Raw genomic sequence first — 57671 nt, 5'->3', positions numbered from 1 at the left:
CGCTCGGGGTGGTCTTCTCGGTCTGGCTGATCAGCTTCCTCGACCACGTCACCTGGCTGCGGTTCGCCGCCTGGTTCCTGCTCGGCGGGCTGATCTACGCGTGCTACGGGTACCGGCGCTCCGCGCTGGCCGACCGGGCCGACCCACCGGCCGACGGTGCCGGGCGGTGACCGGGCCGCCCCGGAACGCCTGCCGTCCGGGCCAGCACCAGCGCGGTGCCGAGGCCGGCGAGCAGGCCGGCCAGCGCGGGGAGCACGTCCGGGTCGCCACCGCCGACCGGACTGTTGCCGGCCAGCGCGGTCAACGGCGCACCGGGTGAGAGGACCGCGCTGACCAGCAACGCGACGTGCCACAGCGCGAGCGGGGCGAGCAGGACCACCGGGACGAGCACCGCGTACCGGTTGGCCGGCAGGGCGGGGCGGGTCAGCAGCGTCACCCCCAGCAGCAGGACCGCGCCGAGCAGCGCGACCGGCACGAGCCGGCCGGCCGGTCCGACGAGCCGGACCAGCGGCAGGCCGATCCCGCCGGTCACGGCCAGGCCCACCGCCGCCGCGAGCCGCCGTCGACCCCGGGCGGGGGCGGCGGCCGTTGCGCCGACCACGGTCACCGCCAGCAGGAGCAGGGCGGTGACCAGGGCCGCCGGGTCGAGCGCGGGTTCCCGGCCGGTAGGCGACCGGGTCAGCACGGCGGTCAGCGCCAGCACCGCCGCGACGGCGGCCACCCCGGCCAGGACGGCCCGGTCCCGACCGCCCGTCCGGTGCGGGCCCACCCACGGAACGGTACGGTCCGACCCGGCCGCTCCCACCACGCCGGCCCCGGCCGTCCGGCGGTGCGGACCGTCCACACCGGTCGCGCCGTCCCGGCGTACGGCGAGCAGCGCGGCGCTGCCGGCGGCCAGCCAGCCGGCGGCGACGAGTGACCCGGTCGCGCCGGGGCCGGTGAGGTCGGCCCGGTCGACGGCGACGTCGGCGGCCAGCGCGCCGCCGCCGAGCAGCACGGCCGACGTCAGCCACGAGCGCCGGCCCGCGCCGGCCAGCACCAACCCGCACGCGACCGCCGTCAGGGCCAGGAAACGCAGGTCGCGGGCCCAGTAGGTGGACGCCTCGGGGAGCCGCTCCGACCACGGGCCGACCGGTTCGGTGAGCGGTTGCCACCGGGTCATGCCGATCGCCCAGAGCGGCACGGCCAGGGCCGCGAGCCCGATGCCGGCGGCGGCGAGCCGGCGGCCCGATCGCGGAGCGTGACCGGTCGGAATGGGCATCATGGATGGTCAGACGCCATCCGGGCGGCTACGGTTCCCCCTCTGGGGAGGTGCCGTCGGTGTACGTCGTGTCCGTGATCAACTACAAGGGCGGGGTGGGCAAGACCACCGTGACCGCGAACCTCGGGGCCGAACTGGCGAACCGGGGGATGAAGGTGCTGCTGATCGACCTCGATCCGCAGACCAGCCTGACGTTCAGCTTCTACGACCCGGACGACTGGCGGGAACGGCTGCGCGACGGCCGCACCGTGAAACGCTGGTACGACGGCCTGCGCGGGGACACGCCGGCGGTGACGCTGGGTGAGCTGGTGGTCTCCCCCGGCCCGGCCAACGCCCACCTGACCGGGGCCGGCCGGCTGGACCTGATCGCCTCGCACCTCGGCCTGGCCGACATCGACCTGGCGCTGGCCCGGGGCGTGGCCGACGGCGAGGACTACGACCGGGAGCTGTTCCGGGTCCGCGGCGCGCTGGCCGAGGGGTTGCACGACGCGGCCCTCGACGGCTATGACCTGGTGCTGATCGACTGCCCGCCGAACTTCAACGTGGTCACCCAGTCCGCCGTCATCGCCAGCGACCACCTGCTCATCCCGGCGAGGGCCGACTACCTGTCCACCCTCGGCATCGACCACCTCTGCGGCAGCGTCCGGGAGCTGGTGGACCGGTACAACGCCGACGCCCGCCGGTTCGCCACCAGCCGCCGGCACCACAAGGTCGCCCCGGACGTCGCCGGGGTGGTCTTCACCATGATCCAGTTGACCGCGCAGCGGCCGATCGCCGCCCACCAGGGCTACCTGGACCAGGTACGGGCGCTCGGGCTGCCGGTCTTCCCCACCGCGCTGCGGGAGAACGTCACCCTGTTCGCCGGGAACACCCCGCGCGGCGTCCCGGTGGTGCTGCGGAACCGGGTCACCTCGCCGGTGGTACAGGAGGAGCTGCGGCAGATCACCACCGAGTTCATCGCCCACCTGCAACCCCGCGAGGTGACGGTGTGAGCGGTCCGGAGTCGACGGGGGACGTCGCGGTCGGCGTCCTGGCCCGGGTGGGCGAACTGCTGGCCGGGCTGTCGGCCGCCGACGCCGCCGCGCTGGCCCAGGGGCGGGCCCGGCTGGTCGTCGCCCCGGTGACGCCGCCCCGGGAGGGTGCGGACCGGCCGGCTGCGCCGACGCCGTCCGCCCCGTCGGGCGTCGACCTGGCCGCCGCGTCGGCCACCCTGGACGCGTTCGCGCACCGCCGGGACGGCACGGAGTACCTGACGCCCTGGGCGGTGCGGGACCTGCGGGCGTTGGCCGCCCGGCTCGGCCTGCGTGGGGTGGCCGGCCTGCGCAAGGCGGAACTGGTGGAGCGGCTGGTCGACCGGACGATCGGGTTCCGGGCCGCCTCCGCCGCCGTACGCGCCCGCTGAGCCGGACCGGCCCGGACCTGCTCGTCCGTCCGGGCGGAGCCGGCCGTCTCGATCTTGTGCGGGGCCGGGACGGTGGATACGCTCCCGCGGCTGTCTCCACCTGAGAAAGGACCGCAGTGACCGCTCCTGTCACCACTCAGAAGTCCTGGGTCGTCGCCCTGCTGCTCTGCTTCTTCGTCGGCGTGCTCGGCGCGCACCGGTTCTACACCGGCAAGGTCGGTACCGGCGTGCTCCAGCTGATCACCATCGGCGGGTTCGGCATCTGGGCGTTCATCGATCTGATCATGATCCTGGTCGGCGCGTTCCGCGACAAGCAGGGCCAGCCGCTGGTCAAGTGAGGCACCGGGCCGGGGCCCGCGCGGCCCGGCGTCGCCCGGTCCGCCGGGCACCGGCCGGTGCCCGGCGGAGCACCGGCGAGACGGTCGACGGGAATTCACCCGGGCGACCTCCCGCCGGGCGGGTTCCGGCCGATAACATCGCCGGGCATGGATATAAAGAGCAGCATCCGCCCGCGAACCGGGCGGCTGGTCACCGTGCTCACCGCCGCCGTCACCCTGGCGGTCCCGGTGGCGGTGGCGGTGGTCGCGACGTCGGCGTCCGCTGCGGCCACGTCGACCGTGGCGCAGGCGCTCGCCAGCCAGGACGGCCGGACCGCCACGGTCACCGGGTACGTCATCGGCCAGCCGACCGCCACCAGCACGGTGCTCACCTCCGGCTACACCGCCGACACCGCCATCGCCCTGGCCGACACGGCCACCGAGACCGGCACCAGCCGGATGCTCTACGTCCAGATCACCGCCGACTACCGCAGCACGTTCGGGCTGTTGACCAACCCGTCGCTGCGCGGCCGGCAGGTCACCGCGACCGGGACGCTGACCGCGTACTTCAGCCACGGCGGGTTGAAGAGCCCGACCGCGATGAGCCTCGGCGGTGGCAGCAGCACCCCGACGCCCGCCCCCACCGCCTCCCCCGGGCCGACCGGCTCCACCGGGCCGTACGACTCGACGTACTACGCGAACGCGATGGGCAAGACCGGCAGCGCGCTGCGCACCTCCCTGCACACCATCATCAAGACCCAGACGAAGCTCAGCTACGACCAGGTGTGGGAGGCGTTGAAGGACACCGACCAGGACCCGGCGAACGCCAACAACGTGGTCCTGCTCTACAGCGGGCGGTCGCAGAGCAAGAGCAGCAACGGCGGCGGGGCCAACGACTGGAACCGGGAGCACGTCTGGGCCAAGTCGCACGGTGACTTCGGCACCGCCACCGGGCCGGGCACCGACGTGCACCACCTGCGTCCCGAGGACGTGACGGTCAACTCCACCCGCGGCAACAAGGACTTCGACACCGGTGGCAGCGCGGTCGCCGAGGCACCGGGCAGCTACAGCGACGCCGACTCGTTCGAGCCCCGCAACGCGGTCAAGGGCGACGTCGCCCGCATGATCATGTATATGGCGATCCGGTACGAGGGTGACGACGGCTGGCCGAACCTGGAGATGAACAACTCGGTCACCAACGGCTCCGCGCCCTACCTGGGCCGGCTGCCGGTGCTGCTGCAGTGGCACCGGCAGGACCCGCCCGACGCCTTCGAGCAGCGCCGCAACCAGCGCATCTACGAGCGCTGGCAGGGCAACCGCAACCCGTTCGTCGACCATCCGGAGTGGGCCACCGCGATCTGGGGCTGAACGGGCCGGTTGTCTCAGATCACCCCGGTCGGGCGGTGAGGAATCCGCCCGACCGGGTAACCCACCCGACATGGCCAACACCGTTCCCGACATCAGCCTCAACGACGGCAACACCATCCCGCAGCTCGGCTTCGGGGTCTACCAGATCGAGCCGAAGGACACCGCCGAGGCCGTCGGCCGGGCGCTGGAGATCGGCTACCGGCACATCGACACCGCCGAGATGTACGGCAACGAGGCGGAGGTCGGCGAGGCGGTCCGCGCCTCCGGGCTGGACCGGGGCGAGGTCTTCGTGACCAGCAAGCTGAACAACGGCTTCCACCGCCCGCAGGACGCCCGCCGGGCGTTCGAGTCGACGCTGTCCGCGCTGAAGATGGACTACGTCGACCTGTTCCTCATCCACTGGCCGCTGCCCACCCGCTACGACGGCGACTTCGTCTCCACCTGGAAGACCCTGGAGGAGTTCCAGCGCGACGGCCGGGCCCGCTCGATCGGGGTGTCGAACTTCCAGGTGCCGCACCTGGAGCGGCTGGCCGCCGAGGCCGACGTGGTGCCGGCGGTCAACCAGATCGAGGTGCACCCGTACCTCACCAACGAGCAGGTGCGCGCCTACGGCGGCGAGCACAACATCCTCACCGAGGCGTGGTCCCCGATCGCCCAGGGCCGGGTGCTCGACGACCCGACGATCGTCGACGTCGCCGAGCAGGTGGGCCGCACCCCCGCCCAGGTGGTGCTGCGCTGGCACGTGCAGCGCGGCGACATCGTCTTCCCGAAGTCGACCACCCCGAAGCGGATCGCGGAGAACTTCCAGATCTTCGACTTCACCCTCGACGACACGGCGATGGAGCGGATCAGCGGACTGGACCGGGGCGAGGCCGGCCGGACCGGCCCGAACCCGGACGAGTTCGACTACATCCCGGCCTGAGCGAACACCTCCGCCACCCGGACGCGGCGCGACCACGGGGCGGGACCCGAACCAGGGTCCCGCTCCGTCGCGCCCGGCAACGGGGTGGCGCTCCCCGCCGGGACGGCAGGGGGTGGTCGGACGCTGTCGAGCTGACGACGTCGGCGAATCAGCGGCACCATCCCCGTCATTGATGTACGCGCGTCGATATCCGTACCATCCGGGGTATGCGTGCCCGTCGTGTCACCGCCACCGCCGCTGCCGCCGCGCTCGTCAGCCTGGTCGCGGTCAGCGCGGCCCGCGCCGACGACACCCCGGCGCTGACCACCCCCGGCGCACCCGTGGTGGTCGCCAACGACCCGCACCGGCTCAGCCTGACCTGGACCCCGTCGGCGTGGAAGGGCGAGCCCGGCGGCCCGATCACCTACGACGTGCGCTCGCCGATCGGGCCGAACGCCTACCGGGGCCTGGGCAGCACGCAGACCAACGCCGTCACCCTGACCGACCTCGCCCCGGGCACCGACTACCGGATCGCGTTGCAGGCGTACGCCCTCGGCGGCTACTCCGACACCTCGGCGGTCACCACCGTGCGCACCGCGTACGGGCGGGCGAAGGTCGACTACCTCAACCTCGACTGGGCACCCACCGACAACCAGGCCCAGTTCCGCCTGAACATCACCAACACCGGCGGCCGGCCGCTGGACCTGACCACCGTGCGGGTCCGCTACCACCTGCGCTTCGAGAACGGCAACGCCGCCCTGACCACCGAGTGCGACTGGGCGACGCTCGGCTGCGACCACGTCCGGCGTACCCTCCAGTACTTTCCGCCGCCCGCGCCGCCGCCCGGCCCCGGCCCCACGCCGACCCCGACCGTCTACCCGGTGCCCGGGACGCCCTTCCCCGGCTGGGTGGAGCTGACCTTCGACACCGGCGTGCTGGCCCCCGGCGCGTCCTCCGGCCCGATCCAGCTCCGGCTGCACCGGCCCAACTGGACCACGATCGACGAACGCGACGACCCGAGTTGGCAGGCGGCCACCGGCGCGTGGGCCCCCAACAGCCGGATCACCCTCGACGTCGACGGGGTCCGCGAGTACGGCGACAACTGGGGCTGACCGCCGTCAGGCGCGGGCTTCCCCGGCGACGGCGCGCTGGGCCGCGACGATCGTGTCGACCGGCAGGCCCAGGCCGCAGAGCACGGCGGCCAGGTAGTCCAGCACCCGCCAGTGCTGCTCGTCGGTCAGCCCGAGCCGCCGCCACGCCCCACCCACGGCCCGCCCGCCACCCGGGCCGCCCAGGGCCGAGGCCAGCTGGGCGGTCAGGCGGCCGGCCAGCCGGGGCCGGTCCAGCCCGATCAGGTACGGGGCCAGCTCGGCGTCCGCCGCGACCAGGCGCAGCCAGCGGATCACCACCGCGCGCACCCCGGCCGGCCCGAGCCAGTCGAACACGCTCCGGGGACAGGTGACCAGTTCCGTCGTCCGCACACCACTCAGTACGGATCGTCGCGTACCCACAGTTCACCGTCCCGGCTACGGCCGGTACCCCGCCAGGAACGTCATGGTGGTCTGGTTGGCGGCCCAGCCGTCGGGAAACTTCACCGGCACGTCCAGGTGCACCGACTCCGTCGACGGGTGGGCGTCGAGCAGCTCACCGATGCCGGCGCGGGCCACCACGATGCAGGAGTGCCGGTGCCGGGAGGTCAGCACGCACAGCCGTCCCGACTCCAGGTGGAAGTTCGTCGCGTCCCGCCGGCCGGACAGCGGGTGCAGCACGATCGTCACGTCGTACTCGCGGCCCTGGAGCCGGTTGGCGGTGTCCACCGTGACGTCCGCCCCGGCCGGGCCGAGGTGGGCGCGGATCGCGGCGACCTGGTCGCGGTGCGCCGCGCCGACGGCGATCCGGTCGGCGGTCACCGGCGCGCCGGCCGGCGCGTGCTCGGAGACCGCGACCGCGCCCCGGTGCAGCACCCGCAGGGCGAGCGCGGCGCACGCCGCGGCGGCCTCGGCATCGGTACGCAGGGTGTGCCGGTCCGGCAGCTCGTGCAACGCCCAGCCGGTGCCGGCGGCCAGCTCCACCGCCGCGTCGAGCGCGTCGCCCGGCCCCGGCCGGGTCAGCGTCAACACCCGGTCGGCCGGGCCGGTGCCGGCGCGGAAGCCGGTGAACGGATAGAACGCCGCCGCGACCACCGGGGCCGCCGACGCGGGCAGCCGCCAGGACACCGGCAGCCGGTGCACCGGCAGCCCCGGGTTGTGCCGCAACAGCACCGCCACCGCCGCCTGCATCGGGTCCCAGCTCAGGCCCGTCCAGCGCAGCGTCTCGACGGTGGAGAACGGGTCGAGCTGCCCGGGATCGCCCACGAACAGCGCCCGCTCGAACCGCCCGGCCACCCGCAGCAGGGCATCCGAGCGCATCTGGTAAGCCTCGTCGACGATCGCCCACGGCCACCGGCCCGTGGTGACCGTGGCCCACTTCGCGGCCGTACCGATGGTGACGGCAGGGTCGCCCAGGTCGGCGACCTTCGACGCGACCCGGACCGTGTCGTGCCCCCGGACCCGCTCCGACGGCCGGTACTCGGTCGCCGACAACCGGCCGATGCGCAGCTCGGGGGCCTTGGTGGCCAGCCGGTCGATGAGGTCGTCGACCTGCTCGTTGGTCTGCGCCACGATCATCAGCGGTTCGCCGGCGGCGGCCAGCTCGACGGCGGCCCGCACCACGAGGGTCGACTTGCCGGCCCCGGGCGGGGAGTCGACCACCACGCCCCGGTGGTCGCCCGAGCGCAGGTCGGCCAGGACGGCCGCGACGACCCGTTCCGCCTCGACGGCGGGCGGCACCTCAAGCCCGATCATCGGTTCCCCTCCTGCCCGGTGAGTCTGGACCCTACCGGCAGGGCGCCCGGCAGCCGGACCGCCAGCGATGGACGGTCCTTTCGGACACGGCGGTTTTGTCCGGTGTCCGACACGGCGTCGGAAAGGCCGGCGGGGCGACGTGGCGAATCCCGGCGGCGGCCGGCGCGACGGGCCCGGCCCGCGCCGCCGAACGGGACGCCGCCAGGCCGGTCCGGCCCGCTGACCGGCGCGTTCGCCACGATTCCAACGACGTCGACAGATTTATCGGTGTTGTCGGGGTGGTTCCGGTTCCGCCCACCGGGCGACACCGGGGTGGGCGACGACGTCGGCGACGACGGCACGAACGGTGCGATCCGCCCCGAACAGTTGCCACCGGCGGTCGCCCTTTCGCACCTCCGCTTACCCATTCGGCGGATCACAGGCCATTGACGGCAACGATAGAAAGGACGCCTTCCCGTTCTTCCGCCCAGGGATCCGAACCACGCACCGCGTCCTGTGCACGGGACTGCCCGATTCAACGTCGACGGGCGAGGCGGAGCACGCGATTCACGTAGAGGAGTGCGTTCCCCATGACATCCCGTTCCCGGAGCGACTCTGCCAGCGGCGACCCGGCCGCAGTTCCCGTCCATTCCCCACCGGTCGGCAGTTTCATCGGCGACCTCTCGCCACAGGCGCGCCACGCCCTGGCCCAGGCCGGCACCCGGCACGAGTACCCCGCCGGCGCCACGCTCTTCCACCAGGGCGACCCGTCCCGGCACGTGGTGCTGATCGAGGAGGGCTGGGTCAAGGTCACCTCCATCTCGCGCCAGGGCTGGGAGGCCCTGCTGGCCATCCGGGGGCCCGGCGACATCCTCGGTGAGCTGTCCGCCGTGGACGGACGTCCCCGACTGGCGACCGTCACCGGGCTCTCGCCGATCCGGGCCGTGGTGCTGACCGCCGAACGGCTGCACCGCTGTCTGGCCGACAACCCCGAGGTCGCCCTGTCGCTGCTGCGCCACCTGGCCTCCAGCCTGCGCGAGGCCGACGGCCGACGGGTCGAGTACGGGTCCAGCAACGGCGACCACCGGCTGATCGTCCTGCTGGTGGAACTCCTGGACCGGCACGGTGTCGCCACCCCGGAAGGGACCGCCCTCGACCTGCCGCTGACCCAGCAGGACCTCGCCGCCTCCGTCGGGGTGTCCCGGGAGGTGGTGGCCCGGACGCTGCGAGTGCTGCGGCACCGACAGGTGCTGCTCACCCGACGGCGACGCATCGTGGTGGTGCAGCCGGAACTGCTCCGGTCCCTGGCCGGTTCTGTGTCGATGTCGACATTGGAGCCGTAGGGCACGACATCGAGCGGAGGACCCGACTCCGGGACCCTGATCGGGACGGCAACCCTGCGGTTCCGAGGAGTCCCATGTACCGAGCAGCCCGTGTCCCCAACCACCACGTCGCGCACCGACGGGTCCGCACCGCCCCGGGCGGGGGCATCGACCGTTACGGCCGGGCGGGGGACCAGCAGGCGGCGCTGCGGCTGACGGAGCGGTTGATCGCCGAGGCCCGCGACGAGCTGCGGCGGGCGGACGCGAAGGCGTCACAGTGGCTGACCATGTCCGGTGGCGTCGTGCTGGCGATGCTGACCGTGCTGACCGGCACCCGCTGGTCGCCGGGGCAGCTGACCGGTGCGGCGGCCTGGGCCTGGTGGTCGGGTTGCGCCTGCGCCGCGGCGGCCCTGTTCGCCCTGGCCATGGCGTTGCTTCCGAGGACGGCGGGCGCCGCCGAGGTACGGCAGGTCGCCTACTTCGGGCACGTGCACCGGCTGCGCGACCCGGCACTGGTCCGCCGGTACGTCGAGCGGGCCGCGCAGGACACCATGCCCGGCCTGATCTCGCAGCTCTGCTGGCTCAGCCGGCTGGTGATGACCAAGTACCGCTGGGTCCGGGCCGGCACGGTGCTCGTCACGCTCGCCGCCGCCCTGGTCGCGCTGGCGCTGCTCTGACCGACCCGTCGACACCTGACCGACCGAGGAGAGGAGAGACCGGTGGCTTCCCACACCGAGGACCCGAACAAGACGCCCACCTGGTGGTCGCGGACGAGTTTCGCCGGCCGGTTGTCCGATGCCGACCGGGCCGCCCTGCTGCGGATCGGCGGGCGGCAGGAGTTCCCGTCCGCGCACACCCTGTTGCGGCAGGGTGACCGGGGGCGGCACCTGTTGCTGCTGACCACCGGACAGGCCCGGATCATGGTCGAGGGCAGCCGACGGGGGCCACGGGGGATCGCGCAGCGCTTCGCCGGTGACCTGGTCGGTGAGCTGTCCTACCTCGACGACGGTCCCCGGTCGGCCTCGGTGGTCGCCGTCGGGCCGGTGGTGGTCCGCCGCATCCCGGCCGAGGCGTTCGACGACTACCTGCGGCGGCATCCGACGGCGCACCGGTCCTTCGCCAGGTTGCTGGCCGATCGGCTCCGGGCCGCCGACAAGCGGACCGTCGCCGAGTCGTACGACACGACCACCCGGGTCGCCGCCGTACTGGCCGACCTGACGGTGCTCGTGGACGACGAACTGGTCGCCACCACCACCCAACGGGAGCTGGCCCAACTGGTCGGCGCGTCGCAGATCTCGGTGCACCGGGCGTTGCGCCGGTTGGCGCACCTGGGCCTGCTGGTGACCCGGCACGGCTCGATCGTGATCGTCGACGAGGTCGGGTTGGGACGGTTCGCCGATTCGGCGGCTGACCCCATCACCTGATGTAGATCAACTAGCCGGTTTCGCAATTCCCGCCGCAGAGTCGAAAACGACCCACCCCTTCAGCGGAAAAGGACGGCAATAGCCATGGAACTTCCACGACACTGGACCGTCGTCTCGTCGGACATCGTCAATTCCAGCGAGGGTGGATACCCGCGTCAGTCCGATCTGGCGACCGCCGTGGAGCAGATAATCGACCGGATCGAGCACCGGTGCCCCTACCCGGGGAGCTGGATCCGACGGGAACGCGGCGACGGGGAGCTCATCCTCATCCCCGCCGGCGTGCCGATCGCCTGGGTGCTCGCCGGTTTCCTGCCCCAACTGCGGCAGGAGATCCTCGGCCACAACCGCAACAAGCACCCCGACCACCTGCTCCGGCTGCGCGTCGGCATCGACAGCGGAGACGTGAGCGTCGACACCGCCGGCGTGCCCCGCGGCGGCGACGCGATCGTCGACGCGGCCCGGCTGCGCGACTGCGGTGCCAGCCGGGAAGCGTCGGTCGCCGTGCCGGGCGCGCCGGTGGTGGCCGTCGTCTCCGACGCGGTCTACCGCCGGGTCGTACCGGCCAACGCCCTCGGCATGGAGCCGTGGATGTTCAGGTCCGTCCGCGCGGTGGTGCCCGACAAGACGTTCCGGGCCCACGCCTGGCTCCACCTGCCGTCCCAGCCGCCGCCAGCGGTCAGCGCGGCGGTCGACGAGCCCCAGGCGTCGCCGACCCGGGAGCGGCCCGCGCCCGCGCCGGCCGGCGACCCCCGGGACGTGGCCCGCCGCGCCCGGCAGGCCGCCGACACCCACCGCACCCACGACGCCCGCCAACAGGGCGACAACCTGGGCCAGACCGTCTACGGCGACCACGCGACCGTGACCAACTACGGCCCGATCAGCAAGGGAGGGGGATCGGCATGACCACCGACACGCCGCCCACCGGCGACGAGGAGAACACCGCGTCGGCCAGCAACGGCGCCCAGGACGCCCCCGTCGCGGAGGGGAGTTCGCCACCCGACACCGGTGGCGCCTCCCCGGAGGCCCCGGCGGAGCAGCCCGGCGCGGACCGCCCCACCGCTGCGGAGCCGCCCACCCCCGGGCGGGGCAACCGCCTCGACCGGATCGACGAGCTTCGCGCACCCGGCGCGAAGCCGGACCCGGGTGACTCCGGGGGCAAGGACAAGAGCTGGCGTCACGCCGACGACCCGCCACGAGGGGCCGCCGGGCCCGACCCGGCGTTCTCCAACGTCGGGCAGACCGTCTACGGCGACCACGCCGTGCTCATCAACATCCAGCTCCCCGACGGGCGTCAGGTCACCATCCTGCGTTCCCAGCGCACCGAGGCCGAGCTGCTGGAGTTGGAGCACACCTGGGTGGCCGTCGACGGCTTCGGCGACGCCCTCGAACTCCTGCGGGACAAGCGGGTCGTCGTCCTGCGCGGCCGGGTCGGCACCGGCCGGCGCACCACCGCCGAGATGATGCTGCGGCACGTCGTCGGCCTCGACCGGGTGGTCGGCATCGAGGACCCCGAGGTGACCCTCCCCCAGCTCGCGGGGCAGGAGGGGCTGCTGCTCCCCGAGCACGGCACGGTGCTGGAACTGCCGGCCAGCGAGGCGGTGACGAGCGGCACCCTGCGCGCCTTCGCGTTGCTCGCCCGCACCGCCTCGGCCTACGTGGTGATCCTCGACGGGCACGGCGACACCGCCGACCCGACCCTCGTCCAGCACACCGTCGACTACACGTCGCCTCCGCCGGAGAACGTGCTCCGCCGGCACCTGGGACGCCTGCTGCTGCGGCAGCGGGGCTGCGCCGACACCTGCGCCGAGTGCATCGGCGACTGCTGGAAGGAGTTCGTCGACCGGTGCGTGGCGCACGACGGGATCGCCGCCGAACTGGCCGCGCACCCCCGCCCCCGGCAGATCGTGGAACTCGCCCAGGCGCTGGCCGGCTGGAGCGGGGCCGACGAGGAGCTGGGCGTCGCTCTGGGCGGGCTGCGTCGCCGTCGCCGCGACGTGGTCGCCCGGCTGCTCAAGCAGGACAGCGCGGAGAAGGCGACCGAGGACCCGCAGGCGGCCCCGCGTCGGCAGGCGTTCCAGATCGCCTACGTGGCCCTGCACAGTCTTCCGTTGGCCGACGTCTTCGACGCCAGCGAGCTGCTGCTGGGAATCCTTCAGGCGGTGGAGACCGGCACCGACCGGCTGCCCCGGGTGGTGTTCGACGGCGGCGTCGACCAGATGCTGCACGCCTGGGGCGGTGAGTCCCCGCTGGCCGCGGCCGAGACCGGCGAACAGCCCCGCCGGGCCCGGCTCACCGACTTCCGCCTGCTCTTCGACGTCCTCGACGTGGTGTGGCACGACTTCGACGGCGTCCGGTTGCCCCTGCTGGTCTGGCTGGAGGAGCTGGTCTTCACCCGCCGCGACGAGGTCCGGTGGCGGGCGGCCCGGATCACCGGTTGGCTCGCCACGTACGACTTCGACGAGGTCTGCAACGGCATGCTCCGGCAGTGGGCGGCCGACGAACGGGGCACCGGCCGGCAGGCCGCCGCCTTGGCGCTGGAGATCGCGGCGCACGACGACCGGCTCGTCGCCCGCATCCAGGGGCGGGTGCTCGGCTGGGTACGCAGCGCCAACCCGAGGCTGCACGACACCGCCGCCCGCGTCTACGGCACCCGCATCGGCCGCCTCGCCCCCGCCGACACGCTGCGGGAGCTGCGTACCCTGGCCAGCCGGGACGACCTCAACGGCAGCGCCTCGGTCGCGCGGGCGCTGACGAATCTCTACCCCGTCGCCCCCGAGGAAACCTGGCGTGCGCTGGTCGACTGGAACGGCGCGGACCTGCACCGGCTGCGGGTCCACGCCGCCCGGGGCATGACCCTGCTGGGGGGACAGCTCGCCGGTCAGGCCCCGCACGAGGGTTGGCCGCTGCTGCTGACCGCCGTCGAGGGCTTCACCCCCGACCCGACGGAACTGGCCGGGCTGTGGCGGGGCGCGCTCAGCGACCCCACCACCGCTCCCCGCGCCTGGAAGCTGCTGCACGCCTGGCTGCTACTGGGCGACGAGGAGCCGGTGGACGAGGACCCGGTGCCGGCCGACCGGCTGGCCGACCGGCTGGTCGCCCTGTTCTCCGCGGTGTTCGTCGGCCGGCTGGTCGGACGCAGCCGCTTCTACCTGCGCGACTGGTCCCGGCAGTCGGCCACCGCCCGCCGCCTGCTCACCCCGCCCGTCATCGCCGCCGGCGGCACCACCGATCCGGCACCGCCCACCGTAGGAGGTAACCCGTGAGCATCCCGACATCCGGCCGTACGGTCGGCCGGCGCAGTCTGTGGCGTCGGCTGGTCGACTGGTTCCGTGGCACCCCACGCGGGCAGGTCACCAGGGACGAGGAGATCACCTACCAGCCGACCGACGACAGCACCCTGCTGACCGCGCTCTGCCAGGGTGACGTCTACGAGTTCCAGGTGCACACCACCCTGGTGTGGTCGGCCTTCCTGCCCTACCACGACCTCGTCGCCGAGGCCGACGAGTTCACCGCCAGCGCCCGGGACACCGTCCGGGAGCGGATCTGGGAGGTGGCGCGACACTTCTCGCCGTACCAGTCGGTGGAGGCGGAGCAGGCGATCCAGGAGGCGCTCACCCCGCAGTGGTGCTACCGGGGTGCCGCCGGCATGGTGCGGTGCCGGGCCAAGGTGCGGGTGCTGCCCGACCCCCGGGTCCGTGACCATCTGTTGCCGTTCGAGCAGCGCAAACTCGACGTCGAGGCGAACACCACGCTGGCCCTGCTGCGCGCCGACCGGTTCGAGCAGGTGGCGCGACGCTGGCAGCAGCTGTTCGACACCCTCGGCCACGACGCGATGGTGGCGTACGCCGCGCAGCTCGCCGATCCGACCGTCTCGGCCATCGTCACCAACCTGGTCAACCACCGGCGCGCCGGTGCGGTGCAACTGGTCGACGTGCTGCGTCAGGCCAGCAAGGACCACGAGAACATCGGCCTCTACGAGTTCGCCAGCGCCTACGACGCGGCCCTACAGACGCTGCGCCGGCAGATGCACCTCGACGAGGGCGGGTTCCCGATCGCGGCGGTCGACTCCGGGGCCGGATCATGAAGCCCGACCGGTTCGGCCGGATCGCCCTGGCGGCGGTCACCGTGGCGGCGTTCGGTACCGCCGCCGGATGCGGCAAGGGTGACGGTCCGCAGGACACGTGCGCCGCTGTCGCAGGTCCGGCACCGACCGGGGTCGGTCGCACGGCCGTGCTGCTGGACGTCTCGGCGTCCACCCGGGGAACCGGGTCGGCACCGGACTGGGCGGCGGAGGTGGAGGCCCAGGTGGCCGCCGCCGTCGACCGTGAGGAGGTGGTCTCCATCGGCACCTTCGACGGCTCGGCCTCCACCGTCGCCTGGGCGGTACGCGACAGGGCGACCGCACCCACCAGCAAACGGACCAACAACCAGCGGCTGGAACGCGAGAAGACCAAGTTCTGCCTGCGCAGGTCGGCGAGCGAGGCGGCGCGGACGCCGGCCCGCACCACCGGCACGGACATCCTGGGCGCGCTGGGTGTCGCCGGTGGGCAGACCGCCCCCGCCGGCGAGGCGCGCCGGACGGTGGTGATCGCCACGGACGGGTTGGGCACCGTCGGCTGCACCGACCTCAGCCGGGCCCCGGCCGGCGGGGCGGCGCTGATCGAGGCCGCCGTCCGGGACTGCCCGGCCCGTACCGGATGGCCCGCCGAGCTGGCCGGTAACCACCTGGTGATGCTCGGGGTGGGGCACCCCGCCGAGGGCCAGCCGATTCCGGAGACCGGGCAGTTGGCCTGGCTCCGGCAGTACTGGCGGCGGCTCTGCGCGGCGGCCCAGGCGGCGTCCTGCGAGGTCTCCACCGCCCCGGTGGCCGTGCGGTCCGGCGGAGGCGGGGGCGGGGCCGGCCAGCCGCCCACCGACCCACCTGTCAGTTTCCGTCCCGAGGGGGGACCGCCGCTGCCGGAGCCCGAGGGCACCGTCTGGCCGGTGCCGTCGGCCGCGCTGTTCGCCACCGACTCCGACGAGGTGGGGCAGGCCGGTATCGCCCGGCTCGGGCAGATCAGGAAGGAGATCGGCACGGCGCGGGTCACCCGGGTCGAGGTCATCGGCTACACCGACTCGCGCGGCGGCGACCGCCACAACCAGGACCTGTCCGAACGCCGGGCCGCGGCGGTCGGGGTGGTCCTGAACGGCCTGGGGCTACCCACGCCGGTCACCAGGGGCGCCGGGGAGACCGGCCGGATCTGCCTGACCGAGCAGCGGCCCGGCGGCGCCTGGGACGAGGACTGCCTTCAGCGCAACCGAAGGGTCGAGATCGTGATCAGCACAGAGAGCGGATGAGCGATGACCGACAATCACGTACGCCACGAGGACGGTGGCAACGGCCGCCGCTACCAGTCAGTCCAGTGCCCCCCACTGTTGACCCTCGGCGCGACCCGCCTCGCCGAGCCGGTCGCCACGCCGGAGCCGTACCGGCCGGACCAGTTGTCGCACACCGAGTCGGCCCGCCTGGTCCAGGCCAAGGCCGACGCCGAGGAGTCGCTGACCGCGTACCACAGCCGGTTGAAGACGGCGGGTGACCGGATGGTCGACGCCTGGCACCGGGCGAAGGTGGGGCTGCACGAGCTGGAGGGGCTGCTCGCCAAGCGGGAACTCGGTGCGGCGGCCCGCCAGGACCGGCAGGTCCAGCGGGAACACGCCACCGACGGCGTCGAGGACCGCCGGCACCGTCCGTACTGGCAGCATCAGGCGTTCGTCTGGGCGGTGGTCCTGATCAGCGCGCTCTACGACACGGTCTTCTTCGCCGGGTCGTTCCGCGACGCCATCGACGCCCCCGACGACGTCCGGTCCGTGGAGTACTGGGTGTCGTTCCTGCCGGGCGTGGGAATCTTCATGGCGTTGACCCTGGCCGGCTACTGGCTCGGCGTGCCGCTGTTCCGACACCGGGCCAGGGCCGAACGGCGACGCTGGCGGCGGCAGTTGGGGTGGCGGATCCTGCTCCGCCGGGTCTTCGTGATGTGGCGTCCGGAGGACGAGGAGCGGCAGCCGGACGAGCTGCCCTGGCCGAGCTGGGTACTGCCGGTGAGCTTCGCCACGCTGGTGGTCGGGGTGCTGGCGGTGTGGGCCTGGCTGCGCGGGAGCCACCTGCTCAACACTGACCTCCAGTGGCCGCTGGTCGGCCTGCTGGTGCTGCTCAGCGCGGCGGCCATCGCGTTCAAGGCCGCCGCACACAACCCCGCCGCCGACCGGGCGATGCGGGCGGGCCGCCGCCAGCGGAAGGTCACGCGACGCTACGACCGGCTCAAGGCCAGGTCGGAGAAGCAGCTCGCCGGGCACGAGAAGGCCTGGCAGGAACTGCACCTGGCGGTGGAGGACGCGGTGACCGGCGTCTGGCGGCACGTCACCGACGCGTGGACCGAGATCGCCGAGGGGCGGGCCCGGCACGGGCTCACCGGCATGGTCGCCCCCGGTTTCGTCACCTCCACGGACACCGACGCGTCGGCCCGCGCCCTGTTCGTGGGGCTGACCGGCCCGTCGCTGCGGCTGGAGACGCTGCGGGTGATGCAGGACCTGCTCGACCGGCACCGACCCGAGGTGCTCAGCGCGGAGCAGACGGCGCTGACCGAGCAGCTCAACGCGCAACTCGACGCCGCGACCGTCGACCAGTGGCCGGACCCGACCGATGGGGGCCCGGCCACGGTCCGGCACTGACGGCGGTTCCGTTGAGGGCCGGTGGGTTCACCCCACCGGCCCCTGCGGATCGGAGCGGGTCACGGCCTGGGCGGTTGTGCGGTGGAAGGGCATCCACCACGGTCACCGCACGCCGGTGACTCCTGTCGGTCATCGGACCGTACTGGCCGCCAAGCCGGGAGCAAACAGTCATCTGACGCTCCCGCGCGCCTGGCCGCGGATGCGCAGGGTGTCCGATCAGTCGCTTGCTGGCTATGGTGTCGGCTCCGTCATCCCTCGCAACACATAGGACTCACGTGGGCATCCTTCAGGAGATGCAGCGGGCGCACGCACGACAGGTGCGCGCCCAGAAGCAGGCGCAAGCTGCCGCACACCGGCACCACCAGCAACTTCGCCGAGACGCCGAACGCGCGCTGAAAGCCGCGCAGCGCACCGCCGTCGCCAACGAGCGCGAGCGCAAGCGGCTGTACGTCGAGGCACGGATGGCCGAGGTGGCCGCCGACAACTCCGGGCTCCAGGCGCACCTCGACGAACTGGACAATCTCCTGGCCGCAACCCTCGACGTCGACGACCACATCGACTTCCGCCGGCTGCGTAAGTCGGCTGAGCACGCCCCGTTCAAGCCGGGCAACCTCGGGGTACCGCTGACACCACCCGACTGGCAGCGGTTCGTACCGGCCCCGCCCGGCTTCCTGGGCAAGATGTTCGGCGGCCAGGCCAAGTACCAGCAGCAGTTCGCCGCAGCTCAACAGGCATTCGGGCAGGCACAGGCGGAACACGGCGCCGCCGAGGCCGAACGTCAGCGGAAGCTGGCTGCCGCCCACCAGCGCTATCTCCAGAAGTGCGCCAAGGTCGACGCGGAGGTGAACGCGCACAACGCGGAGATCGACCGCTTCGCGGCGGCCGTCGCCGCAGCCGAGCCGGCTGCGGTGGTCGACTACTTCGGCATGGTGCTGGGTAACTCCGTGTACCCGGACGACTTTCCGCAGCACTATCGGCTGGCCTACGTTCCGGAATCCCGCCAGTTGGTGGTGGAGTACCACCTGCCAACGCTCGATGTGATCCCTGCCGTACGCGAGTATCGGTACGTCAAGGCCCGTGACGAGATCACCACCGCCGCGCGGCCCAGCAAGGAGATCAAGGAGCGGTACGCCGTCCTCGTCGCACGGGTCACCTTGCGGACGGTGCACGAGTTGTTCGAGGCCGACCGGTCCAAGCTCGTCGACACGGTGGTGTTCAACGGCATCGTCGACACGACCGATCCTCGGACAGGCGCGTCCGTCCAGCCGTGCCTGGTGACGCTGCGGACCACCCGCGAGACCTTCACCGCGCTCAACCTGCGCCTGGTCGAACCGCTCGCCTGCCTGACGCATCTCAACGCCTCGGTGTCGAAACGGCCCGCCGAGCTGGCACCGGTCCGGCCGGTGCTGGAGTTCGACATGGTCGACAAGCGGTTCATCGACGAGGTCGACGTGTTGGCCGACCTGGACCAGCGGCCCAATCTGCTCAGGCTGACCCCGAGCGAGTTCGAGAGTCTGATCCAGAACCTCTTCGCCAAGATGGGCCTGGACACCAAGCAGACCCGACCGTCACGGGACGGTGGCGTGGACTGCGTCGCCTTCGACCCGCGCCCCATCTTCGGGGGCAAGGTCGTCATCCAGGCCAAGCGCTACCGCAACACGGTCGACGTGTCCGCCGTACGGGACCTCTTCGGCACCCTGCAGAACGAGGGCGCGTCGAAGGGCATTCTTGTCACCACCAGCGGCTACGGACCGGCCTCGTACGAGTTCGCCTCGGGTAAGCCGCTGGAATTGATCGACGGCTCCAACCTGCTCTATCTGCTCGGCGAACATGCGGGGGTGACGGCCCGGATCGACCCCAGCGATCTGGACTGAGCATGGACATGCAGCGTCCGCCCGGACAAGCCTTGATCATGCATTTCACCCACCTTGACAACCTGCCGGTGATCCTGGAAGTGGGGAGACTCATCGCGGACAGCGCCGTGGGCGGACATCTGGTGACCGAAGTGGGGTCGGTGGACATCAAGGCCAGCCGACGATCCAGGCTGGTCACGTGCGCACCCGGCGGGTTCGTCGCCGACTACGTGCCGTTCTACTTCGCACCCCGTTCGCCGATGATGTACCGGATCGCGAAGGATCACCAGGCCGGCAAGACCGGACTGTATCCGGACGGTGACGACCCACTGGTATACCTGGTGAGCTCGGTCGACCGCGTACACCGGGCAGGGCTGCCGTGGGTGGTCAGCGACGGCAACTGCGCCTCCGTGCTCACCCGCTTCTCCGGGAGCCTTGACGATCTTGTCTCCATGGTCGACTGGCCGCTGATGCGGGAGATCTCCTGGAACAACATTCCGGAGGACCAGGACCGGATGCGACGGCGGATGGCCGAGTTGCTGGTACACCGGGAGTTCCCGCTGGAGTTGCTCGTCGGCTATGCCGTACGGACGAAGGCTCGGGAGACACAGCTGAGGCGGCTCCTCAGTTCTGCTGGCATCATCAACCCGTACGTCGTTGTCAGACCAGGCTGGTACTACGGCTACACCCGGAGGGAGGTATGCGAATGATCGTCGTCAGCCATGGCAACCTGCTCACCGCCGACGCCGAGGCCCTGGTAAACACCGTCAACACGGTGGGCGTCATGGGCAAGGGGATCGCCCTCCAGTTCAAACGCGCCTTCCCTGCCAACTACACGGCCTACCGGGCCGCCTGTGCGGCGAAAGATGTCCAGTTGGGCAGAATGTTCGTGTTCGATTCCGGCCTACTCGGCACCCGCCGCTATGTGATCAACTTCCCCACGAAGGGGCACTGGAAGGCCAGATCCAGGCTGTCCGACATCCAATCCGGCCTCACTGATCTCGTCCGGGTCGTCCGGGAACAGCGGATCGGCTCGGTGGCGCTACCGGCGCTCGGCTGCGGCAACGGTGGGCTCGACTGGGACGTGGTCCGACCGATGATCGAGCAGGCGTTCGCCGCACTGCCCGACGTCCTGGTGCTGGTGTTCCCTCCGGAGGGCGCTCCCGAGCCGGCGGACATGCCGGTCGCCACCTCCAAGCCGGCGCTGACCGCAGGACGCGCCACCCTGCTGCGGGCCATCGAACGCTATCTCGACCGCGCCCGTGCGCTGGAGCCCCGGGACGGCATCACCAACCTGGAAATCCAGAAACTCGCCTACTTCCTCCAGGTCTTCGGCGAGCCGCTGCGCCTGTCCTTCACCCGGGGCCGATACGGGCCGTACGCGGAGAACCTCAACCACGTTCTTGATCGACTCGAAGGCCACTACCTGGTCGGCTTCGGCGACAGATCCTCCCGCGTCGAGGAGTTGCGTCCCATCCACCTAACCGACGGAACCAGCGAGGCCGTTTCCGCATGGTTCGCTGCCGGCCACCGGATGCCGGAAGCACTCGACCGCATCGCTGCGCTGGTGGACGGGTTCGAGTCTCCGTACAGCCTCGAACTGCTCGCCACGGTGCACTTCGCCGGCGAGGTGGAGCCTCCGACCAGCGACCTCGACGAATTGATCGAACGTGTCCAGGCATGGAGCGGGCGGAAGGCACGCCTGTTCACCCCGGCGCACGTCACCACCGCATACGAGCGTTTACAGTCCGCCAGCCTGCTACCCCACCTGGCCGCGTCGTCGGCCTGACCGGCTTCAGGTCCGGCTGGTCGTCGCGTTCGCAGATCTCGCCCGACCATCTTCCGGTGGCGGAGGAGGCAGTGGCACGGGCAGCCGAGATGGTGCGACACCGCTCCCCCGGCCCCCTCACCGCCAAGGGTGAGCCGGATTTCGCGTCGCAACTCGACTACGAAGGTCTGCGCCTTTCTACAACGCCACTCCCGAGATCGGCTTCCTCGGCGAGGAAGACGGGGTCCAGGGCAGGGCATCGGCGCGACGGTCGACGGAAAACCCATCCGGGTCAGCGACACGACCCGGTTGAGCGATGCAGTCGTGGCTATAGGCGACTCGCCGTCGGATTGGACGCCATCGCCAAGAACGAGCTCCGCCTCGCCCTGACGGCACGCCTGGCCGAGACGGTGCAGCGGGTCCGGATGGTCGGCACGGCCGCGCTGGACCTGGCCTGGCTGGCCGAAGGCCGGATCGACGCGGCGCTCACCTGTCCAACCGTCCGTGGGACATGACAGGCGGCACCGCTATCGCGCGGGAGGCGGGCGCCGTCGTCCTCGACCACGACGACAGCGCCCACACCCCGGCTCGTCCGTCACCCTCGGTCTTGCCGGACAGATGCTGGCACTGGTCGCCGCAGCCAGCAACAGGGCCTGATCGGTGGCGAAACTACGGCAGGGAGCCCACGCTCCGCCCGGATCAGCTGTGTTGTGCCCGCTCGAAGAGTGGGCGGGTGATCGTCGTGCTGAACTGCGGCCCCACAAGGTAGCGCTTCCCCGGGATGTAGCCGTGGGAGTTGTCGCCGACGACGGTGCCGAACCCGGTGTGCCGGTCGAAGCTCACGAAACGTGGGCCGCCGCTGGAGCCGCCGCCCATCACGCACGCGGTGCCCCACTGGCCGGGCGGCTCCGGCCAGTCCTCGGTGGACTGCTGCTCCACCGCCCGGCCGGTGCAGTAGGCGAGGCGTTCACCGGTGTACTCGGGCAGCCCCTCGCGGGCCTCGTCGGAACTGGCCCGGGGGTAACCGAACTGGTGCACCACCCGGGCGCCCGGCACGTCGTAGCCGATCCGCTGGGCCGCGCCGACGGCGTCCTGTACCCGGCGTCCGTCACCGTCCGGGTGGAGCACCACGAACGCCTGGTCGTACGAGTCGTACAGGCTCTCGATCTGGTCGTTGAGCAGCCACGTCGGGGCGACCACCGACAGCCGGCCGACGAACCTGCCGTACGGGGCCCGGCCGTCGGTGTAGCCGGGGACGAACAGCACGTTGCGCGACCACTGGTTGTCCTCGCCGAGGAGGTCGGTGTTGTTCACGCAGTGCGCGGCGGTCACCACGGTGCTGCGGTTGGCGCTGTCCAGCACGGTCGCCGTGCAGCTGGTGTCCTCGCCGTGGTCGGTGAAGAAGAGCCTGCCGACGGTACGCGACACGGCGTCCGTCCGGGTCCAGGGTGCGCCGTCGGGCTTCGCCACGGGCGGCACCTGCGCCGACGGGGTCTGCAGAGCCGCGATCCGCTGCGGCGTCCAGTACGCCAGCACCGCCTGCCGCTCGGCGGCGGTGACGGCCACGGCGTGGGTGGCGACCGGGCCGGGCGTGGCGGTGGCGGGCTGCTGGGCGATCCCGGTCAGAGTCGTCGTCACGAGCGCGGTGACCGCTCCCGCGACGCCGACGCGACGACGCAGACCGGGGGTTGGCTTCGATGTCATGACGGGGAACGTAGGACCGGAATGTCAGGAAGCCGTTTGCGGAGACTTCCCCTCCCGCTCCATGGTCTGACGCCGGAACCCGTGCGGAAGGTGGATACGGTCGGCGGGCACGCCCGCGGCGAGCAGCCGCAGCCGCGAGCCCGCCAGCATCGGAGGCGGCCCGCAGACGTAGACCTGCTGGTCGGGGCGCAGGTGGTCGAGGGCGACCGTGAGTGCGTCACCCCGCTCGGCCGGGTCCGCGTGCGGGTCGTGGGAGAACGCGGGCACGATGGTCAGCCAGCCGTGGGCGCACTGGAGCTTGTCGAGGGCGATGGCGTCGTACAGCTCGACGAAGGTGCGTGCGCCGACGACCAGCGTGACCCGGCGGCCGTCGGGAGCGGCGGCAACCTGCTCGACCAGGGCACGCAGCGGGGCCAGCCCGGTGCCACCGGCCACCAGCAGCAGGTCGCCGTCGCGCAGGTGCAGGCCGAGGTCGCGGGGCGGGCCGAGGCGCAGCATCTCGCCGGGGCGTACCTCGTGAACGAGACTGCCTGAGACGGTGCCGGCGGCCACGGCGCGGACGTGCAGCTCGACGGTGCCGTCGGTGCGGGGTGCGTTGGCCGGGCAGTACCACCGCCACCGACCGGGGTGCCGTGGGGTCTCGACGGGAACGGCCTGGCCGGGGCGGTGCGGCAGCCGCACCCGGGGGCGGACGGTCAGGATGGCGACGCCGGGACACGGCCGGTCGTGACCGGTCACCGTGGCCGGCACGCCATCACCGGCCGCGCTCATCGGGCCACCGCCCGACGCACCTGGGCGATCCGCCCCTCAGGCAGGTCCGCCGCCCAGCACACCCCGATCAGATAGTCACCGATGCGCCGATGCTGCTCCTCGGACAGGCCGAGCCCACCCCAGGCGTCCGCCGACTCCCCGGCGAGCGCGGCGGTCACGCTCGCCGTCAGGTGCGCGGCCAGCCGAGCCAGATCCACCCCGACGAGGTACGGCGACAGTTCCGCGTCCGCCGTCACCAGCCGCAACCAGCGGTGGACGATCTCCTCCGGGGTCACGCCCCCGGTTGTGACCTGCGCACGCGGGTGCGGAGTGTGCTCTCTCCCCTGTTCGTCGGTTACGGGGGCGGAGAGGTCTGTTGCGGCGGTGTTCATGGTGTCTGCGGCCCCTGTACGTCGGCGGGAGGGTGACGGGCGCCGGGGCGGGCGGGGACGAGGTCGCGTCGTTCGGGTCGACACACCCCGGAGCCCGGCACCCGCCCCGGGCCATGCATCAACCCTGGTCGCAGCTCCGTAGCCGGCTATGCCTGGATGATCGTGAACGCCATGCGTGCTCGACATCCAGCCGATTACTCAGTCAGACCGAACCAACGATCTCCTACGCCCCGGCGACGAAATGACGTCCGACCGCTGACCGCTGTCGACTCCTTCCGGCGCTCGATGCACCCCGTGGACCGAGAAGCGTGAACGTCCTCGATATGCGCGCTGCGTATACCGATCCCGCACGGAGCGGGTTGAATGGATACGCTCGACTTCGGGTTCAGCCGACCGCGATTGGCGAGGTTGCCGGTGACACACACCAACTGCCCCAGGTGCGGCGGACGGCTGGCCCGCGACAACGACAGCGGGCGGTGCGCGCCCTGCCATGCCGCCGAGCGCGACCGGTTGAGCATCCCTCCAACGGTGCCGGCGTCCTTCTGGGAGCATCCACCGGTACGACAGGCGCTGGCTGAACGGCACCTCGGGCAGGTGATCAGGGCGTACCGGTGCCATCCGTACCACGGACGGAACCCACTGCCCCAGACCGTGGTGGCGGGATGGATGGGGATCACCCAGGCTCAGTTGAGCCGGGTGGAGAACGGCCCGCCACTGGTACATCTGGACCGGATGGCGCACTGGGCGCAGCTATTCGGTATCCCCGGGGCCTACCTGTGGTTCACCCCGATCGGCCGGAACCACATGACGGGTGTTGCCGTCACAGACGAGCCACCATCCCCGGGACCGGACGAGGGCAGGCGAGCGCTGTTGGCTGCCATCGCCGCCGTAGCTGCGGGAGCCGGCCTGATCGGGAGCACGAACCTCGTCCCACCCCGGCGCATCGGAGCTGCGGATGTCACACGCCTGAACGCCGTGCTGACTCTCTACCGATCGGTGGACCGCGAGAGCGGAGGCGGCCTGCTGTACCGGGAGGTCGCCCGCTTCGCCGAGTCGGTCTACCGCATGCTCGACTGGAGGCACCCGGCCGGGCTGACCCCGCGTCTGGTGGCTGCGGTCGCCGCAGCTCGCCAGTTGGCCGGCTGGACGGCCTTCGACGCGGGCAGACACGACGACGCCCAACGGCACTTCATCGCCGGCGAACGGGCGGCACTCACCTCCGGCGATGCATCCTTGGCCGCGATGATCCGCTATGCACAGGCCAAGCAGCTTCAACACCTGCGACACAACCGGGACGCCCTGGCGACGCTTCAGCTCGCACACGCCCAGCTCGGAGCGCAGGCCACCCCGGCGGTCAAGGCCCTCCTCTGGGGCGCCGAAGCGGCCTCGTCCGCTGCCCTCGGCGACCACCGAACCGCAGTAATGACCTTGGGCAAGGCGAGCGATCAGTTCGACCGCATCAGCCAGGAGCGCGAGCCGGACTCCATGGGGTTTTACGACCGGGGCGAACTGCTCGCCCAGTACGGCCGCGTCTACCGGGACAGGGCGCGGCAGGACAGCAGACATGCGCCCGAGGCGGTGCGCTGGGTCGAGGCCGCCATCGCATCCTTCGGCACGGCCAATGTACGCAGCACGGTCCTGAACGAAGTCGGCCTGTGCAGTGCGTTGTTCCTCGCCGACGAGCCGGAGCGAGCCCTCGCCGTGGGTGCCCGGGTGATGGAACAGTCGCGCGGGATCAGTTCCCGACGGGTGCTCGATCGGGTCGTCAACCTGCGCCGCGATCTGGTGCGCCATCGGGAGCTATCAGAAGTGGCCGCGTTCGAGCGTGCCCTCACCGCCCGTGCTGCGGCAGCCGTATGAGCGGGCGGTTCTCCGAACAGGCAATGACGGAGGCGATGCGAGACGTCGCGGCCAGCCTGGGCTTTCCCTCGGAGGACGCGCAGTTGCTGCGGTTGACCAACAACGCTGTCTTCGCCCTACCGACGTCGGGCATCGTCATTCGGATCGCGCGTACTCACCGACTCCGTGACCGAGTGGCCAAGGTCGTCCGACTCGGACGCTGGTTCGCCGACATCGACGCGCCGACCATCCGCCTAGCGCCGGGCGTCGAGCAGCCCGTCGAGGTCGGCACCCTGGCCGCATCCGTCTGGGGGTACCTCCCCGGCGGATCACCCACTCCGACGGTGGAGGACCTCGGCCATGTCCTGCGGGAGTTCCACTCTCTCGGCCTGCCACCGTTTCCGCTCCCCACCTGGGACCCGGTAGCTGACGCGCGCAAACGACTGGCCGACGCCGACGGCCTTGATGGGAGCGACCGTGACTTCCTGATGCAGTGGTGTGACCGCCTAGAGCCACAGATCGACGCTCTGAACCAGCGCACGCAACAGGGGCTCATCCACGGGGACGCCCACGTCAGCAACCTGCTCCGAGAGCCATCCGACCGGGTAGTGATGTGTGATTTCGACGCCACCTGCGTTGGCCCTCGGCAGGTTGATCTGGCAGGCGTCGCGGTGGGCGAGCAGCGGTTCGGCGGCACGGGAGCACAGGACGCGTTGGCAGCTACCTACGGCCAGGACGTGACCTCTGACCCTTTGTGGCCCTTGCTGCGGGAGGCACGCGAGTTGAAGATGATCGTGGCCGCCGCACCCCTCCTAGCGACCTCAGCAGAGGTCTCTGCCGAGTTCGATGAACGTCTCCGATCAATTCGAGAGGGCAGCCACGGGAAACGCTGGAAGCCCTTCGCTGGCTTGGCCACTCCAGGCAGCAGCAGCCCCCGTTAAGCAGGGGCTGCTGCTGAGAGCTTGGCGCGTGAAGAATCCCAGATTTCTTTATGGTGGACTATCAGCCGCCCCACTGAGCCTTCAACTGGCAGCCGAATTCACATCTCAACGCGCAGGAGTGGCTCCATCCCTTGTGGCGCACCATCGACGACGTCGGCGGCAGGCAACCCAATAGCAGCCATGACTCTTTTCGCCGCTAGGCGCCCTGGCGCCCGAGTGGTGCTGATCTTGTCACCTGAAATAATCGCGCCTTGCCAAATTTCGGCGTCGCGCCGCCAATCGATCTTCGTGGCAAGCCGAAGGTATTGATCAGTACGCCAGCCCGGATCTGGGTTCTTCTCAATCTCGTATGCGACATGGCCGATAATCACGAGCCCGGTGGCGGTCATGTTGATGTAGTGCTTCCGATAGTCGACAACCTGATTAGCAGGCCCACCGGAGGTAGGTAGTTCTGCGATGGCCCGCCACGGCGTCATGTGCGTCGTCAGGATTTCCATCATCGAGAGCGTGCGCTCAACAAAGGCATCCTGCTGCTCCGTCGTGCCGATCACCTGGTTGCTCCGCGCAGGGATACTAGACTCGCTGAGCGCGTAATCCCGGAACAACAACTCCTTGACCATACCGCGAACCTGATTGAGCAGGAAGACCGCTGGTGAGTTCTTCGACAGACTCTTCGAGGTCTCATCGATGCGGGACCGGAACAAGGTGGAACCATCTACGATCTTAGTGAGCACCCGGTTGAGCGGCTCCCTGGTGTTAAATGCCGCCAGAAGACTGGCCGGGATTTGCTTCGTCTGCGCCGCGTCGGCGAAATCCTGATGAATCCGGGCAAGGTCCGGCTCAACAACGATGACCACAGAAACACTGTCACCCATAAATGTCGAATCAGGATCACTGAGCAAATCCCTCGCCCTGCCGATAGCAGCCAGGCGATGTTGCCCATCAGTGACCGAGAACGTCGTTTCGTCGCCGATGACAACGAATCCGACCGTCGTGGCGAAATTTCCACGCGGCACGTGAATCGCAGGTACCGAACGAACATTCAGAGTCACGGGCGGAAGGATGTAGTTCCGCTCATTCTCAACGAGGTATTTGCTGATAGCCCGAACGTGCGTCGTATCCATGGGACGATTCGTTGCCATACGGGGATTGCCACCCTTGGCAGCAGGTTCAGCCACAACATGATTGATGAGGAAAGCGTTCGAAAAGGCAGTGGTGAGCATGAGGCGTCCACCTTGCTGGAATACGACACAGGTGAAAGAACGGCCACCAGATGCCGAGGCTGCCTCACTCGCTGCCTGCTGGGCGGCAGTCAATGAATCATGCTGAGTAAGACCCATCTCAGCGAAAAACATCAGCGCCTCACTCCATCCTCTTCACCCTTGCGGATTCAAACTCAGTGGGGCTGCGCGGGAATCTCACCGCACTCAACAGCACCATCATTCGGAAAATTACCAATCAAACAAGCCATCGTGCACAATGAATCCAACTTTGCGCAGCATGCAGCAACGTCACTCCACGCCCAAGCCTTGCGCCTCGCCGGCGCAAGTGCTCCAGGAACTTTACATGCACGGGACCGACAACCAGAACGCGAAAACCAATCCCATCAACCGCGCCACAAAAACGAGGCCTAGCGATGAACGCCCCACGGGCCAAACACAGGTCTTGCACTAGTACCATAAAGAGAGTTTCCCCTGTTCAAGCGCCACTACGATGCCAAGGCTTATTAGTTGAAGAATGGCGATTCGTCGATGTATGAGATCTCAGGCTGTCGTAGAACCGACAGCTGATCCAGAGACACGCCATCGGCAGCTACCGTGCCTGCGTGACGGATCTTGAGCTGGGTAGCTACGAGCACCTAATCACTGACCAGCTCGCCGCACGTCTTCGCCACCTCGACCCGGCCCACGTCCAGCACCACCCCCTGGACCCCGCCGACTCCCACTACCCCCTCACCCGCCACCTCGCCGCCCTGATCAGCCGTGCCCTGCAAGCCGTCCCGAACGGCGACGACAAGCTGCGCCACCAGGTCGAGCTGACCAACCGGATCGCCGAGGCCGTCGCCGCCCTCAGCCCCGCCGCGACCGACCACCACGACCAGATCGCCGACGCCAAGAACCTCCTGCACGCCATCGCCGCCCCACCCACTCCCCCGGCGCAGCCGACCTTCCCGCAGCGCCCCACCACCCCGCTCTCCACCGGCGCGCTGTTGGTCAACGGCAGACACCAGCCCCGCATCGGCCACGAGGTCAGCCACGAGATGGCGTCGGCGGAGCGGGTCGACCTGCTCTGTGCGTTCATCAAGTGGCACGGCCTGCGCATCGTCGAACCGGCGATCCGGGAGCTGATCGGGCGCGGCGGCAAACTACGCGTCATCACCACCACCTACCTGGGCGCGACCGAGCAACGCGCCCTCGACCGGCTCGCCGAACTCGGGGCCGACATCAAGGTCTCCTACGAGACCAGGACCACGCGACTGCACGCCAAGGCGTGGCTGTTCCGTCGGGGCAACGGGCTGACCACCGCGTACGTCGGGTCGAGCAACCTGTCGAAGGCGGCGCTGGTCGACGGGGTGGAGTGGAACGTCCGGATCTCGAACGTCGAGCAGCCGCACGTCATCGACACGTTCACCGCCACGTTCGAGGACTACTGGAACGACCCGGCGTTCGAGGCATACCACCCCGGGCGGGACGCCGCCAGGCTGCGCCAGGCATTGCGCGGGGAACGCTCCGGCGACGAACCGACACCCATCGCCAACCTGGACGTGCGGCCGTACCCGTATCAGGCGGAGATCCTGGCGGACCTGGACGCGGAGCGGCAGGTGCACGGCCGGCACCGCAACCTGGTGGTGATGGCGACCGGCACCGGCAAGACGGTCGTCGCCGCCCTGGACTACCGGCGACTACACAGAAACAAGACCGTCGACTCACTGCTGTTCGTCGCCCACCAGGAACAGATCCTGCGGCAGAGCCTGTCGACGTTCCGGCAGGTCATGGGGGACGGCAGCTTCGGCGAGACGCTGGTGGGCGGGCAGGTACCGACGCACTGGACGCACGTCTTCGCCTCCATCCAGTCGCTGCACCGGCGGGAGATCGACCCGCAGGCGTACGACATGGTGATCGTCGACGAGTTCCACCACGCGGAAGCGCCGACGTACGCCCGGTTGTTGGAACGGCTCGCACCGCGCGTACTGCTGGGGCTCACCGCGACGCCCGACCGGGCCGACGGCGGCGACGTGCGGCGGTGGTTCGACGGCCGCACGGCCGTGGAGCTGCACCTATGGGACGCATTGGAGCGGCAACTGCTCGCGCCGTTCCAGTACTTCGGGGTCCACGACGACACGGACCTGTCACACCTGCGGTGGCGGCGCGGCCAGGGGTACGACCTGGCGGATCTCGACGGCGTCTACACCGGTGACGGCGCACGGGCGCGGATCATTCTGAAGGCCGTGCGGGACACCGTGGACACCTCTCGGATGCGGGCGATCGGGTTCTGCGTGGGCATCGGGCACGCCGAGTTCATGGCCGACTGGTTCACCCGGCACGGCGTACCGTCGGCGGCGGTGACCTCGCGGGCGGACCGCGCGGAACGCGACCGGCTGCTGCGGGAGTTCAAGGCCGGCAAACTACGGGTGCTGTTCACCGTCGACCTGTTCAACGAGGGTGTCGACCTGCCGATGGTCGACACGATCCTGATGCTGCGGCCCACCGAGAGTGCCACCATCTTCCTCCAGCAGCTCGGCCGTGGGCTGCGCCTCGACGACGACAAGCCGTGCCTGACCGTGCTCGACTTCATCGGCGCGCAGCACGCCAACTTCCGGTTCGACCTGCGCTGGCGGGCGCTGACCGGGGTCAGCCGCCGGGCCGTCAGCGCCGCCGTCGAGCAGGACTTCCCGTCGCTGCCCAGCGGCTGCCACGTGCAGCTCGACCGGGTCGCCAAGGAGATCGTGCTCGCCAACCTGCGCACCGCGCTGCCCACCTCGAAGCGGGGGCTGGTGGCCGAGCTGCGTCAGCTCGGCGACGTGGGCCTTGCCGAATTCCTGCGGGAGACCGGCCTGGAGATCGAGGACGTCTACCGGTCGGCGTCGATCGGCGGGTGGACCGGGCTGCGACGGCTCGCTGGCCTGGACACCTCCCCACCCGGCCCGGCAGACCGGGAGTTGGGCAGGGCGATCGGGCGGATGCTGCACCTCGACGACGTCGACCGACTCGACCTGCTGGCCCGGGTCGCCGCCGGTTCACTGCCGCCCGACGGGCGGCTGTGGCACATGCTGCACTTCGACCTGTGGGGTCCGCAGGTGCCGCTGGCCGCCCGGGAGGAACGACTCAACCGGCTGTGGGCGGAGCAGTCCCGCTGCGCCGAGTTGCGCCAGGTCGCCGAGGTGCTGCGGGAGCGCATCCACCGGGTGACCGCGCCCGTCGGCGTGCTGCGGGTGCACGCCCGGTACAGCCGCAACGAGGCGTGCGCGGCGTTCGGCATGACCAACCCCGGGTCGCTACGGGAAGGGGTGAAGTGGCTGGAAGCCGAGCAGGCGGACCTGTTCTTCGTCACCCTGGTCAAGTCGGAGCAGCACTACTCCCCCACCACCATGTACGCCGACCGGGCCATCACCGAGCGGCTGTTCCAGTGGGAGTCGCAGAGCACCACCTCGGAGTCGTCCCCCACCGGTCAGCGGTACGTCCACCACGCGGCACGGGGCTCGACGGTGCACCTGTTCGTGCGGGAGACCCGGGTGCCGGACCGGGACCTCGGCGCTCCGGCCTACCTGTACGCCGGGCCGATGACCTACCGGCAGCACAGCGGGGAACGGCCGATGCGGATCGTGTGGGAGCTGGCGACCCCGCTACCCGCCGACCTGTACGCGGCGGCCCGCACCATCGCCGCCTGACAGACAGGTGGAACCGCCGGGCCCCGGTGCGTGCGCGGGTGGTCCGAGCCGAGAGTTTCCACCACACCTTCACCGGTGCTGTGGGCACACCTCCTAATTGATCATCTCGGGTCGTCAGCGCAGAGTTCCACCGAAAGTCACCCACCAGATTAAACGATCAAGAAGAGCGGAAAAATGATCTCTCTTTACTGCACTCTTCGCCGTTTTGCCTGGCCAGAGGGCAGGAAGTCAGATGCAACTTGCATATCTGGCGGCGCGCGTCGGCACCGCTGAGCCACATAGGACAATTGTCGACGTGATCCCTCCCCAACCTGGTACCACCGAACAACACAAAGCGGTGCAGGCGATCTGGACGTTCCTAACCGTCAACGACAGGTGGCCGACGTTCTCCGAGATCGATCGCCAGCTCGACCGCTGGGACGACATCACCGACGCCGCCACCGTCCTCGCTGCCATCCCGGCCGGCGTGCTGTACGGGGTGGCCCCCGGGCGGCCAGACGCTCTGACGTCCGGGCAGGAAGTGGGACTGACGGTGGCAGGGGCACTCGCCACCGACCGCGCCCGCGACGAACTCGAGCTCTTCCGGCGTGCCGTTCGGCTCGCCGCCCATCTCGAACGCGGATTCCACCCGTCGCCCACGTGGTCGGCAGAGTCCGATCAACCGGTCCTCACCGCTACGGACCTCGCTCGCCAACTGAGCGTCACCGCCAACGATCAGCTAGCACGGCTACGCGCGCTGCTGCGAGCGGAGGAATGGGGATCGGAGAGCTATCACGACGGTGATCCCTGGTACTTCACCATCGGACGGGGCGTACGGAGATTCCGTGACGTGGGGACCATCGAAGAGTACTGGCAGCGACGGGAAGAAGCCGCGACATCTGTCACCCGCTCGTCAGTGGCTCAAGCACTGCAACCGAACGGGGCGACGTCGCCGTCGGAGCATGTGCCGCCAGTGACCGCCGGGTCGACGGAAGGCCCCTCGTCAAACAGGTCCCTGAACTGGGAAAAACTGCTTCCCGTCCTCATTGGCCTCGTCGCCCTGGCATTCGCTGTGCCAGCTGTCAACGCTTCCGTGGTGCGGGCCGCAGCCTTCCTCGGCCTGGGTGCCGGGGTCTGGGCCGCCATCCTGCCCTGGCGCGGGAGCCGCGCCTTCAGATGGGTTGGCGGTGCGGTGGCCGCGCTCTGCGTCGGCACCCTGGTCTGGACCGTACTGCCTCCATCGACGGGCCGCCTGGGGCACCCTGCAGAAACGGGCTCCACGGCGGATCTCGCACCCACGCCTGGCACGTGCCTCCCGATCACCACTGCAATCTGCCGTTACGCGCGACTCGCCGACGGACAGGAATTCAATCTCAACGAGTGGGGGCAGCCGCACCATCCCGACATCAAGCTCACCGCCGAGGCTACGTTGAGCCCGGTTGGTGGCGCCCGGCTGAGTCCTGCCTTTCCCGGTGAAGGAGTGTCCGATCCACGAATCTGCTGGACTGTCGGCAACTGGAGCGACTCCCCGCAGCAGTTGACCCGGTCCAGCCGCATCTGCGTATGGACGACGCCCGGGCAATTCGGTCTGGTGAGCCTCGCGCACCAGCCTGACGGCGCGCGCTACACCCAGTTCACCATCGCCATGACCACCGACGGCATGGAGGCCGAGCCGCCGGCAATCGGCCGCACCGTCGTCGTCGACAACCGAGTCACCGACGGGATGCAGATGCGGGAGGACGACGAACTGGCCAGGCTCACCGGCCAACCGAAACGCGCCTGCTCCGAGTGCGTCATCGACGGCACCTTTCTGCCCTCCGGCGCACGCATCAACGCGGTATGCCAGACCGAGGGAGACGAGGTGACCAACGAACAGAAGGAATCCTCAGGCGACGACCAGAACCTCGGGCGTTGGACTAGCAGTCGCTGGTACCGCATCCGCTGGCCTGACGGCCGCTCGGGGCTGCTCCCCGAGACCTGGCTGCGGAGGGAGGACCGGGGCGGCCTGAGCCTGCCGACCTGCCGTTGACTGCTCGGCGACGAAGCGACCGTACGACCGCGGGCCACGTTACGACGCTAAGGCGGCATCCTGGCGGTCCCGGCCGCTGACTCCAGCAACCGTCTCACCCCGATGCTGCAGTTCCTCACCCGACTCAAAGGCGATCCGGGTCGCCTCGTACGCCTCGACAGCCCCAGGCTCAGCCAGCGGCCGGTCACGCAGCACGTTCCAGTCGCGCCCGTCACTCATGGTTTTGTCCCTCCCGCTCCACGGTCGGTCGGACACCGATGCCCATCTCCTCGATCCGTTGCCACAGCGGCATCAGCGCCGCCTCCGGGTCCCGGCTGAACACGCTGCCCCGGATCCGGACGAACACGCAGTTGCCGACCCGTTCCAGCACCGCCTGCCGGCGCATGTCGCTCTCCCACTGCTCCGGCCCGTGGTAGGCGTCCCCGTCGCACTCGATGGCCAGCCGCCGCCCGTCCGGCGCGGGCAGCACGAAGTCGATCCGGTACGAGCCGACCCGGAACTGCGGCAACGGCCGGAACCCCCGGCGCAGCATGCGGCGCAGCACCTCGCGTTCGAAGTCGCTGTCGCAGCGCCGTTCCAGGTCGTCGTACGCCTCCTCGGCGGTGGTGACGTTCTGGCAGTAGCGCAGCAGCAGGCCCCGGGCGTCGTCGGGGCGCAGGTCGTCGGGTTGCACGGAGTGGAACACCCAGAGCTGGTCGCGGGCCCGGGAGGCGGCGACGTTGACCCGGCGGTGGTGGTCGCGCTTGGTGAACGCGGCGACCGGCCCCTGGTGCGGGGACACGACAGTCGACACCAGCACCACGTCGCGTTCGTCGCCCTGGAAGGTGTACGGGTCGCCGACGCGCAGCCGGCGGCGTTCCATCTCCTCCTCGCCGATCTCCTCGCGCAGCCGGGCCAGCAGGTAGAGGGCCTGTCCGCTGGTGCTGAGCAGGCTGACCACGCCGACGCTGCGGCCCGCGTACGCCGGGTCGGCGACGATCGCGGCGACCCGGGTGACGAGCGCTTCGGCCTCGGCGACGTTGACGTTGCCGTACGCGGGCAGGTCCTGGCGGACGCCCTCGGGCACGTGCACGGCGACGACGGGGTCGCCGATGCCGGCGGGCCGGTCGGTGCGCAGCGGTTCGATCTCGCCGCCGTAGTAGGTGTCGCTGGAGAACCCGATGATCGCCGGTACGGACCGGAAGTGCTCGGTGAGCAGGATGCGTTCGGGCGAGCGGCGGACGGCGTGGTCGTAGAGGCTGCTCTCCGGGTCGAAGTGCTCGGCCGACGGCACGTCGACGAGGTGTGAGTTGATCAGGCCGGTGACGCTGCCGACGAAGGAGAGCTGCGGGCCGATCTGCTGGTCGTCGCCGACCACGACGGCCCGTTGCGCCAGGGTGAGCACGGGCAGGGCGAACAGGTCGGCCTGCGACGCCTCGTCGACGATGACCACGTCGAAGCGCGCCCCGCCGGCGAACTGTTCGATGGCCCGGTCGACCGACATCACCCACACGGGGACGGCGTCCACGGCGGCGGTCATCGCCTTCTGGGCGTGGGCCTGCCACTGGGCGGCGTTCTTCCCGGTCCCCTTGCCGATCTTGCGCAGGGCGGTGGTCCAGTCGGCGAGGGCGGCCCGCCGCCGGTCGTCCAGCGCCAGCGACACCTCCAGCCAGGCGGAGGCGACCACGAGTTCCCGGGTGAGCTGGCGGATGCGTTCCCGGGTGCGGTCGACGCGCCGGCCCAGGGCGACCGGATCGACGCTGCCGACGACCTGGTCGAACCAGGTCTGCGCGCGCCGCCACCGCCACCGGTCGAGGCAGTCCGCGCCGGTGCCGTGCAGGGCGGCGGCGGTGCCGTCCTCAAGCTGGGCGGTCCAGTCCGGGGCGACGGGCCGCAGCCGCCCGGTGAGCTGGGCGAAGCGGTGCGCCTCGGGGCGCAGGGCGGCGAGTCGGCGCACCTCGTCGAGCAGGGCGTCCCAGCCGTCGAGGTCACCCTGGTAGGCGTGGTCCAGCAGCCGCCACAGGTCGCTGGCCTCCACGCCGGACATGCCGCGTTGGAGCAGCGCGTCGAGCCGGTGTTCCTCGGCCACCAGCTCGTCGTGGACGAACACCGCCGTGGCCCGGCCGAGCAGCGCGATCAGCGCGGTCAGCCGGCGTACGTCGACGGTGTGTTCGGCGCGCGGCAGCACCCGGCGGACGGTGCGCAGCAGCGTCGGCCAGCGCCGCCGATCCCAGTCCAGCGCGGTGGCGGCGGCGGTGAGCAGCTGGCCCGTCCAGTATTCCGGCTCGTCGCCGACCTCGGCGGGCAGGCCGAGCGGTGCGCGCCACTGCGCCCACCTGGTGGCCAGCGCCTGCCGCAGCCGACGCCGGGTGACGTACGCGACGACGATGTCGACGTCGTCGGCACTGCGCAGCACCTCGCCGTCGATCCGGCAGTCGGTGGCGATCCGGGCCAGGGTGCCCTGGAAGAGCTTGTTGACGCCCTTGCCGGCGGCGAAGCGTTGCCGCAGCTCGTCGAGCAACGCCAGCAGCCGGCGCGGTTCGGTCAGGTGGAGCTCGGCGACGGCGACCTCGTGACCGGCGACGACCCGGGCGGCGGCGGCCAGGTCGGCGAGCGCCTGCTGGCTGGCGGCCACGTGGTCCTCCCACCGGATCCGCCAGTTCGCGTCGGCCTGCAACAACGCGCCGAGCCGGTCGGTCCACGCGCCCTCCCGCTCGGTGAGCAGGGTCAGCGCCTCCCTGAGCTGCCCGCCGAGCTCCTCCAGTGCGGGCTGTCCGACGGCGCGTACCTCGGCGACCAGCATCCCGGCGTCGGCGAGCCGGTCCAGTTCGTGCCGGGTCGCGGCCAGCTCCCGGCGGTCGTCCCGGATCGCCTCGGCGGTCGGCAGGTCGGCCGCCGTCGGCAGCCTCCGCAACGCCTGCGCCCGGTCGGCCCGCCGGGTACGCCGGGCGATGTCGAGCAGGTCGCTGAACTCCTCCCCGGTCAGCGGGGAGTCCAGGTCGGGGGCGAGCGGGTCGGGAATGTCGCCGTAGCGGTCGGCCCGTTCGCGCAGCCACACGCCGACGTCGCCGGGGGACAGCCGGATGCCGTCGATCTCGTACCGGGCGGACTCGTGTTCGGCGAGCGCGCGCAGGCCGGCCAGGGCGAGCCCGAGGTCCCGCTCGGCCTCCTCCAGTTGCCGGCGCAGCCGGTCGACCCGCTGCTGTTCGGCGCGACGGTCCAGGGTGGCGCCCCGGTCGGAGAGTTCCCGGGCGGCGAGCTGAAGCTGCACGAGCTGGTCGGCGGAGCGGCCGAGCACGGCCAGGCAGAGCGGTTGGATCTCCGCCGGCAGGCCGTCGCGCAGCACCCGCAGCGGGTCCTCCTTCTGCGCGACGACGAGCACCCGCTTGCCGTGCGCCATCAGGTGGCAGATCAGGTTGCGGATGGTGTGCGTCTTGCCCGTGCCGGGTGGCCCCTGCACGGCGACGTTGCGGTGCTGGGCGAGCCGGCGGGCGATGGACTCCTGCGCCTCGTTGGTGGGCAGCGGCATGAGCAGCCGCTCCCCCAGCGGCTGCCACCGCTGCGGCTCGTCCTGCGGCATCTCCAGCCGGCTCGGCTCGTGGGCGAGGACGGCGGCGAGCGCGCCGATGCCGGTGGTGTCGCCGGCCAGCAGCCGGGCCCGCAGCTCCTCCAGGAACCGGCGCAGCATCCGCTGCCGGGGCCGGACGAACAGCACCCCGGTGTCGTGCACGTACGGGCCGGTGGGGGCGGGGGCGTCGGCGTCGCGCAGCACCGGGTCGTGGCCGAGGCGGCGCAGCGCGCGCTCGAAGAACTCCCGCCTGTCGAACTCCGCCCAGACGTCGAGGTCGAGCTGCCCGCCGGACCCGGCCAGGGCCAGCAGTTGCCGCAGGTACCGTTCGTCGAGGCCGGTCAGCGGGTCGGTCTGCAACCGGGCCGGCCCCTGCGGCACCACCCGCACGACCGACCGGTCGGGGTCGTACTCGACGGCGACCGGGGTCACCACCAGCGGATACCGCACCCGGTTACCGGCGACGTCGGTGTGGATGACGCCGTGACCCCAGACGAGTTCGTGGCTGGCGGCGGTCATGTCGACCCGGTGCATCAGGTCGAACAGGGCGCGGTGCAGCTGGCGTACCCGGTCGGTGCGGGCGGCCTGCTCGGCCCAGGGCCGCCAGTCCTGCTCCCGCCACTGCTCGAAGCGGGGTCGCAGCCGCGCGACCGTCTCCTCGTCGCCGGTCAGCCTCGGCTCGGCCGGGTAGGGCGGGGTGTCGGCGAGGTGCGCGACGAACTCGACGGGGGTCTTCAGTCGCCGGGGTGCCGCCGGCAGGCCGACCTGGAGCCAGCTCACCCCGTCGGCCGAGACGCCCACCTGGCAGTCGGGGTGGTCGGGCAGGTCGTGCTGCCAGAACACGTCCGCTGTGGGCACCGTCCGGGCCGGCTTCTCCAGCTGGGCACGGACGGCCATCAGATAGTCGACCAGCGCGGTGGTGCGCTCCAGGATCAGCGCGGGCGATTCGATGTCGGACGTGGCGCGGGAGAGCATGCGGCACCTTTGCTGGCTGTGGCGGTCCCCGGCACCCTACCGGCGAATTCCTCCCGGACGGGACCTCCGGTCGGCATTCTTCACCTCCGGCGGCGGTCAGCCGGTGTCGGCGCTCGCCCGCGCCAGGTTCTCCGGCACGTCCCGGTCGTGATAGACCCGCTCGCTGGGCTCGATGCCGGCGAGGAACATCGCGTACACCGCCGCCATGCGCAGCCACGCCACCGGCCGCAGCAGCGCCACCGCCCGTTCCGGTCGGCAGCCCGGCACGTCGGCCCGCCAGCGGGCGCACCAGTCGGCGACGAGGGCGGCGGCCGGCCCGGCGGGTAGCTGCTCGGTCAGCCGGAGGATGTCGAAGGCCGGGTGGCCGACGAACGCGTCGCCCCAGTCGATGATGGTGTGTCGCCGCCCGTCGGCGCGGACGTTGCCGGGGTGCAGGTCGCCGTGCACGAGGGTGTCGGGCAGCCCGCACCGGGTCACCTCGTCGAGGCGCGTCTCGACGTCGGCGAGCTGCCGGTGCGCCTGGTGCGGGGCGAGCGTCGCGCGCAGCCACCGGGTCAGGGCGGGGCCGCGCAGGTCCGGCACCCCGGCGGCGACGAGCCGGTCGGCGGCGGGCAGCGTGCGGATCTGGAGGGCGTGGTGCCGGGCGGCGATGGTGGCGCGTTCGGCGGCGTCGGCGCCGTAGCGGTCCTCCCCCGGCACGTGGTCGAGCAGCATCCGCCCCTCGTCGTCGGCGGCGAGCAGGGTGGGGGTGGCCGGGTCGTCGGCCAGCAGCCGCAGCACCGCCGCCTCGTGCCGGAAGAACACCGGCACCTGTTTGAGCCAGGCGGTGCCGTGCGGCCCGTCGAGCCGCCAGACCGCCGACAGGTTCCAGGTCCGCTCCTGGGCCGACACGTTCGCCGGCCGGCCCAGCCGGTCGAGCTGCGCGGCGGCCCAGGCCAGGCTCGCCGCCGGTCCGCCCGGCTGCGCGTAGGGCGCGCGCAGCGGATGCGCCGCCGGCTGCACCGCCTCGGCCGGCAGCAGCGGTACGCGCACCGGGCCGGCCACCTCGGCCAGGTAACTGACGTGGCCCCCGGGTGGCCGCCCTTGCCGCCCGGCGAGCAGCCGCAGCACGGTCACCTCGACGCCGTACTCGGCGCGGGCCCCGGCGACGACCGCCGCGGCGTCCTGCCACCAGGGCACCGGCACGTCGAAGTCGGGTAGCGCGCCGAGCGTCCGGCCGGTGGCGTCGACCAGGACGAGGCGGACGGTGCGGACCATGGCCGGACGGTAGCGAGCCGCCCGGCCGGCGCGCGAGCCGAATACCGGCGGCGGTCAGCTTCCCGGTGCGGTGGCGAGGATCGCGTCGAGGCCGCGGGCGAAGAGGTCGTCGTCGTTCCACCGGTCGTCGTCGAGGTGGCCGGAGGCGGTGAGGGTGGGGTAGGCGGCGGCGTTGGCCACGAGGTGCCGGCGGGCTTCGGCGCGGGCCCCGGGGTCGTCGGTCTGCCGCCAGGTGGCTTCGGTGAGCGCCGCGCCGATCACGTAGTTGGCCACCAGCCGGGTCACCACGGCCAGGTCCCGGCCGGTGAACCCGGCGCGGACCAGCGCCGACTGCAGGAACTCCGTGCGGGCGAGGACGTGCGGGCCGAGCATGGGGCGACCGATCAGGCTCGGCGCCCAGGGGTGGCGGAGCATGGCCGCCCGCCATCCGCAGGTCAGTGTGCGGACGTCGTCGCGCCAGTCGGGGCCGGCGGCCGGCAGCGGCACCTCGCCGAAGATGTGGTCGACCGCCAGGTCGAGGACGTCGTCCCGGGTGGCGACGTGCCAGTAGAGGGCGGTGGGGGTGACCGCGAGGCGTTCGGCCAGCCGGCGCATGGTCAGCCCGTCGACGCCGGTGCGGTCGAGCAGGTCGACTGCCGCCGTTACGATCCGTTCTCGGGTCAGCGGGGTGGTCCGGCGGTTGCGGGCCGGCTCCGTCCGCAGCCAGATGGGGGCGGGCCGGCCGTCCGGTCGGCCACTGAATTCGGTCGCGTCCACCCGCAGCAGCCTAGTACCGCGCACAGTTGATTTAACGCTGTTAAATCACGGTCCGCCGTCCGCGTCCCCGGTGGTGGAACTGCACCGGGCCGGGAGGGTCCACCGCGAATCCCGGGACGCCGTCGCGTAGACCCCCTGACGGTCAGCGGACCGGGTCGTGGGTGCCCCGCGGAACGCCCGGCCGGCAACGGCGCAGCCGGTCCGCCGCCATCCGGCCGCCGACGGCCAGGCCGTGCCGCTCGACGGCGGCCAGCCCGTACGCGCTGCACGTCGGGGTGTAGCGGCACTGGCCCGGCCAGCGGTGCGACAACCACCGCCGGTAGCCGAGGATCGCCGCCCGGCCCGCCCGGTCCACCACCGGCGACCGGCTCACCCGGGCGGTGCCCGCGCCGAGGGTGAGCAGCAGGGAGAACAGGCCGAAGTCACAGCAGGGCAGACCGTCGCAGCCGTCGCAGTCGGCGTCGCACCAGTCACGCTTCTTCTTGTGCTGCTTACGCTTGAAATGGATCACGCCGTACATGATGCGACGGCCCCGCCAGCCCCGCTTCTCAGGGCGGTGGGCCGAGGTAGCGGTACCGGACCGGGCCTGACACCACTACTTCGCCCAACCGCGAGAAGCACCCCGGGGGTCAGCGGTGGACGGTGCGGCGCACCCCGTCGTGGCCGGCGCAGGGCTTCGGCTGCCCACCGGTCAGGCTGACCGCGCCGTCGCGGCACAGCACCAGGTAGCCCCGCCCGGCCCAGAACTGCGGCACGCAGTCGAACCAGTCGCAGACCCGGTGGTCGGGCTCGCGGACCCGGTCGCCGCCGCAGTAGTCGTACCCCATCGGGTTGGCCGGCGCCCCGCAGCGCCGCTCCCGCACCACGGACGGTGACGGGGACGGCTGTGGCAGCCGGGTGACGCGCGGACCGGGCGCGGCGGTGGCCGCCGCCGCCACCTCGGGGGTGACCGGCGGATCGGACTCGACCAGCACCGCCGGCACCGCCAGGGTCAGCGCCGCGGCCACCGCGACGGTCCGCCGACCACCCGGGACCCGGGCGCTGATCCGCGCCTGCGCGGGGGTGGCGATCGCCGGTCGGAACGGCGCGCTCTCGGCATGCAGGGCGATCAGCTCGTCGAGCTGGGCGAGGAGGGCGGGCCGCTGCTCGATGGCGTCGGCGAAGGCCAGGGTCAGCACGAACCGGAACTCGGCCGCCGCGCCCGGCGGCAGCAGCACGCCTGAGGTCTGCCGCCGGTCCAGGACCTGGATCAGGGTGACCGGGGCCGCCGGGTCGTGCAGCAGCCCGGTCATCCTCCCGTACGCCCAGTCACGCCGGCCACGCCCGCCGAGCAGGACCAACCGACGGTTGGTGACCACCGCGATCCCGGCGTCGGTGGCCCGGACCCCGTCGGGCAGCCGGTGGCGCAGCGGCCCCGGCTCCGCCTCGACGACCAGGTCGGGGGCGGGCAGCACGGTGGTGTGGCGGACCTCGACCAGCTGCGCGCCGGGCACCGCCCAGAGGACCACCTCGCCGGGGCCCAACGCCAACGGCAGGCCGACCCCGGCCGCCGCGGTGCCCTGCAGACCGACGGCGAGGGCCCGGAGCCGTCGCAGTTCGTCGTCGCGGCGTCGCCAGGCCCGCTCGACGGTGCGGTAGGCCCGCCGTCGTCGTTCGTTCTGCTGACGTGCCCAGGTGTAGCGCCAGGTGGAACCCGTCGAATCAGTCATCGCCACGCCGACCCCTCCGCCGTGCGAGCCACCAACCGGGGTGTTCACCCGGCTCAACGGCAGGAACAAGACCGACGGACCCGGCATTACGGATTTACCACCCGATCGGGGGAGGGAAATCTCCCGACCACGGCGAACCGCGCACCCGCTCACCTTCCGGTTCTCCGCCGTGCGGGGCGCTGCCGACGTGGGTAACGTCAGCCGCAGCCGGGCCGCGACGCCCGCACCGCCGATGCGAGGGGGGCCCGTGACCGGTCCGGACCAGCGCCGCCGCGTGGTGCTCGGCGTCGACATCGGCACCACCAGCACCAAGACCGTGGCGTACGACACCGACGGCCACCAGCTCGCCAGCCACTCCGTCGGCTACCCCCTCGACGAGCCGCACCCCGGCTACGCCGAGCAGGACCCGCAGCTCATCTTCGACGCGGTGGTGGAGACCATCCGTACCGTCGTCACCGAACTGGGCGACGGCATCGCCGGCCTGTCGTTCAGCACCGCCATGCACAGCCTGATCGGCCTCGACCCGGACGGCGCACCGCTCACCCCGTCGGTGACCTGGGCCGACTCCCGGGCCAGCAGCCAGGCCGAACGGCTGCGCGCCGCCCCGTGGGGGCTGGCCCTGCACCGGCGCACCGGCACCCCCGTGCACCCGATGGCCCCGCTGCCGAAGATCCTCTGGTACGCCGAGCAGGAGCCGACGCTGCACGCACGGGTCGCCCGCTGGGTCGGCATCAAGGACTACGTGCTGCTGCGGCTGACCGACACGCTGGTCACCGACCACTCGGTCGCCTCGGCCACCGGCCTGATGGACATCCACCAGCTCATCTGGGACGCCCAGGCGATGCGCGTCGCCGCCATCACCGAGGAACAGCTCCCCCGGCTCGTGCCCACCACCACCGTGCTGCCGGGTCTGACCGCCCGCGCCGCCATCGCCACCGGCCTGCCCGCCGACACCCCCGTCGTGGTCGGCGCGGGCGACGGTCCGCTGGCCAACCTGGGCCTCGGTGCCGTACGCCCCGGCGTCGTCGCCTGCTCCATCGGCACCTCCGGGGCGATGCGGGTGGCCGTCGAACGTCCCGCCGTCGACCCCCTCGGTGGGGTGTTCTGCTACGCGCTCACCGAGGACCGGTGGGTCGTCGGCGGGGCGATCAACAACGGCGGGATCGTGCTCCAGTGGGCCGGTGACACCCTCGCCCCCGAGTTCGGCGAGCACGGCGAGGAGGAACTGCTCGCGCTGGCCGCCACCGCCCCGGTCGGCTCCGGCGGGCTGATCATGCTGCCGTACCTGCTCAGCGAGCGCGCCCCGCACTGGAGCGCGCTGCCGCGCGGGGCGTACGTCGGGCTGACCCACGGGCACCGCCGCGAGCACCTCGTCCGGGCCGCGCTGGAGGGGGTCTGCCAGCAGCTCGCCCTGGTCCTGGCGTCGGTCCGGGCGGCCGGCAACGAGGTCCGCGAGGTGCGGGCCAGCGGCGGTTTCGCCCGCAGCCCCCTGTGGCGGCAGATGCTCGCCGACGCGCTCGACATGCCGGTGCGGTTCCCCGCCGGCCACGAGGGCTCCAGCTTCGGCGCGGCGCTGCTCGGCATGCAGGCCCTCGGCCTGATCGACTCCATCGACGTCGCCGCCGACCTGGTCCGCATCGACGAGACGGTACGCCCCGAACCGGCCTCCGCCGCCACCTACGCCGCCCTGCTGCCCCTGCACTCCGAGCTGTACGACGCGCTGGTGCCCACCTTCGCGTCGCTGCGCCGGCTGGCCCCCAGCCTGCCGGCGGAGCCACCACCCACCCCCGCACCCATGTGACCGCCCGCCCCACGTCGGGCCGGACCCCGTCCGAAGGTCGTGATCGCCGTGCTCACCCTCCTCGCCGCACCCGCGGAACCGGCCACCAGCGCCGGTGACGCCCAACTGGTCGTGGCCGCCCTGCTGGGCATCGCCGCGGTCGTAGTGCTCATCGCCTGGGGCAAGGTGCACCCCTTCCTGGCGTTGATCCTCGGCGCGGCGGTGCTCGGCGTGGTCGCCGCCATGGCCCCCGAGACGATGATCGAGTCGTTCAGCGCCGGGGTCGGCTCCACGGTCGGCGGGGTGGGTCTGCTGATCGCCCTCGGCGCGATGATCGGCGGGCTGCTCGCCGAGTCGGGCGGGGCGGACGGCATCGTCAACCGGGTCGTCGGACGGGTCTCCGGCACCGCCCTGCCCTGGGCCATGGCCGGGGTCGCCGCACTGATCGGCCTACCGCTGTTCTTCGAGGTCGGCGTGGTGCTGCTGGTGCCGATCGTGCTGCTGGTCTCGCTGCGCACCGACGTACCGCTGATGAAGATCGGCATCCCGGCGCTGGCCGGCCTGTCGGTGCTGCACGGCCTCGTCCCGCCGCACCCCGGCCCGCTGGTGGCGATCTCCTCCCTCGACGCCGACCTGGGGCTCACCCTCGGGCTGGGCCTGATCATCGCCATCCCCACCGTGATCGTCGCCGGCCCGGTGTTCGGCAACTTCATCGCCCGCTACGTGCCGGCCACCGCCCCGGCCGCGCTGCTGCCCACCCGGCAACCGGCCACCACCGGCGGTGGCCGGCGCGGGCCGGGCAGCCCCGCCGCCGGCCGCGACCGGGAGTCGGACGGCCGGGACGCCGGGCGGGGACCGGCCGGCGACGACGACCTGCTCACCGACGACGACCTGGTCAACCCGGGCTCCGGCCGGCCGGGCGCCCCGGTCGACGACAGCGGCACCGAGACGGCCCGGCGTACCCCCAGGTTCTGGCCGGCGGTGCTCACCGTGCTGCTGCCGGTGGTGCTGATGCTGCTGCGCGCGGTCGGCGAACTGACCCTGGCCGACGGCACCGTCGCCCGGCAGTCCCTCGACATCGCCGGCGCGCCGATCGTGGCGCTGCTGGCCGGGGTGATCGTCGCCATGTTCACCCTCGGCTACCAGGCCGGGTTCAGCCGCAGCCAGGTCTCCTCGGTGCTCGGCGGCTCGCTGCCGCCGATCGCCGGCATCCTGCTCATCGTCGCCGCCGGCGGCGGCTTCAAGCAGGTGCTGGTGGACGCCGGGGTGGGCGACCTGGTCGCCGACGCGGCCAAGGACGCCAACCTCTCCCCGCTGCTGCTGGGCTGGCTGGTCGCCGTGGGCATCCGGGTCGCCACCGGCTCGGCGACGGTCGCCACGATCACCGCCGCCGGCATCGTCGCCCCGTTGGCGGCCACCCTGGACCGTCCCGAGGTGGCGCTGCTGGCCTTGGCCGTCGGCTGCGGTTCGCTGTTCTTCTCGCACGTCAACGACGCCGGCTTCTGGCTGGTCAAGGAGTATTTCGGGCTGACCGTGGGGCAGACGATCAAGAGCTGGTCGGTACTGGAGACGATCATCTCGGTGGTCGGCTTCGCCGGCGTGCTCCTCCTCGACCTGCTCCTGTGAGGTCCCCGCGCCCGTCGGTCGGGCCTGGTCGGGCCGGGTCCGACCGACGGGCGTCGGTCGGGTCGGCGTTGATCAACTTAATGTCGCCACAAGAGCGGTATCGGAGCGCGCGGATACCGCAGTTGTGGCGACATTGCGAGCCAGCCCCGCCGGGCAGGCGGGCAGGGCAGGGCCGCCTGGGCGGGGTAGGGGTCAGGCGCCGGGGATGTTGCGGGGCGGGTCCTCGCCGATCAGGCCGGCCTCCGGCTGGTCCGCCGACACGGGCAGGCCGAAGTCCGCGTACGTCAGGTCGAGCGCCGAGGTCTTGCCCTGCTCGCCGGACAGCTCGATCCGGTAGCGGACCAGCCGCCCCTGCGCGTCCACGGTCGCGGTGAACGGCACCGTGGCGGCCCGCTCGCCGAGCACCCCACCCACCCCCTCGCCGAGCACCTCGGTGCTGCGCCGCAGGTCCAGGGTCCCGGCGTAGGCCCGTTCGCCGGTGGCGCGCACCTCGGTGGCCGCGCCGAGCGTGCTGGCCAGCCGGGTGTTGTCCAGCCCGGTCCGCTTCGCGGCGGCCGCCTCGACGGTGCCCAGGTGCCACCAGGTACGCCCGTCCCAGACCGGCACCCGCCGGTCCGGGGCGGTCACCTTCACGTAGACGTCGGTGCCGGTGACGAGCCGCTCGATGACCACCTTGCCGTTGGCCACGGCCAGCGTCGTCGTCTCCCGCCCGCGCCGGCCCCTCGGGTCCCAGACCAGGGTGGTGGTGTCCCCGCCGCCCGCGCCGTCGCCCAGGGTCAGCCGGTAGGACTGCTGGTCGACCCGCTGCGCGGCGGTGGCCAGTACGGCGGCCGGCTCGGTCGGGGCCGCTGCGGTCGTGGACCCGGCGGTCGGTGTCGGTCCCGCACCGCTGTCGTCCGCGGTGCAGCCGGCCGCCGTCACGAGGGCGACGAGGGCGGCCGTGGCGGCGGCCAGCTTCGGGTGCTTCACGGCGGTCTCCCCGGGTGGCGCGCCCGCCGGCCGAGCCGATCGACGCTGGTGACAGAGCGGTCGCGCCAGCCTAGCCCGGCACCCGGCCGCCGACCGGGCACCCCCGACCGCACCGACCGGGCCGGCCACCCCCGATCAGAGGCCGGTCAGGGGCCGGTCAGGGGCCGGTCAGGGGGCCTCGACTGCCGAGATGCGGTAGCGGTGCACCTCCGCGCCACGGATCGCCGCGACCTGCTCCTGCTCCGGGCCGGACCCCCGGAACGCCAGCAGCTCGTCGTCGGACTCCCAGCGTTCGTAGACGTTGATCCGGCCCGGCTCGACCAGGTCGGCACCGATGGCGAAGTCGACGCAGCCGGGCGCCGAGCGGGCCTGCCGGACCACCTCCACGCAGGAGGCCAGGTAGGTGTCCCGCTCGGCGGGGTCGACGTAGAGACTTCCGGCGACGATGAACACGGACGACCTCCGGTGGGTGGGCGGGACGAACCCCCATCCTCACCCACCGCAGGAGGCACCGTTCAGGCCCGGCTGATCGCGTTGGCGTGGATCGCCTCGGCCAGGTACTCCGCCAGCCCCGGCGCGACCTTCTCGTAGAAGGCGGTGAACCGGGGATCGGCCAGGTACATGTCGGCCAACCCGGTGTGCACCTCGTACGAGCAGTCGTAGAACCAGCGGACGATGAGCTGCCGGTGCTCCTCGGCCAGCGCCATCACCTCCGCCGAGTCGGCGGGCGTCCCGGCGGTCAGCGCCGCCACGATCCGCCGGCCCCAGTCCTCCTGCTCAGCCTTGATGCGCAGCCAGTCCTCCTTCGAGTAGTTCGCCGCCCGCTGGGTCGACACCCGGTACGCCTCGGTGTCGCCCCAGCGCTGCCGCGCCTCCTCGGCGTGCTCCTCCGGATCGACGTCACCGAAGACCTCGAACCGTTCCTCCGGGGTCAGGTTGATCTCCATCCGTCTCGCCTCCATCGCGATCTCGATCGCGGCGACCATCTCCTGGAGCTTCCCGATCCGCCCGCTCAGCAGCTCGTGCTGCCGGCGCAGGTGCGCCGCCGGGTCGGCATCCGGGTCGTCGAGGATCACCGCGATCTCCTCCAGCGGAAACCCCAGCTCCCGGTAGAAGCGGATGTGCTGCAACCGCTCCAGGTCCGCGTCGTCGTAGCGGCGGTAGCCGGCCGGCGTCCGGCCGCTCGGCGAGAGCAGCCCGATCCCGTCGTAGTGGTGCAGCGTCCGGACCGTCACCCGGGCCGCCTTCGCCACCTGACCCACCGTGTACGCCATGGTTTCCTCCCTTCCGGCACCTAGGCTCCGGCCTGCCGCGACGTGAGGGTCAAGTCGATTCTGCGCCGGGTCCCCGTCAGGGGCGGCACGACGGCCGGGCCCGCCCGGGTGGACGGCGGGAGCGGGGGTCAGCGCGGGGTGCCGAGGGCGTGCAGGGCGGACAGACCGCCGGGACGGCCGTACCGGTAGCCCTGGCCGTGGACGCAGCCGATCGCGGTGACCGCCGCGTGCTGCCCCTCGGTCTCCACCCCCTCGGCCACCACCGCCAGGTCGAACGCCCCGGCCAGCCGGGTGACCATCTCCACCGTCGCGTACGCCCGCGCGTCGGTGTCCAGCCGGGCCACGAACGACCGGTCGATCTTGAGTTCGGTGGCGGGGATGCGGTGCAGGTAGCTCAACGACGAGTAGCCGGTGCCGAAGTCGTCGATGGCGATGCGGATGCCCAGCTCACGAAGCTGGGCGAGCCGTTCCAGCACCGCCTCGCTGCCGTCGATGAGCGCCGACTCGGTCAGTTCCAGGGTGAGCGCGCGGGGGGCCAGGCCGGCCGAGGCGGTGGCCGCCGTGACGGTGGCGATCAGGTCGGGGCGGCGCAGGTGCGCGGCGGCGATGTTGACCGCCACGGTCGCCTCGGGCACCCGGGCCCGCCAGGTCGCGGCGGCCCGGCACGCCTCGTGGATCACCCACCTGTCGATCGGCACGATCAGCCCGGTCTCCTCGGCCAGCGGCAGGAACGCCGCCGGGGCGAGCAGTCCGAGCCGGGGGTGCCGCCAGCGCACCAGCGCCTCCGCGCTGCGGACCACACCGGTGGCGAGGTCGACGATCGGTTGGTACTCCAGGTGCAGTTGCCGCTCGTCGACGGCCCGCCGCAGGTCGGCGATCAGCTCGGCCCGGGTCACCGCCGACTCCCGCAGCGCCGGGGTGCACGTGCGGTACGCGGACTTCCCCGCGGCCTTCGCCGCGTACATGGCGATGTCGGCGTCGCGCAGCACGTCGGTGTGGGAGGCGTGCTGCGGGCCGAACTCGGCGATGCCGATGCTGGCCGACGGGTGGACGCCGACGTCCTCCTCGCCCGCCGACGGTTGCAGGGCGGCGAGCAGCCGTTCGGCGAGCCGTTCCGGCACGACCGTCCGGTCCCCGGCGACCAGCACGGCGAACTCGTCCCCGCCGAGCCGGGCGACGGTGCCGTCGCCGCCGACGGCGGCACGCATCCGCAGCGCGATGCTGGTCAGCAGGGTGTCGCCGGTGGCGTGCCCGAACCGGTCGTTCACCTGCTTGAAGCCGTCCAGGTCGAGGAGCAGCACGGCCACCGGCGGCCCCTCGCGCAGCGCCCGGCGGAGCTGCCGGTTGAACATCAGCCGGTTCGGCAGGCCGGTGAGCTGGTCGGTGTAGGCGAGCCGGCGCAGCCTGGCCACCAGCCGCAGGTTCTCGTTGGCGGCCAGCCCCTGCCGCAGGGCGAGCACCCCGAGCAGCGCCATCATCCCGCCGAAGACCAACGGCGGGGTCTGCCCGGTGGGACGGCGGGCCAGCACCACCGCGATGATCGCCCCGCCGACCGGCAGGTACGGCAGCGCCACCCGCCACCAGGACGGGAGCGGGGACTCGCCGATCTCCTCGGCCCCGTCGCAGGTGGGCGGCGGTGGGCGGGTGGTGGCGATGCCGATCAGCAGGTAGCTCAGCGGCCAGCAGACGTCGACCGGGTGCCCGGGGGTGTAGCTGCCGTGCGCGACCAGCGAGACGTAGACCGCGTCCGCGCCGGCCCGGGTGACCAGACTCGCCCCGATCAGGGTCAGCGGCGGCCACACCGAGCGGGCCGGGCCGGCCACCGCCACCAGGATGGTCAGCTGCATCAGGTCGATCATCGGGTAGAGCAGGCCGAGGGTGCGCAGCGGATCGTCGAGGTCGGCGGCGGCGACGTCGCGGAACACCACCACCCAGCCGATCGGGATCAGGGCCAGCCCGACGATCACCCCGTCCAGCACGGTGCGGGCCCGGCCCACCGCGCTGCGTGGCGCGGTCAGCGAGGCCAGCAGCGCGGCCGTGCCGGTGACGATGCCGGCGGTGAAGACCGCCCCGATCAGCGGGGTGTGCGGCAGCTCGTCGGCGCGCAGCCGGTCCACCGTCCACAGCAGCCGGCCGGCGGCGGCCAGCCCCATGGTGAGCGCGAGCAGCGCCCAGAACCGGCGCAGCGGGGCGGGGTGCCGACGCATCGTGCGGACGCAGGCGTAGCTGGCCCAGCTCGCCACGGCGGTGGCGATGACGTCACTGACCAGGGCCGCCCTGGGCAGCGCGGCGAGCAGCCAGACCAACTCCAGCACGACGGCCACCGCGGCGACGACCGCACCCACCCGGGGGAGGGTCAGCGGTCGGGTCGGCGCGCCGGAGACGGCGTCCTGGGGTAGCACGGTGATCGCTCCGGCTCTCTCTCCAACGCGCACCTCGACCGTGCGGACGGATCACGGACGGCGAACCATCGCAGCCTAGCCAGCCGGGCGGGTCACCGCCACACTCACCGGGTCGGCTATCCGACCACTGAGGACAGGGCCTCGGACTGTTCGTAGGTCGGCGGTCCCCCGTGCGTCCACGGTGTCTCCTCGGCCGTGGGGAACGTCCCGGCGGGCAGGTACGCCTCCGACAGGGTGGTCAGGCAGAGCCGCTCCCCCACCTGCGGCACGCTGCCCGGCGGCGCGGTCAGCCCCCGTCCCATCCCGCCCGACAGCTCCAGCACCACCTCGGTCCGGCCGTCCGCCGCCGGGGTCACGAAGACCACCTTCGCCTTCTGGGCGGGTCGCGCCGTCGACCACAGGGTCGCCCCGACCGGCATCCGCACCGGTTCGGTGGTCACCACCTGGATCCTCGGCCGCAGCACCGGCCGCTTGCCGCTGTCGTCCACCCGCCCCGGGTCGGCCAGGGTCACGTCGGCTACGAACGCCTCCCCGGCCAGCCGGTGCTCGGCCATCACCAGCGGGTCGTCGTAGGCGCGCTGCACGGCGTAGCTGGTCGCGGCGCGTTCCAGCCGGTGCAGCCGGACAGCCGCCGCGACCGCGCCGTCGTGCCGGGGCTGCGGCCCGCCGTCGGCGTCGAGGTGCTCGGCGTAACCGGTGAAGGCGTCCCGGTCGCCGGCCCAGCGGCCCGCCACCCGGGCACCGGGCGGCAGCCCGTCGAGCAGTCCCAGGCCGCGCCACATCAGCTCCCAGGTGGGCGCGAGCTGCCCGCGCAGCAACCGCACCAGCTCCGCGTACGCCTCGTCGCGGGCGGCCGGGTCGTCGTCGGCCGCCGCCCAGGCCGCCATCGCCGGGGCGAGCGCCTCGTTGTCGAACTCCGGGTCGGTGGCCGGGCCGGCCGGCGGGCACACCGCCGGGTCCTCGGCCCGCGCGGCGGCCTCGACACCTGTCGAGCCGGCCGGCGGGTCGATCCAGCCGAGCAGTGCCGGCAGGTGCTGGTCCTCCACCGCGCTCTGCCCGGTCGCCCAGTGCAGGGTGAGCGCGTCGGTCATCGCCAGCAGCGCCGACGAGCCGGGCTGCTCGGCCCGCTCGGCGAAGAAGGTCAGCCAGCGGCCGAGCAGCGGGACGGCCGGGTGCACCGGATACTCGCCGTCCGGGCGGCGGAACCGGGTCGAGCGGCCCAGCAGCCGCAGGAAGGTGATCCCGGCCGGGTTCGGCACCCACAGCTGCGGGGCGTCGGTGTACCGGTAGCGGACGTCGCGGCCCCGGTCCACGGCCACCGCCTCCGAGACACCCCGGAAGCCGTCGAGCCAGGGCAGCACGGTCGCGGCCAGCTCGGTGACGAACCGGAACCGCTGGTCCCGGTTGCGGGGCTGCGGCACGACCAGCAGCCGGGCGTCGTCGGGGTCGGTGCCGACCAGCGCGGCGAGCGGGGCGTGCGCCTCACCGGCCATCGCCAACGGCACCAGCACCAGCGGGCGCTGCGCCAGGTGCAGGTGCCGGACGGTGGCGACCGGCTGGGCCACCCCCGCGGCGAGCGCCTGCGCCTTCGCCAGCGCGCGCAGCGTACTCATGACCGGTGGCCGGCGAGGGCGTCGGCGCGCAGCCGGGCGGCGGAGCGCAGCAGCGCGGCTGCCTCCTCCCGCTCCGGGTCGACGGCCGGCCCGCCGGCCGCCAGGGCCAGCACCTCGGCCACCTCGGCGATGCCGCCCAGGGCCTCCCGCACCGGCCGGCCCAGCGCCCCGGTCTGCCCGCGCGCCTCGTCCCGGCAGAAGTACGCCAGCTCGCAGCCGGCCAGGCAGTCCGGCGCGTACCGGGCCGGCACGGTGTGCAGCGCGGCGGTCAGCGTCACCGGGTCGACGGCCGGGTCGACGGTGAACCCGGCCGGCACGGCGGTGAGCAGGTCGTCCAGCCGGGCCATCCGGTCCAGTTGACGGCGCAGCACCAGCAGTTGCTTGCGGACGTCGATCAGGCTGGCCATCGGCTGGTTGGCGAAGTCACGCGGGCAGACCAGCACCACGTCGTGCGACACCGACTCCGGGTCCCGTCCCTCGGCGGCGAGCAGGTCGCGCAGCGCCAGCACGTAGACGGCGGACTGGACGGCGGCGGCGGACACCTTCGCCGGGTCGGCCTGCCCGTCGATCACGGGGAACGACTTGATCTCCACGACGTGGAACCGGCCGCCGAGCCGGGCGGCGACCAGGTCCGGTTCCAGGTGCACCCGCTGACCGGCCACGTCCAGGCCGAGCAGCGGATGGTCGAACAGCGCCGCGTCCGGCCCGGTGGCCGTCAGCGCGGCCCGCGAGCGTTCCCGCCGGTCGGGCAGGTCGTCCGCGCCGCCCAGGTCCGTCCAGCTCGCCCGTTGCGGCACCGGTACGCCCAACCGCTGCGCGACCAGCCGCAGCAGCTCCGCCCCACCGTCGGCCTTGACCTGCGCCTCGAATGCGTTGCCCCGGGTGATCGCGAACCGGGACTGGCCGAACCGGGCGGGGAAGCCGACCCGCTGCGCGAGCGCCGACTTGTCCACCCCGGCCCCGTCCAGCACGGCCCGGCGGGCGCAGCCGGGGTTTCCGGTGAGCGCGGCGATGGTCCGGGCGTTGTGCCGTTTCGGGGGCACGTCGCCCCGGATCGCGGCCAGGCGTTGTGCGGTGCTCGTCACGACAGGCCACGATAGCCGCCCCGGCCGACCCCGGCCGGCAGCCGACGCCCGCTGCGGGGTGCCTCGGAGCGGCCGGGTCAGCGGCCGGCGGACCGGTTCCAGGGTGAACGCGGGGAACGGGCACCGGCGGCCGGTCGCCGGCGGCGGCGTGACGGGCGACGACCGGGGGTGCAGGGCGGGCGGGAGGCGGTGTGCACCGGCGCGGTCGGCGGACCCGGTGGGCGGCCGATCAGCCAGCAGAGGAAGCGGGCCACGGTCAGCCGACCGGGAGGCGACGGGCCTCGTCGGCGTCGACGGCGTACTCGACGCCACAGAACGAGCACTGCTGCACGTACTTCGTCCGGATCGGGATCAGCGGCACGAAGAACACGGTGAACTTCGTCGACCGGCGGCTGATCACCTGCGCGGCCCGGTTGCCGCAGTGCCGGCAGACGGCGGTCACCACCCCCGACCGGGTGACCCTGGTGCGGAGTCCGAAGATGAGGAACATCGCCCGGCAGTACCCAGCCCGAGGCCCCGGGAACCCCGGGCGGGGAATTCTGCCCGCCGCACCGTGCCGGGTCAGCTCGCGGTCAGCCGGGCCACGACCTCGCGGACGGTGTCCACCGGAATGGCGAACCCGAGGCCCACGCTGCCCTCGTCCTCCCCGGTGGTGGCGATGGCGACGTTGATGCCCACCACCCGCCCGGCGGTGTCGACCAGCGCGCCGCCGGAGTTGCCGTGGTTGATCGCCGCGTCGGTCTGCACCAGCCCGGTCAGGTCGTCCACCGACCGGTGCAGGGCCGAGACGATCCCGGAGGTGACCGTCCCGGCCAGCCCGAGCGGACTGCCGAACGCCAGGACGGTGTCCCCGACGGTCAGCGTGGCGTCGCTGCCCAGCGTTGCCGGGGTGAGCCCGGCCAACCCGGTCGCCCGCAGCAGCGCGATGTCCGCGGTGGCGTCCTGGGCGACCACGGTCGCCGGTGCGGTACGACCGTCGGAGAGGGTCACCGTGACCTGGCCGCCGGAGTCCACCACGTGCTGGTTGGTGAGGACGAGGCCGTCGGCGTCGAGGACGACGCCGGACCCGAGGCTGGTTTCCCGGGCCCCGGTCACCTCGACGGTGACGATGCTGGGCGACACGGCGGCGACCACCGTGGCGAGGGAGTCGATGGTGGCGGCGGAAACCGCCGCGACGCCCGTCGTCCCGGTGACGGCCGGACCCGCGGCGGCGAACCGGTCCACGACCAGCGCGCCGGTGCCGCCGCCCGCGACCATGAGCACCACGGCCGTACCGGCGGCCGCCACCCGTCGACGCCAGCGCGACGGGGGCGGGGGCGGAGCAGACGGAGGTGGCGGCGACAGCGGCGGGGCCGACGTGGGCGGCGACAGCGGCGGGGCCGACGGGGATGGCGACAGCGGCGGCTCGGCGGTCGGGACGGCCGCGGTGGTGGCCGCCGGGCGCAGCATGGTGTCGGACATCAGGTCACCGCCCCTCGGTCCGGGCGGCCCGCCCGGGCCGGAAACGGGCGGGCCGGTGGCTGTCGGACGGGCGGCGGTGGTTGTCGGGATGCGGCACGGGACCTCCTCGGTAGTGCGATGCACTCACCGTGCCGCGCCGGGCTGAGGTCCCCTTGTGGCGTGCCTGTGCGTCCGCCGTGTGGGGGCGCCGCCGCCCCGCCGGGGCGGCGCCGACGACGTCGACACGTCGGCGGACGACGAAAGCCGCGCCGGGGCGGCGCGGCTTTCGTCGGTGCGGTGCGGCGGTGCGGTCAGGGCGTCCAGTTCGGGCGCAGCGGGTAGCCGTTCACGCCGTCCGGGCCGTTGCGGGTGGCCAGCACCTGGTGCAGTTGGATGCCGTTGCGTTCGAAGGCCAACCGCGACCCGGCCATGTAGAGGCCCCAGACCCGGGCGGTGCCCCGGCCCACCTCGTCGACGCAGAAGTCCCAGTTCGCCACGAGGTTGCGGCACCAGGCGGCAAGCGTCGACGCGTAGTGCTGCCGCAGGTTCTCCTCGTGGTGCACCTCGAACCCGGCGTCGTGCACCTCGCTGATCAGGCGGCCCGGCCCGGCCAGCTCGCCGTCGGGGAAGACGTACCGGTCGATGAACGCGCCGGAGCGGTGCGGGGCCCGGTTGTCGGCCCGGGTGATGCAGTGGTTGAGCAGCCGGCCGCCGGGACGCAGCCGCTCCCGCAGCGCCCGGAAGTAGGCCGGATAGTTGCGTACCCCGATGTGCTCGGTCAGCCCGATCGAGGAGATCGCGTCGAACTGCTCGCGGGGCGCGTCGCGGTAGTCGAGGTGACGCACCTCGGCCAGCCCGGTCAGCCCCTCCCGGGCGATGGCCTCCTGCGCCCACTGCGCCTGCGCCCGGGACAGGGTCACGCCGAGCGCCGTGACGCCGTACTCGCGGGCCGCGTGCCGGACCATGCCGCCCCAGCCGCAGCCCACGTCGAGCAGGCGCATCCCCGGCTTGAGCGCCAGCTTGCCGGCGACCAGGTCGTACTTGGCCGACTGGGCCTGCTCCAGGGTGTCGGTCGGGCTGTGGTAGACCGCGCAGGTGTACGTCATCGAGTCGCCGAGCACCTTCTCGTAGAAGGCGTTGGACACGTCGTAGTGGTGCGAGATGGCGGTGCTGTCCCGGCTGCGGGAGTGCCGCAGCCCGCCCATCACCCGCCGCCAGCGGGGCAGCGCCTCCTGCGGCGGGGCCGGCGGGGGCCGCAGCCGCTCCCAGCCGAGCCCGCGTACCAGGGCCAGCCCCTCGGCCAGCGAGGGGACGCGCAGCCGCAGGTCCTGGAGCACCCGCAGGGCCTCGTACGGGTCGCCGGGGTGCACCCCGCCGAGCCCGAGGTCGCCGCTGACGTACGCCCGGGCCATGCCCAGGTCGCCCGGGGCGGTGAGCAGGTAGGACAGCCCCCGCTCGGAACGGATGTCGAGGGTGATCCCGGCGTCGGCCGGGCCGATCGCGCTACCGTCGTAGCCGGTGATACGGACCGGCAGGTCCCGCGTGGTGACCGCGCGGACGACGTCGGCGACGGTCGGTGCCCGCCGACCCCCCGCCGGCGGGCTGGCCGGGGCGCTCGCCGCCCCCTGTTCTCGGTCGGTCAGGCTCATTCTCGTGCAACCGCCTTCTCGTAAAGTCCGGTGAGCCGATGGTCCGGGTCGTAGCGGTCCTTCACGGCACGCCAGGTCTCCCCGCCGTAGAGCCGGTCGAAGGCCGCCCGGTCGTAGTACGCGTCGGAGTAGAGCGACTTGTGTCCGCCGAACTCCGACACCATCCGCTCGATGGAGCGGTTCACCTCGCCGTCCGCGGCACCCTCCGCGATCGGCACACTGCCCCAGAAGCCGATGTTGACGTACGTCTGGCCGGGGCGCAGCGGGTACAACGGCCAGGCGCGGGCGGAGCCGGGGCCGTCGGGCTCGCGCAGCCGCAACGGGCACAGCCACACCGGGGTCATCCCCACGTTCCGGTCGAACCAGCGCAGGAAGTCGGCCGTGCCGTCCAGTGGGATCTCGACGTCCTGCACGACGCGTTCCCGGGCCGGCCGGCCGCGCCACCGGTCCACCCGGGCGGCCACCTGGTGGCGGTGCTCCAGCCGGACCAGCCGGTGGTAGACGTCGCTGCGCCGCCAGCGGGCCGGCCAGAGCCGGCGTACCACCGGGTGCTGCACCCCGAACGCGGCCGAGCACCAGAACCAGTCGGTGTCCCACCGCCACAGGTAGTCGTGGCCGCTGAGGGTGTCGCGCACCCGGCGGCGCAGCGAGCGGTAGTAGATGTCCTGGCCGGTGTAGTCGCTGGGCCGCTCGGGCTCGTCGGTGAACGAGCCGAGCACCAGGTAGGACTCGCCGGGGCTGAACATGACGCCGTCCATCGCGTCGACCGGCCGGCCCTCCCACTCGCCCTTGGCGACCACGTCGGCGACGGCGGCGGTCAGCTCCTCCAGCCGGGTGAACCGGACGTTGCGCAGGGCCACCGCCCGCCCGACCGGTTGGAGTTCGATGCGCAGCCGGGTGGCGTACCCGAGGCTGCCCAGCGAGTTGGGGAAGGCGGCGAACAGCTCGGCGTCCGGGCCGTCGGGGCGGGCGGTGACGATCTCCCCCGCGCCGGTGAGGACGTCCAGCTCGACGACCGACTCGTGCGGGAGCCCGTTGCGGAACGACGTCGACTCGATGCCCAGCCCGGTGACCGCGCCGCCGAGGGTGATCGTGCGCAGCTGCGGCACGACCAACGGCATCAGCCCGTGCGGGAGGGTCGCGTCGACCAGGTCCTCATAGGTGCACATGCCCTGCACGTCGGCGGTGCGGGCCACCGGGTCGACCGACAGGACGCCGTCCAGGCCGCTGACGTCGAGCCCGGGGGTGCCGGTGGCCGAGCGGGGCCGGAACAGGTTGGAGGTGCGTTTGGCCAGGCGTACGGGGTGCCCGGGGGGCACGGCGGCGTACGACCGTCGCAACGCGTCCACCGCCAGCTCATGATCACGCAGCGCGCGCATGAGATCACCTTACGCTCGATGCGCCGTTCCGGGGGACCGCACCGCTGACCGTTTCGGATCAGCCGGCAACCTCCGACGCGGTGTCCTCACCGGCCTGGTCGGCGGGGTCGGCCACCCCGCCCGGCACCGGCGGAAGGGACGGTCCACGAGGGGCCCGCGACCGGGGCCCACCGGGGGCGTAGCGTGATGGCATGCCGAAAGCCGTGTGGAACGACCAGGTCGTGGCCGAGAGCGACGACACCGTCCTGGTGGAGGGCAACCACTACTTCCCCCGAAGCACCCTGCGCGACGACCTGATCACCGAGTCGGCGACGCACACGGTCTGCCCCTGGAAGGGCACCGCCTCCTACTACTCCCTCACCGACGGCGACCGGACCAGTCCCGACGCGGTCTGGTACTACCCGGACCCGAAGCCCGAGGCGGAGCAGGTCCGCGACCGGGTGGCGTTCTGGAAGGACGTCCGGGTCGTCGACTGATCCCGCCGGCCCGCGGGCCGACTGGCCGTCGGCCCGCCCGGTGGGTCACCATGCTGGCATGGCCGT

At 72.3% G+C, this 57671-nt stretch carries 49 protein-coding genes (2 of these 49 only partly in view); 27 read left to right on the top strand and 22 right to left on the bottom strand.

The annotated features are described in order from the left end of the window. Nucleotides 1-170 carry the 3' portion of an amino acid permease gene (locus ACN268_RS27495; RefSeq protein WP_421485851.1) on the top strand. Its footprint begins 1264 nt before the window's first position, so 170 of the gene's 1434 nt are visible here — the last part of the coding sequence; its start codon lies beyond the left edge, outside the window; the stop codon is at nucleotides 168-170. Here the strand turns inward: ACN268_RS27495 and ACN268_RS27490 are convergent. Beyond that, complete coding sequence (locus tag ACN268_RS27490; protein WP_421485849.1) at nucleotides 104-1261, bottom strand: hypothetical protein; 1158 nt, start codon at nucleotides 1259-1261, stop codon at nucleotides 104-106. The genes ACN268_RS27495 and ACN268_RS27490 overlap by 67 nt on opposite strands. Before the next feature lie 59 nt (nucleotides 1262-1320). On the opposite strand from ACN268_RS27490, the gene ACN268_RS27485 reads away from it, so the two are divergent. The 6 genes from ACN268_RS27485 to ACN268_RS27460 all read left to right on the top strand — a co-directional run bounded on the left by ACN268_RS27485 (nucleotide 1321) and on the right by ACN268_RS27460 (nucleotide 6361). Continuing rightward, nucleotides 1321-2253: a ParA family protein gene (locus tag ACN268_RS27485; RefSeq protein WP_421485848.1), complete on the top strand. Its 933-nt coding sequence runs from the start codon at nucleotides 1321-1323 to the stop codon at nucleotides 2251-2253. Next, nucleotides 2250-2663, top strand: a complete 414-nt coding sequence (locus ACN268_RS27480; RefSeq protein ID WP_421485847.1) for a hypothetical protein — start codon at nucleotides 2250-2252, stop codon at nucleotides 2661-2663. Before ACN268_RS27485 ends, ACN268_RS27480 begins: the two co-directional genes overlap by 4 nt. 116 nt (nucleotides 2664-2779) lie before the next feature. Beyond that, nucleotides 2780-3001, top strand: coding sequence for a TM2 domain-containing protein (locus ACN268_RS27475; RefSeq protein ID WP_088641814.1), 222 nt, complete (start codon nucleotides 2780-2782; stop codon nucleotides 2999-3001). A 147-nt stretch (nucleotides 3002-3148) separates the two neighbouring features. Further along, nucleotides 3149-4348 (top strand): endonuclease, encoded by a 1200-nt coding sequence (locus ACN268_RS27470; protein WP_421485846.1) that lies wholly within the window; start codon nucleotides 3149-3151, stop codon nucleotides 4346-4348. Between the two features lie 70 nt (nucleotides 4349-4418). Beyond that, the gene (locus tag ACN268_RS27465; RefSeq protein WP_421485844.1) at nucleotides 4419-5270 is read left to right on the top strand and encodes an aldo/keto reductase; all 852 of its coding nucleotides are present in this window, start codon (nucleotides 4419-4421) and stop codon (nucleotides 5268-5270) included. A gap of 206 nt (nucleotides 5271-5476) precedes the next feature. Continuing rightward, a complete protein-coding gene (locus tag ACN268_RS27460) occupies nucleotides 5477-6361 on the top strand; it encodes a cellulose binding domain-containing protein (protein ID WP_421485842.1) in 885 nt (294 codons plus the stop codon). Nucleotides 6362-6367: 6 nt separating this feature from the next. Here ACN268_RS27460 and ACN268_RS27455 read toward each other — a convergent pair whose 3' ends face one another. Both ACN268_RS27455 and ACN268_RS27450 read right to left on the bottom strand, forming a co-directional pair. After that, on the bottom strand, nucleotides 6368-6730 hold the full coding sequence (locus ACN268_RS27455) for a globin (protein ID WP_204927255.1): 363 nt from the start codon (nucleotides 6728-6730) through the stop codon (nucleotides 6368-6370). 45 nt (nucleotides 6731-6775) lie between these two features. After that, a complete protein-coding gene (locus ACN268_RS27450) occupies nucleotides 6776-8092 on the bottom strand; it encodes an AAA family ATPase (protein ID WP_421485840.1) in 1317 nt (438 codons plus the stop codon). A gap of 569 nt (nucleotides 8093-8661) precedes the next feature. Here ACN268_RS27450 and ACN268_RS27445 point away from each other — a divergent pair. From ACN268_RS27445 to ACN268_RS27390, 12 genes are all read left to right on the top strand, one after another. Then, the gene (locus tag ACN268_RS27445) at nucleotides 8662-9414 is read left to right on the top strand and encodes a Crp/Fnr family transcriptional regulator (protein ID WP_421485838.1); all 753 of its coding nucleotides are present in this window, start codon (nucleotides 8662-8664) and stop codon (nucleotides 9412-9414) included. Between the two features lie 74 nt (nucleotides 9415-9488). Then, nucleotides 9489-10070, top strand: a complete 582-nt coding sequence (locus tag ACN268_RS27440; protein ID WP_421485836.1) for a Pycsar system effector family protein — start codon at nucleotides 9489-9491, stop codon at nucleotides 10068-10070. 42 nt (nucleotides 10071-10112) lie between these two features. After that, nucleotides 10113-10817, top strand: coding sequence for a Crp/Fnr family transcriptional regulator (locus tag ACN268_RS27435; protein WP_421485834.1), 705 nt, complete (start codon nucleotides 10113-10115; stop codon nucleotides 10815-10817). Between the two features lie 84 nt (nucleotides 10818-10901). Next, nucleotides 10902-11720, top strand: coding sequence for a hypothetical protein (locus tag ACN268_RS27430; protein ID WP_421485832.1), 819 nt, complete (start codon nucleotides 10902-10904; stop codon nucleotides 11718-11720). Continuing rightward, the gene (locus tag ACN268_RS27425; RefSeq protein ID WP_421485830.1) at nucleotides 11717-14080 is read left to right on the top strand and encodes a hypothetical protein; all 2364 of its coding nucleotides are present in this window, start codon (nucleotides 11717-11719) and stop codon (nucleotides 14078-14080) included. The genes ACN268_RS27430 and ACN268_RS27425 overlap by 4 nt, the downstream gene beginning before the upstream one ends. Next, nucleotides 14077-14901 (top strand): hypothetical protein, encoded by an 825-nt coding sequence (locus tag ACN268_RS27420; protein WP_421485828.1) that lies wholly within the window; start codon nucleotides 14077-14079, stop codon nucleotides 14899-14901. Before ACN268_RS27425 ends, ACN268_RS27420 begins: the two co-directional genes overlap by 4 nt. Continuing rightward, the gene (locus ACN268_RS27415) at nucleotides 14898-16154 is read left to right on the top strand and encodes an OmpA family protein (protein WP_421485826.1); all 1257 of its coding nucleotides are present in this window, start codon (nucleotides 14898-14900) and stop codon (nucleotides 16152-16154) included. The genes ACN268_RS27420 and ACN268_RS27415 overlap by 4 nt, the downstream gene beginning before the upstream one ends. 3 nt (nucleotides 16155-16157) lie before the next feature. After that, the gene (locus tag ACN268_RS27410; protein ID WP_421485824.1) at nucleotides 16158-17525 is read left to right on the top strand and encodes a hypothetical protein; all 1368 of its coding nucleotides are present in this window, start codon (nucleotides 16158-16160) and stop codon (nucleotides 17523-17525) included. 293 nt (nucleotides 17526-17818) lie between these two features. Then, on the top strand, nucleotides 17819-19399 hold the full coding sequence (locus ACN268_RS27405; RefSeq protein WP_421485822.1) for a restriction endonuclease: 1581 nt from the start codon (nucleotides 17819-17821) through the stop codon (nucleotides 19397-19399). 2 nt (nucleotides 19400-19401) lie between these two features. Next, nucleotides 19402-20088, top strand: a complete 687-nt coding sequence (gene darT / locus ACN268_RS27400) for a type II toxin-antitoxin system toxin DNA ADP-ribosyl transferase DarT (RefSeq protein WP_421485820.1) — start codon at nucleotides 19402-19404, stop codon at nucleotides 20086-20088. After that, nucleotides 20085-21167: a type II toxin-antitoxin system antitoxin DNA ADP-ribosyl glycohydrolase DarG gene (darG, locus tag ACN268_RS27395; RefSeq protein WP_421485818.1), complete on the top strand. Its 1083-nt coding sequence runs from the start codon at nucleotides 20085-20087 to the stop codon at nucleotides 21165-21167. Before darT ends, darG begins: the two co-directional genes overlap by 4 nt. Nucleotides 21168-21496: 329 nt before the next feature. Then, nucleotides 21497-21661 carry a hypothetical protein gene (locus ACN268_RS27390; protein WP_421485817.1) on the top strand — a complete coding sequence of 55 codons (165 nt, stop codon included), beginning with the start codon at nucleotides 21497-21499 and terminating at the stop codon, nucleotides 21659-21661. Nucleotides 21662-21845: 184 nt separating this feature from the next. Here ACN268_RS27390 and ACN268_RS27385 read toward each other — a convergent pair whose 3' ends face one another. Genes ACN268_RS27385 through ACN268_RS27375 form a run of 3 tightly spaced genes read right to left on the bottom strand, consistent with a single transcriptional unit; the run spans nucleotide 21846 to nucleotide 23896 of the window. After that, nucleotides 21846-22850 (bottom strand): trypsin-like serine peptidase, encoded by a 1005-nt coding sequence (locus ACN268_RS27385; RefSeq protein ID WP_421485815.1) that lies wholly within the window; start codon nucleotides 22848-22850, stop codon nucleotides 21846-21848. Between the two features lie 24 nt (nucleotides 22851-22874). After that, on the bottom strand, nucleotides 22875-23621 hold the full coding sequence (locus ACN268_RS27380; protein ID WP_421485813.1) for an FAD-binding oxidoreductase: 747 nt from the start codon (nucleotides 23619-23621) through the stop codon (nucleotides 22875-22877). Then, nucleotides 23618-23896, bottom strand: a complete 279-nt coding sequence (locus ACN268_RS27375; RefSeq protein ID WP_421485811.1) for a hypothetical protein — start codon at nucleotides 23894-23896, stop codon at nucleotides 23618-23620. The genes ACN268_RS27380 and ACN268_RS27375 overlap by 4 nt, the downstream gene beginning before the upstream one ends. A 459-nt stretch (nucleotides 23897-24355) precedes the next feature. Between ACN268_RS27375 and ACN268_RS27370 the strand changes: the two genes are divergently transcribed. Further along, nucleotides 24356-25852: a helix-turn-helix domain-containing protein gene (locus ACN268_RS27370; RefSeq protein WP_421485809.1), complete on the top strand. Its 1497-nt coding sequence runs from the start codon at nucleotides 24356-24358 to the stop codon at nucleotides 25850-25852. Continuing rightward, the gene (locus ACN268_RS27365; protein WP_421485807.1) at nucleotides 25849-26772 is read left to right on the top strand and encodes a phosphotransferase enzyme family protein; all 924 of its coding nucleotides are present in this window, start codon (nucleotides 25849-25851) and stop codon (nucleotides 26770-26772) included. The genes ACN268_RS27370 and ACN268_RS27365 overlap by 4 nt, the downstream gene beginning before the upstream one ends. Before the next feature lie 98 nt (nucleotides 26773-26870). Here ACN268_RS27365 and ACN268_RS27360 read toward each other — a convergent pair whose 3' ends face one another. Continuing rightward, entirely contained in the window at nucleotides 26871-28127 is a 1257-nt protein-coding gene (locus ACN268_RS27360) for a DNA sulfur modification protein DndB (RefSeq protein WP_421485805.1), read from the bottom strand. A 470-nt stretch (nucleotides 28128-28597) separates the two neighbouring features. On the opposite strand from ACN268_RS27360, the gene ACN268_RS27355 reads away from it, so the two are divergent. Then, nucleotides 28598-31660: a DUF3427 domain-containing protein gene (locus ACN268_RS27355; protein WP_421485803.1), complete on the top strand. Its 3063-nt coding sequence runs from the start codon at nucleotides 28598-28600 to the stop codon at nucleotides 31658-31660. 232 nt (nucleotides 31661-31892) lie between these two features. Beyond that, nucleotides 31893-33668 (top strand): hypothetical protein, encoded by a 1776-nt coding sequence (locus ACN268_RS27350; protein WP_421485801.1) that lies wholly within the window; start codon nucleotides 31893-31895, stop codon nucleotides 33666-33668. Between the two features lie 211 nt (nucleotides 33669-33879). Here ACN268_RS27350 and ACN268_RS27345 read toward each other — a convergent pair whose 3' ends face one another. From ACN268_RS27345 to ACN268_RS27325, 5 genes are all read right to left on the bottom strand, one after another. Further along, nucleotides 33880-38190: an AAA domain-containing protein gene (locus ACN268_RS27345; protein ID WP_421485800.1), complete on the bottom strand. Its 4311-nt coding sequence runs from the start codon at nucleotides 38188-38190 to the stop codon at nucleotides 33880-33882. 96 nt (nucleotides 38191-38286) lie between these two features. Then, nucleotides 38287-39447, bottom strand: a complete 1161-nt coding sequence (locus ACN268_RS27340) for a phosphotransferase family protein (RefSeq protein WP_421485799.1) — start codon at nucleotides 39445-39447, stop codon at nucleotides 38287-38289. 54 nt (nucleotides 39448-39501) lie between these two features. After that, nucleotides 39502-40203, bottom strand: a complete 702-nt coding sequence (locus tag ACN268_RS27335; protein WP_421485797.1) for a TetR/AcrR family transcriptional regulator C-terminal domain-containing protein — start codon at nucleotides 40201-40203, stop codon at nucleotides 39502-39504. 142 nt (nucleotides 40204-40345) lie between these two features. Next, nucleotides 40346-40723, bottom strand: a complete 378-nt coding sequence (gene yidD / locus ACN268_RS27330) for a membrane protein insertion efficiency factor YidD (RefSeq protein WP_421485795.1) — start codon at nucleotides 40721-40723, stop codon at nucleotides 40346-40348. 109 nt (nucleotides 40724-40832) lie between these two features. Then, a complete protein-coding gene (locus ACN268_RS27325; protein WP_421485793.1) occupies nucleotides 40833-41918 on the bottom strand; it encodes a hypothetical protein in 1086 nt (361 codons plus the stop codon). A 241-nt stretch (nucleotides 41919-42159) separates the two neighbouring features. On the opposite strand from ACN268_RS27325, the gene ACN268_RS27320 reads away from it, so the two are divergent. Beyond that, a complete protein-coding gene (locus ACN268_RS27320; RefSeq protein WP_421485791.1) occupies nucleotides 42160-43713 on the top strand; it encodes a gluconokinase in 1554 nt (517 codons plus the stop codon). A 48-nt stretch (nucleotides 43714-43761) separates the two neighbouring features. Further along, nucleotides 43762-45318: an SLC13 family permease gene (locus ACN268_RS27315; protein ID WP_421487008.1), complete on the top strand. Its 1557-nt coding sequence runs from the start codon at nucleotides 43762-43764 to the stop codon at nucleotides 45316-45318. Between the two features lie 192 nt (nucleotides 45319-45510). Here ACN268_RS27315 and ACN268_RS27310 read toward each other — a convergent pair whose 3' ends face one another. From ACN268_RS27310 to ACN268_RS27265, 10 genes are all read right to left on the bottom strand, one after another. Next, entirely contained in the window at nucleotides 45511-46287 is a 777-nt protein-coding gene (locus ACN268_RS27310) for a hypothetical protein (protein WP_421485789.1), read from the bottom strand. A 168-nt stretch (nucleotides 46288-46455) separates the two neighbouring features. Next, nucleotides 46456-46740: a putative quinol monooxygenase gene (locus ACN268_RS27305; protein WP_204956596.1), complete on the bottom strand. Its 285-nt coding sequence runs from the start codon at nucleotides 46738-46740 to the stop codon at nucleotides 46456-46458. Nucleotides 46741-46802: 62 nt separating this feature from the next. Continuing rightward, on the bottom strand, nucleotides 46803-47561 hold the full coding sequence (locus tag ACN268_RS27300; RefSeq protein WP_421485787.1) for a MerR family transcriptional regulator: 759 nt from the start codon (nucleotides 47559-47561) through the stop codon (nucleotides 46803-46805). A 128-nt stretch (nucleotides 47562-47689) separates the two neighbouring features. Next, nucleotides 47690-49963, bottom strand: a complete 2274-nt coding sequence (locus tag ACN268_RS27295; RefSeq protein WP_421485785.1) for a putative bifunctional diguanylate cyclase/phosphodiesterase — start codon at nucleotides 49961-49963, stop codon at nucleotides 47690-47692. A 116-nt stretch (nucleotides 49964-50079) separates the two neighbouring features. Beyond that, nucleotides 50080-51576, bottom strand: coding sequence for a hypothetical protein (locus tag ACN268_RS27290; RefSeq protein ID WP_421485783.1), 1497 nt, complete (start codon nucleotides 51574-51576; stop codon nucleotides 50080-50082). Then, on the bottom strand, nucleotides 51573-52661 hold the full coding sequence (locus tag ACN268_RS27285; RefSeq protein WP_421485781.1) for a hypothetical protein: 1089 nt from the start codon (nucleotides 52659-52661) through the stop codon (nucleotides 51573-51575). The genes ACN268_RS27290 and ACN268_RS27285 overlap by 4 nt, the downstream gene beginning before the upstream one ends. A 256-nt stretch (nucleotides 52662-52917) precedes the next feature. After that, on the bottom strand, nucleotides 52918-53151 hold the full coding sequence (locus ACN268_RS27280; RefSeq protein WP_421485779.1) for a zinc-ribbon domain-containing protein: 234 nt from the start codon (nucleotides 53149-53151) through the stop codon (nucleotides 52918-52920). A gap of 71 nt (nucleotides 53152-53222) precedes the next feature. Continuing rightward, a complete protein-coding gene (locus tag ACN268_RS27275) occupies nucleotides 53223-54122 on the bottom strand; it encodes a S1C family serine protease (RefSeq protein WP_421485777.1) in 900 nt (299 codons plus the stop codon). A gap of 290 nt (nucleotides 54123-54412) precedes the next feature. Next, the gene (locus ACN268_RS27270) at nucleotides 54413-55750 is read right to left on the bottom strand and encodes a class I SAM-dependent methyltransferase (protein WP_421485776.1); all 1338 of its coding nucleotides are present in this window, start codon (nucleotides 55748-55750) and stop codon (nucleotides 54413-54415) included. Then, nucleotides 55747-57129 (bottom strand): FAD-binding oxidoreductase, encoded by a 1383-nt coding sequence (locus tag ACN268_RS27265; RefSeq protein ID WP_421485774.1) that lies wholly within the window; start codon nucleotides 57127-57129, stop codon nucleotides 55747-55749. Before ACN268_RS27265 ends, ACN268_RS27270 begins: the two co-directional genes overlap by 4 nt. A gap of 191 nt (nucleotides 57130-57320) precedes the next feature. On the opposite strand from ACN268_RS27265, the gene ACN268_RS27260 reads away from it, so the two are divergent. Continuing rightward, entirely contained in the window at nucleotides 57321-57605 is a 285-nt protein-coding gene (locus ACN268_RS27260; protein ID WP_421485773.1) for a DUF427 domain-containing protein, read from the top strand. A 58-nt stretch (nucleotides 57606-57663) separates the two neighbouring features. Then, nucleotides 57664-57671 carry the 5' end (the start) of an RICIN domain-containing protein gene (locus tag ACN268_RS27255; protein WP_421485772.1) on the top strand. 712 nt of this gene lie beyond the right edge of the window, so only the first 8 of its 720 coding nucleotides appear in the window; the start codon lies at nucleotides 57664-57666; the stop codon falls past the right edge of the window.

Source organism: Micromonospora sp. WMMD735, assembly GCF_049178995.1.
Taxonomy (GTDB): Bacteria; Actinomycetota; Actinomycetes; order Mycobacteriales; family Micromonosporaceae; genus Micromonospora; species Micromonospora wenchangensis.
This window is presented reverse-complemented; position numbering and strand designations above follow the sequence as displayed.

Excerpts from the sequence above, each read along its gene's own strand:
- ACN268_RS27380 (WP_421485813.1), bottom strand. The coding sequence starts at position 23,621 with ATGAGCGCGGCCGGTGATGGCGTGCCGGCCACGGTGACCGGTCACGAC.
- ACN268_RS27465 (WP_421485844.1), top strand. The coding sequence starts at position 4,419 with ATGGCCAACACCGTTCCCGACATCAGCCTCAACGACGGCAACACCATC.
- ACN268_RS27440 (WP_421485836.1), top strand. The coding sequence starts at position 9,489 with ATGTACCGAGCAGCCCGTGTCCCCAACCACCACGTCGCGCACCGACGG.
- ACN268_RS27260 (WP_421485773.1), top strand. The coding sequence starts at position 57,321 with ATGCCGAAAGCCGTGTGGAACGACCAGGTCGTGGCCGAGAGCGACGAC.
- ACN268_RS27300 (WP_421485787.1), bottom strand. The coding sequence starts at position 47,561 with ATGGCGTACACGGTGGGTCAGGTGGCGAAGGCGGCCCGGGTGACGGTC.
- ACN268_RS27360 (WP_421485805.1), bottom strand. The coding sequence starts at position 28,127 with ATGTTTTTCGCTGAGATGGGTCTTACTCAGCATGATTCATTGACTGCC.
- yidD (WP_421485795.1), bottom strand. The coding sequence starts at position 40,723 with ATGTACGGCGTGATCCATTTCAAGCGTAAGCAGCACAAGAAGAAGCGT.
- ACN268_RS27405 (WP_421485822.1), top strand. The coding sequence starts at position 17,819 with ATGCAGCGGGCGCACGCACGACAGGTGCGCGCCCAGAAGCAGGCGCAA.
- ACN268_RS27340 (WP_421485799.1), bottom strand. The coding sequence starts at position 39,447 with ATGGTCCGCACCGTCCGCCTCGTCCTGGTCGACGCCACCGGCCGGACG.
- ACN268_RS27430 (WP_421485832.1), top strand. The coding sequence starts at position 10,902 with ATGGAACTTCCACGACACTGGACCGTCGTCTCGTCGGACATCGTCAAT.
- ACN268_RS27425 (WP_421485830.1), top strand. The coding sequence starts at position 11,717 with ATGACCACCGACACGCCGCCCACCGGCGACGAGGAGAACACCGCGTCG.
- ACN268_RS27365 (WP_421485807.1), top strand. The coding sequence starts at position 25,849 with ATGAGCGGGCGGTTCTCCGAACAGGCAATGACGGAGGCGATGCGAGAC.
- darG (WP_421485818.1), top strand. The coding sequence starts at position 20,085 with ATGATCGTCGTCAGCCATGGCAACCTGCTCACCGCCGACGCCGAGGCC.
- ACN268_RS27270 (WP_421485776.1), bottom strand. The coding sequence starts at position 55,750 with ATGAGCCTGACCGACCGAGAACAGGGGGCGGCGAGCGCCCCGGCCAGC.
- ACN268_RS27490 (WP_421485849.1), bottom strand. The coding sequence starts at position 1,261 with ATGCCCATTCCGACCGGTCACGCTCCGCGATCGGGCCGCCGGCTCGCC.
- ACN268_RS27460 (WP_421485842.1), top strand. The coding sequence starts at position 5,477 with ATGCGTGCCCGTCGTGTCACCGCCACCGCCGCTGCCGCCGCGCTCGTC.
- ACN268_RS27450 (WP_421485840.1), bottom strand. The coding sequence starts at position 8,092 with ATGATCGGGCTTGAGGTGCCGCCCGCCGTCGAGGCGGAACGGGTCGTC.
- ACN268_RS27275 (WP_421485777.1), bottom strand. The coding sequence starts at position 54,122 with ATGTCCGACACCATGCTGCGCCCGGCGGCCACCACCGCGGCCGTCCCG.
- ACN268_RS27280 (WP_421485779.1), bottom strand. The coding sequence starts at position 53,151 with ATGTTCCTCATCTTCGGACTCCGCACCAGGGTCACCCGGTCGGGGGTG.
- darT (WP_421485820.1), top strand. The coding sequence starts at position 19,402 with ATGGACATGCAGCGTCCGCCCGGACAAGCCTTGATCATGCATTTCACC.
- ACN268_RS27385 (WP_421485815.1), bottom strand. The coding sequence starts at position 22,850 with ATGACATCGAAGCCAACCCCCGGTCTGCGTCGTCGCGTCGGCGTCGCG.
- ACN268_RS27370 (WP_421485809.1), top strand. The coding sequence starts at position 24,356 with ATGGATACGCTCGACTTCGGGTTCAGCCGACCGCGATTGGCGAGGTTG.
- ACN268_RS27410 (WP_421485824.1), top strand. The coding sequence starts at position 16,158 with ATGACCGACAATCACGTACGCCACGAGGACGGTGGCAACGGCCGCCGC.
- ACN268_RS27415 (WP_421485826.1), top strand. The coding sequence starts at position 14,898 with ATGAAGCCCGACCGGTTCGGCCGGATCGCCCTGGCGGCGGTCACCGTG.
- ACN268_RS27345 (WP_421485800.1), bottom strand. The coding sequence starts at position 38,190 with ATGCTCTCCCGCGCCACGTCCGACATCGAATCGCCCGCGCTGATCCTG.
- ACN268_RS27290 (WP_421485783.1), bottom strand. The coding sequence starts at position 51,576 with ATGAGTACGCTGCGCGCGCTGGCGAAGGCGCAGGCGCTCGCCGCGGGG.
- ACN268_RS27445 (WP_421485838.1), top strand. The coding sequence starts at position 8,662 with ATGACATCCCGTTCCCGGAGCGACTCTGCCAGCGGCGACCCGGCCGCA.
- ACN268_RS27470 (WP_421485846.1), top strand. The coding sequence starts at position 3,149 with ATGGATATAAAGAGCAGCATCCGCCCGCGAACCGGGCGGCTGGTCACC.
- ACN268_RS27265 (WP_421485774.1), bottom strand. The coding sequence starts at position 57,129 with ATGCGCGCGCTGCGTGATCATGAGCTGGCGGTGGACGCGTTGCGACGG.
- ACN268_RS27350 (WP_421485801.1), top strand. The coding sequence starts at position 31,893 with ATGCAACTTGCATATCTGGCGGCGCGCGTCGGCACCGCTGAGCCACAT.